General features: G+C 60.5%; 58 protein-coding genes and 2 pseudogenes (2 of these 60 running past the window's edge). 32 read left to right on the top strand and 28 right to left on the bottom strand.

Going from position 1 to position 55364, the window contains the following annotated elements:
* Nucleotides 1-372, top strand: the 3' end of a protein-coding gene (locus tag P0648_RS09220; protein WP_276247568.1) for an ABC transporter permease. It extends 468 nt beyond the left edge of the window; the window shows 372 of its 840 coding nt (coding positions 469-840); its start codon lies off the left edge, out of view; its stop codon occupies nucleotides 370-372.
* 248 nt (nucleotides 373-620) lie between these two features.
* Nucleotides 621-1244 (top strand): NUDIX hydrolase, encoded by a 624-nt coding sequence (locus P0648_RS09215; RefSeq protein WP_277503694.1) that lies wholly within the window; start codon nucleotides 621-623, stop codon nucleotides 1242-1244.
* Nucleotides 1245-1762: 518 nt separating this feature from the next.
* On the opposite strand, the pseudogene P0648_RS09210 reads toward P0648_RS09215, so the two are convergent.
* A pseudogene (locus tag P0648_RS09210) lies at nucleotides 1763-2134 on the bottom strand (transposase); the annotation flags it as partial.
* Nucleotides 2135-2407: 273 nt separating this feature from the next.
* On the opposite strand from P0648_RS09210, the gene P0648_RS09205 reads away from it, so the two are divergent.
* The 4 genes from P0648_RS09205 (at nucleotide 2408) to P0648_RS09190 (ending at nucleotide 4637) form a co-directional block, all read left to right on the top strand.
* Nucleotides 2408-2776, top strand: a complete 369-nt coding sequence (locus P0648_RS09205) for a cupin domain-containing protein (protein WP_277503693.1) — start codon at nucleotides 2408-2410, stop codon at nucleotides 2774-2776.
* A gap of 469 nt (nucleotides 2777-3245) precedes the next feature.
* Nucleotides 3246-3443 carry a hypothetical protein gene (locus tag P0648_RS09200; RefSeq protein WP_276247572.1) on the top strand — a complete coding sequence of 66 codons (198 nt, stop codon included), beginning with the start codon at nucleotides 3246-3248 and terminating at the stop codon, nucleotides 3441-3443.
* 84 nt (nucleotides 3444-3527) lie between these two features.
* The gene (locus P0648_RS09195; RefSeq protein WP_277503692.1) at nucleotides 3528-3842 is read left to right on the top strand and encodes a hypothetical protein; all 315 of its coding nucleotides are present in this window, start codon (nucleotides 3528-3530) and stop codon (nucleotides 3840-3842) included.
* 261 nt (nucleotides 3843-4103) lie between these two features.
* Nucleotides 4104-4637, top strand: a complete 534-nt coding sequence (locus P0648_RS09190) for a ferritin (protein ID WP_277503691.1) — start codon at nucleotides 4104-4106, stop codon at nucleotides 4635-4637.
* A 5-nt stretch (nucleotides 4638-4642) separates the two neighbouring features.
* On the opposite strand, the gene P0648_RS09185 is transcribed toward P0648_RS09190, so the two are convergent.
* Entirely contained in the window at nucleotides 4643-5044 is a 402-nt protein-coding gene (locus tag P0648_RS09185) for a hypothetical protein (protein ID WP_276247576.1), read from the bottom strand.
* Nucleotides 5045-5252: 208 nt separating this feature from the next.
* Here P0648_RS09185 and P0648_RS09180 point away from each other — a divergent pair, with 208 nt between their 5' ends.
* Nucleotides 5253-5600, top strand: a complete 348-nt coding sequence (locus P0648_RS09180) for a nucleotide pyrophosphohydrolase (RefSeq protein WP_277503689.1) — start codon at nucleotides 5253-5255, stop codon at nucleotides 5598-5600.
* A gap of 5 nt (nucleotides 5601-5605) precedes the next feature.
* Nucleotides 5606-7495, top strand: a complete 1890-nt coding sequence (locus P0648_RS09175) for a DNA/RNA helicase domain-containing protein (protein WP_277503687.1) — start codon at nucleotides 5606-5608, stop codon at nucleotides 7493-7495.
* 620 nt (nucleotides 7496-8115) lie between these two features.
* Here the strand turns inward: P0648_RS09175 and P0648_RS09170 are convergent.
* Both P0648_RS09170 and P0648_RS09165 read right to left on the bottom strand, forming a co-directional pair.
* Nucleotides 8116-8436: a HalOD1 output domain-containing protein gene (locus P0648_RS09170; protein ID WP_277503685.1), complete on the bottom strand. Its 321-nt coding sequence runs from the start codon at nucleotides 8434-8436 to the stop codon at nucleotides 8116-8118.
* Between the two features lie 167 nt (nucleotides 8437-8603).
* Nucleotides 8604-9287 carry a helix-turn-helix domain-containing protein gene (locus P0648_RS09165; RefSeq protein WP_277503683.1) on the bottom strand — a complete coding sequence of 228 codons (684 nt, stop codon included), beginning with the start codon at nucleotides 9285-9287 and terminating at the stop codon, nucleotides 8604-8606.
* A 224-nt stretch (nucleotides 9288-9511) separates the two neighbouring features.
* Here P0648_RS09165 and P0648_RS09160 point away from each other — a divergent pair, with 224 nt between their 5' ends.
* Nucleotides 9512-9712, top strand: a complete 201-nt coding sequence (locus P0648_RS09160; protein ID WP_277503680.1) for a hypothetical protein — start codon at nucleotides 9512-9514, stop codon at nucleotides 9710-9712.
* Between the two features lie 466 nt (nucleotides 9713-10178).
* Here P0648_RS09160 and P0648_RS09155 read toward each other — a convergent pair whose 3' ends face one another.
* Nucleotides 10179-11072, bottom strand: a complete 894-nt coding sequence (locus P0648_RS09155) for a hypothetical protein (RefSeq protein ID WP_276274958.1) — start codon at nucleotides 11070-11072, stop codon at nucleotides 10179-10181.
* 259 nt (nucleotides 11073-11331) lie between these two features.
* On the opposite strand from P0648_RS09155, the gene P0648_RS09150 reads away from it, so the two are divergent.
* From P0648_RS09150 to P0648_RS09140, 3 genes and pseudogenes are all read left to right on the top strand, one after another.
* Nucleotides 11332-11886 carry a hypothetical protein gene (locus tag P0648_RS09150; protein ID WP_277503677.1) on the top strand — a complete coding sequence of 185 codons (555 nt, stop codon included), beginning with the start codon at nucleotides 11332-11334 and terminating at the stop codon, nucleotides 11884-11886.
* Nucleotides 11887-12145: 259 nt separating this feature from the next.
* Nucleotides 12146-12406: a hypothetical protein gene (locus P0648_RS09145; RefSeq protein WP_276247581.1), complete on the top strand. Its 261-nt coding sequence runs from the start codon at nucleotides 12146-12148 to the stop codon at nucleotides 12404-12406.
* Between the two features lie 9 nt (nucleotides 12407-12415).
* Nucleotides 12416-12652, top strand: a pseudogene (locus tag P0648_RS09140) (type II toxin-antitoxin system HicA family toxin); the annotation flags it as partial.
* Here P0648_RS09140 and P0648_RS09135 read toward each other — a convergent pair.
* The gene (locus tag P0648_RS09135; protein ID WP_277503674.1) at nucleotides 12649-12786 is read right to left on the bottom strand and encodes a hypothetical protein; all 138 of its coding nucleotides are present in this window, start codon (nucleotides 12784-12786) and stop codon (nucleotides 12649-12651) included. The pseudogene P0648_RS09140 and the gene P0648_RS09135 overlap by 4 nt on opposite strands.
* A 313-nt stretch (nucleotides 12787-13099) precedes the next feature.
* On the opposite strand from P0648_RS09135, the gene P0648_RS09130 reads away from it, so the two are divergent.
* From P0648_RS09130 to P0648_RS09120, 3 genes are all read left to right on the top strand, one after another.
* A complete protein-coding gene (locus tag P0648_RS09130) occupies nucleotides 13100-16669 on the top strand; it encodes a type IV secretory system conjugative DNA transfer family protein (protein WP_277503672.1) in 3570 nt (1189 codons plus the stop codon).
* 325 nt (nucleotides 16670-16994) lie between these two features.
* Nucleotides 16995-18155, top strand: coding sequence for a Fic family protein (locus P0648_RS09125; protein ID WP_277503671.1), 1161 nt, complete (start codon nucleotides 16995-16997; stop codon nucleotides 18153-18155).
* 839 nt (nucleotides 18156-18994) lie between these two features.
* The gene (locus P0648_RS09120) at nucleotides 18995-19921 is read left to right on the top strand and encodes a PLP-dependent cysteine synthase family protein (RefSeq protein WP_277503670.1); all 927 of its coding nucleotides are present in this window, start codon (nucleotides 18995-18997) and stop codon (nucleotides 19919-19921) included.
* Between the two features lie 12 nt (nucleotides 19922-19933).
* On the opposite strand, the gene P0648_RS09115 is transcribed toward P0648_RS09120, so the two are convergent.
* From P0648_RS09115 to P0648_RS09105, 3 genes are all read right to left on the bottom strand, one after another.
* The gene (locus P0648_RS09115; protein WP_277503668.1) at nucleotides 19934-20110 is read right to left on the bottom strand and encodes a peptidoglycan-binding protein; all 177 of its coding nucleotides are present in this window, start codon (nucleotides 20108-20110) and stop codon (nucleotides 19934-19936) included.
* Between the two features lie 66 nt (nucleotides 20111-20176).
* A complete protein-coding gene (locus P0648_RS09110; RefSeq protein ID WP_276247587.1) occupies nucleotides 20177-20578 on the bottom strand; it encodes a DUF5518 domain-containing protein in 402 nt (133 codons plus the stop codon).
* A gap of 31 nt (nucleotides 20579-20609) precedes the next feature.
* Entirely contained in the window at nucleotides 20610-21326 is a 717-nt protein-coding gene (locus tag P0648_RS09105; protein ID WP_277503665.1) for a DUF2270 domain-containing protein, read from the bottom strand.
* A 313-nt stretch (nucleotides 21327-21639) separates the two neighbouring features.
* On the opposite strand from P0648_RS09105, the gene P0648_RS09100 reads away from it, so the two are divergent.
* Nucleotides 21640-22947: a dicarboxylate/amino acid:cation symporter gene (locus P0648_RS09100; protein ID WP_276247589.1), complete on the top strand. Its 1308-nt coding sequence runs from the start codon at nucleotides 21640-21642 to the stop codon at nucleotides 22945-22947.
* 81 nt (nucleotides 22948-23028) lie between these two features.
* Nucleotides 23029-23574 (top strand): DNA starvation/stationary phase protection protein DpsA, encoded by a 546-nt coding sequence (gene dpsA / locus P0648_RS09095; RefSeq protein ID WP_276247590.1) that lies wholly within the window; start codon nucleotides 23029-23031, stop codon nucleotides 23572-23574.
* 14 nt (nucleotides 23575-23588) lie between these two features.
* Here the strand turns inward: dpsA and P0648_RS09090 are convergent, their stop codons facing one another.
* The 7 genes from P0648_RS09090 to P0648_RS09060 all read right to left on the bottom strand — a co-directional run bounded on the left by P0648_RS09090 (nucleotide 23589) and on the right by P0648_RS09060 (nucleotide 31633).
* Complete coding sequence (locus P0648_RS09090) at nucleotides 23589-23885, bottom strand: amphi-Trp domain-containing protein (RefSeq protein WP_277503662.1); 297 nt, start codon at nucleotides 23883-23885, stop codon at nucleotides 23589-23591.
* Nucleotides 23886-23889: 4 nt separating this feature from the next.
* Nucleotides 23890-24051: a hypothetical protein gene (locus P0648_RS09085; protein ID WP_276247592.1), complete on the bottom strand. Its 162-nt coding sequence runs from the start codon at nucleotides 24049-24051 to the stop codon at nucleotides 23890-23892.
* Between the two features lie 145 nt (nucleotides 24052-24196).
* Nucleotides 24197-25306, bottom strand: coding sequence for a winged helix DNA-binding domain-containing protein (locus P0648_RS09080; RefSeq protein ID WP_277503661.1), 1110 nt, complete (start codon nucleotides 25304-25306; stop codon nucleotides 24197-24199).
* A 94-nt stretch (nucleotides 25307-25400) separates the two neighbouring features.
* Entirely contained in the window at nucleotides 25401-26687 is a 1287-nt protein-coding gene (gene gdhB, locus P0648_RS09075; RefSeq protein WP_276247594.1) for a glutamate dehydrogenase GdhB, read from the bottom strand.
* On the bottom strand, nucleotides 26687-26830 hold the full coding sequence (locus P0648_RS09070; RefSeq protein ID WP_276247595.1) for a rubrerythrin-like domain-containing protein: 144 nt from the start codon (nucleotides 26828-26830) through the stop codon (nucleotides 26687-26689). Before P0648_RS09070 ends, gdhB begins: the two co-directional genes overlap by 1 nt.
* Before the next feature lie 99 nt (nucleotides 26831-26929).
* Complete coding sequence (locus P0648_RS09065; protein ID WP_276274964.1) at nucleotides 26930-29797, bottom strand: bacterio-opsin activator domain-containing protein; 2868 nt, start codon at nucleotides 29795-29797, stop codon at nucleotides 26930-26932.
* A 66-nt stretch (nucleotides 29798-29863) separates the two neighbouring features.
* On the bottom strand, nucleotides 29864-31633 hold the full coding sequence (locus tag P0648_RS09060) for an ABC transporter substrate-binding protein (protein ID WP_277503658.1): 1770 nt from the start codon (nucleotides 31631-31633) through the stop codon (nucleotides 29864-29866).
* 158 nt (nucleotides 31634-31791) lie between these two features.
* Here P0648_RS09060 and P0648_RS09055 point away from each other — a divergent pair, with 158 nt between their 5' ends.
* Together P0648_RS09055 and P0648_RS09050 are read left to right on the top strand one after the other, a co-directional pair.
* Nucleotides 31792-32226 (top strand): plastocyanin/azurin family copper-binding protein, encoded by a 435-nt coding sequence (locus P0648_RS09055; RefSeq protein ID WP_277503657.1) that lies wholly within the window; start codon nucleotides 31792-31794, stop codon nucleotides 32224-32226.
* Nucleotides 32227-32291: 65 nt separating this feature from the next.
* On the top strand, nucleotides 32292-32753 hold the full coding sequence (locus P0648_RS09050; protein WP_277503656.1) for a DUF6653 family protein: 462 nt from the start codon (nucleotides 32292-32294) through the stop codon (nucleotides 32751-32753).
* A 4-nt stretch (nucleotides 32754-32757) separates the two neighbouring features.
* On the opposite strand, the gene P0648_RS09045 is transcribed toward P0648_RS09050, so the two are convergent.
* The 5 genes from P0648_RS09045 to P0648_RS09025 all read right to left on the bottom strand — a co-directional run bounded on the left by P0648_RS09045 (nucleotide 32758) and on the right by P0648_RS09025 (nucleotide 36862).
* Entirely contained in the window at nucleotides 32758-34203 is a 1446-nt protein-coding gene (locus P0648_RS09045) for an MATE family efflux transporter (protein WP_277503654.1), read from the bottom strand.
* Nucleotides 34204-34293: 90 nt separating this feature from the next.
* The gene (locus P0648_RS09040; protein ID WP_277503649.1) at nucleotides 34294-34452 is read right to left on the bottom strand and encodes a hypothetical protein; all 159 of its coding nucleotides are present in this window, start codon (nucleotides 34450-34452) and stop codon (nucleotides 34294-34296) included.
* A gap of 46 nt (nucleotides 34453-34498) precedes the next feature.
* Nucleotides 34499-35005 (bottom strand): hypothetical protein, encoded by a 507-nt coding sequence (locus P0648_RS09035; RefSeq protein ID WP_276247602.1) that lies wholly within the window; start codon nucleotides 35003-35005, stop codon nucleotides 34499-34501.
* An 88-nt stretch (nucleotides 35006-35093) separates the two neighbouring features.
* The gene (locus P0648_RS09030; RefSeq protein WP_276247603.1) at nucleotides 35094-35537 is read right to left on the bottom strand and encodes a hypothetical protein; all 444 of its coding nucleotides are present in this window, start codon (nucleotides 35535-35537) and stop codon (nucleotides 35094-35096) included.
* A gap of 80 nt (nucleotides 35538-35617) precedes the next feature.
* Nucleotides 35618-36862 carry a S8 family serine peptidase gene (locus P0648_RS09025; RefSeq protein ID WP_277503646.1) on the bottom strand — a complete coding sequence of 415 codons (1245 nt, stop codon included), beginning with the start codon at nucleotides 36860-36862 and terminating at the stop codon, nucleotides 35618-35620.
* 201 nt (nucleotides 36863-37063) lie between these two features.
* Between P0648_RS09025 and P0648_RS09020 the strand changes: the two genes are divergently transcribed.
* From P0648_RS09020 to P0648_RS09005, 4 genes are all read left to right on the top strand, one after another.
* Nucleotides 37064-37567 (top strand): ferritin-like domain-containing protein, encoded by a 504-nt coding sequence (locus P0648_RS09020; RefSeq protein ID WP_276247605.1) that lies wholly within the window; start codon nucleotides 37064-37066, stop codon nucleotides 37565-37567.
* Between the two features lie 99 nt (nucleotides 37568-37666).
* Nucleotides 37667-38350 (top strand): HAD family hydrolase, encoded by a 684-nt coding sequence (locus tag P0648_RS09015; RefSeq protein ID WP_276274966.1) that lies wholly within the window; start codon nucleotides 37667-37669, stop codon nucleotides 38348-38350.
* 42 nt (nucleotides 38351-38392) lie between these two features.
* Nucleotides 38393-39181, top strand: coding sequence for a phosphotransferase family protein (locus tag P0648_RS09010; protein WP_277503645.1), 789 nt, complete (start codon nucleotides 38393-38395; stop codon nucleotides 39179-39181).
* Between the two features lie 473 nt (nucleotides 39182-39654).
* Nucleotides 39655-40152, top strand: a complete 498-nt coding sequence (locus tag P0648_RS09005; protein WP_277503643.1) for a helix-turn-helix domain-containing protein — start codon at nucleotides 39655-39657, stop codon at nucleotides 40150-40152.
* Between the two features lie 6 nt (nucleotides 40153-40158).
* Here P0648_RS09005 and P0648_RS09000 read toward each other — a convergent pair whose 3' ends face one another.
* Nucleotides 40159-43050, bottom strand: coding sequence for a PAS domain S-box protein (locus P0648_RS09000; RefSeq protein WP_277503641.1), 2892 nt, complete (start codon nucleotides 43048-43050; stop codon nucleotides 40159-40161).
* Between the two features lie 311 nt (nucleotides 43051-43361).
* Between P0648_RS09000 and P0648_RS08995 the strand changes: the two genes are divergently transcribed.
* The 3 genes from P0648_RS08995 to P0648_RS08985 all read left to right on the top strand — a co-directional run bounded on the left by P0648_RS08995 (nucleotide 43362) and on the right by P0648_RS08985 (nucleotide 46086).
* Entirely contained in the window at nucleotides 43362-44336 is a 975-nt protein-coding gene (locus P0648_RS08995) for a metal ABC transporter solute-binding protein, Zn/Mn family (RefSeq protein WP_276247610.1), read from the top strand.
* The gene (locus P0648_RS08990) at nucleotides 44333-45130 is read left to right on the top strand and encodes a metal ABC transporter ATP-binding protein (protein WP_277503639.1); all 798 of its coding nucleotides are present in this window, start codon (nucleotides 44333-44335) and stop codon (nucleotides 45128-45130) included. Before P0648_RS08995 ends, P0648_RS08990 begins: the two co-directional genes overlap by 4 nt.
* A 74-nt stretch (nucleotides 45131-45204) precedes the next feature.
* Entirely contained in the window at nucleotides 45205-46086 is an 882-nt protein-coding gene (locus tag P0648_RS08985) for a metal ABC transporter permease (protein WP_277505870.1), read from the top strand.
* Here the strand turns inward: P0648_RS08985 and nikR are convergent, their stop codons facing one another.
* Complete coding sequence (gene nikR, locus P0648_RS08980) at nucleotides 46087-46515, bottom strand: nickel-responsive transcriptional regulator NikR (protein WP_276247612.1); 429 nt, start codon at nucleotides 46513-46515, stop codon at nucleotides 46087-46089. It lies immediately after the preceding gene.
* Nucleotides 46516-46615: 100 nt separating this feature from the next.
* Between nikR and P0648_RS08975 the strand changes: the two genes are divergently transcribed.
* Nucleotides 46616-46999: a secondary thiamine-phosphate synthase enzyme YjbQ gene (locus tag P0648_RS08975; protein ID WP_276247613.1), complete on the top strand. Its 384-nt coding sequence runs from the start codon at nucleotides 46616-46618 to the stop codon at nucleotides 46997-46999.
* Here the strand turns inward: P0648_RS08975 and P0648_RS08970 are convergent.
* Nucleotides 46996-47988, bottom strand: a complete 993-nt coding sequence (locus P0648_RS08970) for a CapA family protein (RefSeq protein ID WP_276247614.1) — start codon at nucleotides 47986-47988, stop codon at nucleotides 46996-46998. The genes P0648_RS08975 and P0648_RS08970 overlap by 4 nt on opposite strands.
* 201 nt (nucleotides 47989-48189) lie before the next feature.
* Between P0648_RS08970 and P0648_RS08965 the strand changes: the two genes are divergently transcribed.
* The 5 genes from P0648_RS08965 (at nucleotide 48190) to P0648_RS08945 (ending at nucleotide 52706) form a co-directional block, all read left to right on the top strand.
* Nucleotides 48190-48645 carry a YbhB/YbcL family Raf kinase inhibitor-like protein gene (locus tag P0648_RS08965; RefSeq protein WP_369685680.1) on the top strand — a complete coding sequence of 152 codons (456 nt, stop codon included), beginning with the start codon at nucleotides 48190-48192 and terminating at the stop codon, nucleotides 48643-48645.
* A gap of 59 nt (nucleotides 48646-48704) precedes the next feature.
* Complete coding sequence (locus tag P0648_RS08960) at nucleotides 48705-49016, top strand: hypothetical protein (protein WP_277503632.1); 312 nt, start codon at nucleotides 48705-48707, stop codon at nucleotides 49014-49016.
* A 58-nt stretch (nucleotides 49017-49074) separates the two neighbouring features.
* Nucleotides 49075-49566 (top strand): macro domain-containing protein, encoded by a 492-nt coding sequence (locus tag P0648_RS08955; protein ID WP_276247617.1) that lies wholly within the window; start codon nucleotides 49075-49077, stop codon nucleotides 49564-49566.
* 64 nt (nucleotides 49567-49630) lie between these two features.
* A complete protein-coding gene (locus tag P0648_RS08950) occupies nucleotides 49631-50233 on the top strand; it encodes a hypothetical protein (protein ID WP_277503628.1) in 603 nt (200 codons plus the stop codon).
* A gap of 466 nt (nucleotides 50234-50699) precedes the next feature.
* Complete coding sequence (locus tag P0648_RS08945; RefSeq protein ID WP_276274970.1) at nucleotides 50700-52706, top strand: bacterio-opsin activator domain-containing protein; 2007 nt, start codon at nucleotides 50700-50702, stop codon at nucleotides 52704-52706.
* Between the two features lie 382 nt (nucleotides 52707-53088).
* Here P0648_RS08945 and queC read toward each other — a convergent pair whose 3' ends face one another.
* The 4 genes in view from queC to P0648_RS08925 are tightly spaced (at most 1 nt apart) and all read right to left on the bottom strand, a layout consistent with a single transcriptional unit that may run on beyond the window.
* A complete protein-coding gene (gene queC, locus P0648_RS08940; protein ID WP_277503626.1) occupies nucleotides 53089-53793 on the bottom strand; it encodes a 7-cyano-7-deazaguanine synthase QueC in 705 nt (234 codons plus the stop codon).
* Entirely contained in the window at nucleotides 53790-54389 is a 600-nt protein-coding gene (gene folE, locus P0648_RS08935) for a GTP cyclohydrolase I (RefSeq protein ID WP_276247621.1), read from the bottom strand. Before folE ends, queC begins: the two co-directional genes overlap by 4 nt.
* A 1-nt stretch (nucleotide 54390) precedes the next feature.
* The gene (locus P0648_RS08930; RefSeq protein ID WP_276247622.1) at nucleotides 54391-55161 is read right to left on the bottom strand and encodes a 7-carboxy-7-deazaguanine synthase QueE; all 771 of its coding nucleotides are present in this window, start codon (nucleotides 55159-55161) and stop codon (nucleotides 54391-54393) included.
* On the bottom strand, nucleotides 55161-55364 hold the 3' end of the coding sequence (locus tag P0648_RS08925) for a 6-pyruvoyl tetrahydropterin synthase family protein (protein ID WP_276247623.1). It continues 252 nt past the right edge of the window; only the last 204 of its 456 coding nucleotides appear in the window; its start codon lies off the right edge, out of view; the stop codon is at nucleotides 55161-55163. Before P0648_RS08925 ends, P0648_RS08930 begins: the two co-directional genes overlap by 1 nt.

The following is a 55364-nucleotide window of genomic DNA, read 5'->3' as shown; positions in this document are numbered from 1 at the left end:
CGCCCCGAAGCCGGGTTCGCGGGCGTGTTGCTCGCGCTGGCGCTCGTGCTCGTCTTCGCGTTCAGTCTCTCGTGGATCTGGATCGTCGTCGGGTTACTCGTCGACACGCCGGAGTCGGTCATGACGACGAGTTTCCTGTTGCTGTTCCCGATTACGTTCGTGAGCAACATCTTCGTCGACCCCGCGACGATGCCAGCGTGGCTCCAGACCGTGGTCGGCGTGAATCCCGTCACGCACCTCGTCGACGCCGCTCGCGGTCTCATGCACGGGACCGTCGTCTTCGCCGATGTCGCGTGGGTACTCGGCGTCTCTGCCGTCATCGTCGCTGTGTTCGGGCCGCTGGCCCTCCACCTGTACCGCACGGAGCGATGATCGAGAGACCGTCCTGACCGACATTACCTGCAAGACGGTCCGGTTGGTTGGCTGTCGAAACGCAGTCCACTCCGCGATGACGTCGCCAGTGGCAACATTCAATGAAGAAGAATTGGACGAATAAGGGAAAATAGAGAATTTTTGTCATTTCTAGTTCACCTGTAATTGTTTTTGAATTGTGAATTCAAAGTCCATGGAAGAAGGATAGTCACAATGCATTTACTTGGGTGTCACGTTGTGTCAAAGGAATGCGGTTGAGTCTCCCTGAACGCGCACACGAGCTACTCTCGAGTCACGACGTTCCGCTGGAGATCGTGACGCTGAGTGAACCGCATGCCTTCCCGGAGAACGAACTCATCGTGACAGGCATCGCGAAACGCGACGGGGAAACCCTGTTCGTGAAGAACACGAAACCCGACCGAGAATGGGAACTTCCGAGTGGCACTGTCGAAGACGGGGAATCTCTGGAAGAAGCGATGCATCGAGAGTTCCTCGAAGAGACCGGCTGTCCAGTCGAAGAGTCAGAACCGGTAATGGTGTTGGTGTGGGCGTTCCCCGACAGTCTCCTCACGCAAGTCATCTACCACATCACGTGTGGGCCTCAAGAAGGAGAAACCGTGGACGAGATAGCGGAAACCCGCTGGATGGACGAAATTCCTGCCGACGTTTCGTTCGGGTCGATCAGCCGAGAAGCCTTCGAGGACTTGCTGGAGTTAGACAATGAGGATGCACTCTCACGGCTTCGCGACCTGCTAGATGGCCCAATTAAGTCACGGAAATCGTTGGCCGCTGGCGCCGCAACCGGGGGGCTTGCTGTCCTGGCCTTAGCACACCGGTACCTTCCACGGAAAGAATCCCCGACAGAAGAGTAAAATAACGGGGACACTCATCCAGGTACCACGCAGTTCGCATCCGACACCTAGAACAAACAACGATTGCTTGCCACGACACCCTGTGGTTCCGTGCGTGCGGTCTGACAGCAGTCAGGGAGGCAACAGCGGTCGTGCTACATAATGGATACAAGCGGGTCAGGGGCGAGCCAGCACTCTTGACCCAATCGGATCGTTCGAGAATGAGTGTGGATTGACCACTTCGAACACTCCCTGTTTTCAGAGGAACGTATTTCTCGCTGTAGATGAAACACAGTGTATGGTTTCTTATCTGTCACTTGCGGTGGGGATATTTGCGCTGTGGGTTGGCTGGACATTCTATGCAACCCCCCAAACTGCCTTTCGGAGACGCCACTGGCCATTCCATCCAGAAGGCAATGGACTGACTGAAGAAGGTGAGTACTCCTACCGAGTTCTCGGGGTGTTCTTTCTCATCACCGGTGTGGGTCTCGTGCTGTGGGGAGTACTCGTCTGAGTGACCGCACCGCTGGGTTGGGATATTAGGGTTTGCAGTCTACCACTTGTTCGCTCGGTGAGAATCCGCGAGTCAAGTCATGAAGGTAGACTCCGGGCTGTGCCAACCAGCCGGTACTCCTATCCCCACCCACACTGGCCGGAGACTCGGAGTTACGTTGATTGATACTTAGACGGATGTTCTCCGCTCCGTTCACGTCAGCGTTGAACGCTGCATCACACCCTTCACAGACGTACAGGCCACGCTCGACACGCTGGCGGTCGTCCTCTCTACCACAGACGCTACACGTCTTGCTCGTGTCGCGCTCCGACACTTCCACGACTTCGATGCCCTCGACTTTCGCCTTGTAGGTGAGTATCTTCGTGAAGGAGTCGAACGCCCACCCGTGCCGGTCGAGCATCTCATCCACTTGGCTGTGGTTGACGATTTTCGCCCGGTGGATTCGGTGGACTTCCAGCATTCTGAACGCCTGTATAAGCACGTATACTCACGTCTCTTGTAACGATTCGGTCTGGGAACGATGGAATATCCGACCCTGCCATCGACGGTGGATTGTGGAGGAATTGTCGGATTCATCCTGACCCTAAAGGGTCAGGTATTCTCCTTGATTCTGTATAAGTGGTGGCTACTTTTCTCTCTTCAGTCCGTATTATATAAACTGGATTCACCCATGCCTGGCTATGTTACGAACATCGAACGTGAGACACAGAACAACGATGACTTTCGCCATGTCCTGTTCACCGCTGACCACGTCCAATTAGTCCTCATGACCCTCCGTCCGGGTGCGGACATCGGACTCGAAACCCACCCCAACATCGACCAGTTCATCCGCGTTGAGTCAGGGACGGCGACGGCCGTCCTTGACGGCGAGGAGTCGAGGCTCGGTGACGGTGACGTCATTGTAATCCCTGCTGGCACTGAACATAACGTCACGAATACGGCTGATAACGAACCGCTCCGGTTGTACACGTTATACAGTCCACCCGCCCACCCAGACGGTACCGTCCAAGCGACGAAACCACAGGATGAACGGCACTGATACGGCGACTACACACGACCACCCAACGGAGATTTGAGTCGTGTTGTTCGCCGGCCACTCGCGCTTTGCCGAAAAGACTGAAAATTGACACAAAGTTGCTGACTCAGCGCAGTCAGTTAGCCTGATCGAGACGTACTCCATCTCGTTCGCACATCAGAACGCTTTGCATAATACTTTGCATTCTGGGGACGTTTACAGGCACGGGAGGATGTCAGTGGGACTCAGAGACACTATCCTACAATGAATGAACCCTCCGACGCTCGCCGCTCTTCCTCGTCCATTCCGTCGGACTCGAAGGGCGAATCTGCTGGTCACACGAAGGGAACCGAGAGTGTCGCAGCAGACACGACGTACGGGCGTTTCGTTCTCGATTACGATTCAGAACAGCTCTCAGCTCGCGAGGCAGAGCTAGGTCTGTGTTGCAAAATACCGAACTGGGCTATATATTGGTTCGCTCGTATGCAACAGTATGCTCACAGAAGGCGAGGTTCGTGCCCGCACTGCCCTCCACGGTGAGCAGACGGTCTCTGAACTCGCAACAAGTCTTGATCTGAGTCAGCTACAAGCGGTGCTTCTTCAACTGGGATACGATATCGTTCGGGAGCCGGACGAAGCGTACGAAGAACTCGGTGCCCAGCGCATCCGTGAGCGGAGTTCCCGCGAGTGAAACGAGTGGGAGCACGGAAGACGAGCGAAGCGCGTCTTCAGGCGCGAACGCTATCTCGATCCTGAGAATCTCGTAGTCGAGGTCGTGAGTCCAGAAGATATCTTCCTGTTCAAAGCGGTTGCCGGTCGGGTGGACGACATCGAGGATCTGTTCTCGTTGCTGCAGACCGGCCTCGAGTTCGACGTCGCCGAAGCAGAACTCGAGACGCAGGTCGAACTCTTGGGCCAAGAGCTGTTCGTGACGGACGTGAACGAAGCGTTGACCGATCTTACCGACCAACACAACGTGATGACGCCGTTGCACGGCCCCGTAGCGAAGATCACCAGGCGCGTCTACGAGGAACTCGAAGTGCTGTACGCGCTTGACGACCCGAAATCTGGACCTGCACCAGGAACGTGACTGGCCTGCAGCGGACGTCCAGGAGATGGTGCAACGGCTGGAAGCAAAAGACGCCGTCGCGGTAATTGCTGGCCGTGTCAAACGTCGCTCAACGACGATCTGACCACGGAGGGGAGGAAGTGAGGCTGAGAACAGCCAATCAGGTGGACTGCTCTTTCAGTCGGGCCAAACGTGCTGGAACTTCTCCGCCCCGCTAGTTGTGGGGCCTCGGATGCCCTCGGCCAGCAACGATTATTTGTCTGGTTGGTGATTCTGTGAACGATGCTGAAAGAATCACTCGAATCGGCGTTGAACGAGCAGATCAGTGCGGAGCTACGTGCGGAGTATCTCTACCTCTCAATGGCCGCGTATTTCGAGGATGAGGGGCTCCCGGGATTCGCGAGCTGGATGCGCGCCCAGTCCGAGGAAGAGCATGCCCACGCGATGCGCATCTATGACTATGTCCTCGACCGGGATGGACGAGTTCGCCTCGAAGGCATCGACGCCCCGCAATCGTCCTGGGAGAGTCCACAGGCCGCCTTCAAGGCAGCATACGACCACGAAGTGATGGTCACGGGGCTGATCGACGACCTCGTCGCGCTCGCCCGTGAGGAGAACGACAACGCAACCGAGAATATGCTCCAGTGGTTCGTCGCAGAACAGGTCGAAGAAGAGGCGACTGCACAGGCCATTATCGACAAGCTCAGGCACGTCGGCGATGACGGCCCTGGGCTCCTTATGATCGACCAAGAACTCGGTGACCGTGGCGAGGTAACCGGGAGCGAGGAAAACGAAGCGGCGAAGCACCCAGAGTAACAGACTCACCGAACCGATTGAAATCCGATGCGGTAGGCATTTTCACCAGTGGCATTTCGTGTGACGCTGCATGACACCGTCTGCAAGTTGACGCCCTTCAGCGAACAGTCATCTATTCGGGCGATATCCTCGTGCATTTCAGTGACTTCCTCAGGATTGAACACCCACTGGTGAGTTTCCCAGAGTTCTCGGCATTTCTTCCAATGGGTTCGCGCGTTGCGGTTAAAATCAATAGCAACTGAAAGGGTGAGGAATCGTGCTCGTGATACCGGATTTTCGATACCACTGACCGCCTCTTTCTCCGGCATCTCGTTGGTGCTGAAGGGACCAATCTTGGCTTCGTAATTTGAAATCAGATTTTCAACCAAGGAGACCACGTAATCCGGATTTGTTGAAGGCGAGTCCATGTTTACTTCATCACACAGGATTTGTAATGAATTATACCGCTCATCCAGTGTTCCCCTCAACCATGCGTACAAGTGCTACGGTCTGAGTGAAACGAGAAGTCCCTAAGCGGGATTGTGGCATCTGGTGTGGCTGAATATATCTTGGTTGGGAACTAGACGTGACCCTAAACTTCCGTACTTCTTTGTGTGTGTCGGGTAACATTATCCCATGCGGCTTGATGAGTTGAATGCGGATGTGCGAGAGTTCTGCGAACGTCGAGATTGGGGGCAGTATCATACACCAAAAGACCTTGCGATCGGTTTGACAACGGAATCAAGCGAGCTGTTGGAACTATTCCGATTCCAAGATACTGATGACCAATCAGACCTCCTCGGTGACGCCGAATCCCGCGAGGACATCGAGGATGAACTGGCCGACATTCTGTTCTTTTTGCTTCGATTTGCAGACCTCTATGACATCTCCCTCGAAGCAGCCCTAGAACGAAAACTCGAGAAGAACAGCGACCGGTATCCAGCGAAGGAATATAAGGGAAGCAACCGAAAGGCGGACAATTAGCCAGGATGCTCGTCTACGAAAACACCAAGTCCGGCTTCTTGGAAGATAGCCTGACAGATCAGTTGGTCCCGGAGATCAAGCGCGGCTATGAATCGAAGGGGCTTGGAATGGGGAGTGAGAGTGAGGTCCGGTCCTGGGAGAACTCCTTTCAGTACATGCACAAGGTGTTGAGTGGGAGTTCGCTGCCCGACGACGCAGGCGTCGCAATCGAGTTCAAGATTCCGCTGACATCTCGGCGAATCGATTTTCTGATCTCCGGGTACGATGCAGCCGAGAATGCGAACGTGGCGATCGTCGAGTTAAAGCAGTGGGATGGACCCAGCACAGAGGCCGTTGAGGACAAGGACGGAATCGTCAGGACATTGCTCGGGGGTGGTATTCGGGAAACGACGCACCCAAGCTACCAGGCGTCGTCGTATGCACAACTCCTGAAAGACTTCAACACACGCATTCAGGACAAGCCGATTCACCTCTATCCTGCAGCCTATCTTCACAATTTCGAACCAGCCCATCGAGAAACGCTAGAGCGCGACGTCTATCGACGGTATACTGATGAAGCTCCACTGTTTGTTCGCGGCGATGCAAAGAAACTGCGGTCGTTCTTAGAGTCACAAATCGAAGTTGGAGACAACCTGGAGACGCTCTACGAATTGAACGATGGGAAGCTCCGCCCAGCAAAGTCGCTGCAGGATTCGCTCCTGGCGATGCTTGAAGACCGCGACGAGTTCACCCTGATCGACTCACAGAAAGTCGTCTTCGAGAAGGCCGTCGAGTTAGCCAAACGCTCCGCTCGTGACGGGCAAAAACGCGTGTTAATCGTCGATGGCGGACCTGGAACGGGCAAGACAGTCGTCGCGATCAACATTCTGTCCGAATTGATTCAACAGGACCTGGTCGCCCAGTACGTGTCGAAGAACCGTGCGCCCAGGGAGGTATACAAGCAGAAGCTACGAGGCGACAAGCTGGTCAAGGAGATCGACCATCTGTTCACGGGCGCGGGAAGTTTCGTGGAGACGGCGTCGAACGCACTTCCCGCCCTGATCGCTGACGAGGCCCATCGATTGAACGCTGAATCGACGTTCTTTGGCCGCGGGGAGAATCAAATCATGGAGATCATCAACGCCGCGAAGTTCAGCGTGTTCTTCATCGACGAAAGTCAACGCATTCATATCGATGATATCGGCTCGAAGGACGAGATTCGAAGGCATGCCCGTGACCTGGGTGCCGAGATTGAGGAGGTCGAGTTGGACTCACAGTTCCGGTGCAACGGCTCGGAAGGCTACATTGCGTGGCTCAATGATGTCCTGGAGATCAGGGCCACGGCGAACGCAGACGGGTTCGATCTCGACTACGACTTACAGGTGTTCGATACGCCGCAGGCGCTTCACGAGGCCATCGCACGCAAAAACGAGCACACCCGATTATCGCGAGTCGTCGCTGGGTATTGCTGGGAGTGGGACAAGGAGGGCCGGTCTGACCCCGACGCCTACGATATCAAGATTGGCGAGTACGAACGAAGCTGGAATCTCGATACGAGTGAACCATGGGCCATTGCAGAAGGCTCAATCGACGAGGTCGGGTGTATCCACACCTGCCAGGGCCTCGAATTCGATTACGTCGGCGTAATCATCGGAGCGGATTTGAAGTATCGTGAAGGTGAAATCGTCGTCGATCACGAAGCCCGCGCGAACACAGACCGGTCACTCTTCGGTATCAAGAAGATGTTTCGTGAGGAGCCGGAGAAGGCGGCAGCAAGAGCCGAAGAACTGATCAAGAATACGTATCGAACGCTGATGAGTCGTGGAATGAAGGGCTGTTACATCTATTGCTGCGACGAACAGCTGCAGGAGTACCTCAAAACCCGTTTGGCGACTGGCAGTGCGGAACCGCGATAATGCAACAGTAGAGTCGGTCGATGGCGTCGTCACGGGAGGCAGCGGGAAATGAGTGATAGTGGTCGCGAGCGTTGTGTGGGGTTTTCGTGTCGGTCCCATCGACATTCGATTCGCTCACCTGGCCACTGCTCGACGTAGTGGATGAAGAAGTCGCCGCTCAGCTCACGTTCGATATCGACGTAGACGTGTGAAATATCGTCACGATAGACGCTGTGACTCTGCTGAAACCCTCATAACCTGACAGATGTCGCGTGCTGAATAGAGAGGGTGTATGCAGCAGGAGGTTACCAACAGACCAGAAAGATGACGGAGGCCTCTTCCGCGTAAACCAATAGAACGGCCGTGCTGAATTCCGGCCGGGTGGTGAGTACGTACCGACGAAGAACGGAGTTGGTAGAGCGAGTCCTAGAGTTTGTTGACGGTATAACACCGGTTGAGGCCACGATCCTGGAACTGGGTACCTTTAGCCGATGAAACACTCGCGTTTACCATTGATGGCGTGAATCGGGGGGATGAGGAGGCGCTCTCGGCGGAGGGGGAAGACAGTGACACCAACCGAGATTCATTTCGCAGTGGCTGACGATTAGCTGAATGCAGCAAGTGTGGCATCGCCTGTTTTCTCAGTCCTCGCTACCGTTTGCACGGAACGTCATTGTCCCATCGCTCTGGATGTGAACGCGGTGCCCGGCATAGGGGAAGCTGATTTGCGTCTCGCCATTCTGCACCGAGCAGTTCTTTCTTGACATCAGCGTGTCGAGCGCATCCGGGTCGATCGAGTGCGCGAGCACCTCCAGCTCGCGGGGGTCGGCGTCATTGATGGTCGCAATCGCTGCTATCAGTTGCTCACTCGCTGAGTCCTTCTCAGGATCAAAAGTGGCTATTAAGGGTATGCTGGCGCGAGTCTCGTTCGTTTGGTCAGTATTCGTGTTGTCGTCGTTCATAGGCTGCTCCCGGGTGTTGGCCTGTAGTGCCCTGGTCCTGCGTCATCCTAATTAACGCCATAAGGGGGCATCCTCTTTTTGCATGGTCTATAATGCTAGAACCAGACAGCGTGTTCCTGATTTTCACTCTCCTGGTTCATCCGGGTTCGTAGCGAGACGACGACCGCTCATTCCACGAGTTCGAACTCCTCCCCTTCATCCTCAGCCAAGGCGATCAGGGTGTTCTCGACGAGCTTCTCGATGGCGCGACGTAATCGCTCGGTGACAGCCTGATCGGAGATATCCAGCGCGTCTGCGAGGTCCTGGGTGGACATCTGTCGCGGGATCGAATAATACCCCCCCCCCCGGACGGCTCTCACGAGCGTCTCCCGCTGTGCGTCCGTCAGTCCGTACCACATGCCAGTTCCCGGTTTCAAGGGGTTGTACACGCGTCCCACTTCGAGCGGGATGTGGGCGTTCAAGCAGTACTCCTTGAACGCACTGAGCGCGTCGTGAGTGGGAAAGCGGAGTTCGAACTCCCAGGTATCTGTTGTCCCCGTCGCGCTCAACAGTTGGCCCCCGCTATCGAGGACGCCCTGGAAGAAGATGTCGCGGCCGACGTTCCAGTCCAGGGAATACAACGTCTCGTTGTCGTGGCGACTGACTTCCGTGATTGTTTCGACAGACGGGTGCTTGCGCACCGTCTCCTCGAAGGAGTCGCGCGCTTGTTCGCTCACCGTGAAGAACGGCACCGCTTTTTCGCCGAGGGGGACCAGGTTTTCGAGTTGAATAGTGGTCCCAGATCCGAGTTCGAGAATACGCCCTAGCTCGAAGGAACTGGAGGGGATCCGGAGATGGGCGATGATAGACATTGCTCTTAATCGTGGGTAGGAACGGAAGCTAGAAAAATAGGCGGCATGGTGTACCAGCCCCTGTTGGGGGGCATGGTGTACCATGCAGAACGGTAGGTCTTTGAGGCTAGCGAGATTAGTTGGAAATGGACCGAACGACCTTCGCGGAAACTGACCTCGTGGGACACGAATGAATCACGAGCTACGCAATATCTTCGGGTCGAGGTTAGACGGCCCCATCATTCATGACACGAGATCAACTCGCTGACGTTTCCATCACCAATTCCGACGAGTTCGAGGCCGTCCTCGCGGAAGCGATCGAGCGTGCAGTCTTGGCCGGCGTGGATGTCCGTGGCGCGTGGGAGTTTCAGACGCGCGGCTCAACCCACGACTGGGAAGTAGAAATTATCGAGTTGGCGAAGGATTCCGACAACGTGGGGGAGTAACGCTTCAACGCCGAGGCGGGACTGCCGGATTCTAGCGCGGCGGGTGCTGACTCCATTCTCTGTAGTCAGCAGCGCGGTGGATTCTTGTCCGTATCCCGAATTGATGGCGAACCAGTGGTGACCACGCGGGTGTAGTACTCATCCGAATCATCGCGACGCGCTGTGCAAGATACGCGCCCTGAGTTCAGCACGTCTACAGAGACCTCTCCAGGCACTGTCAGTAGCGGCGTACACCACACAGAGGGTGTGTCAACCGGCTGATTATGACCACAGTGGCTACAATATATTTATACGTCACAGAACCATTCGTTCACCTAAGCACCATGGACTTCAAGAAGACCGTTCGAAACCTCGAACGTCGGTACAACTTTGAGAACGGAGAGTACTGCCGAGCGGTTGGTCGGTCGAACGCTCACCTCCAGGACTGACTCGTCGTCCATTTTCAGCTTCAACACCACGTCAAGAGCTACGGTTCGTGTCCGGCAAGTAACGACGCAAAGTCTGCCTGAGAGAGTCCAACCCGCTCGCTCAATTCAGGAACGCCCGCTCGCTCAGCGATTTCCTCGGCAAATAGAACACAGAGTTGTTCGTGCTTTCGGGCGTAGTGGGTCCACGCGTCTCGATAGTGCATGCCGAGGTCCCATTCACCCAACGCGATCTCGATACCGCCTTTCCGGATTACAGTTTCAACACCGTACTCACTGAGCTTCTGGAACCGAACGTTGTTCCGTCGGACTGTCAGAATCCGCTTCGACTGTGTGATGTACGGATCGACCCACGCTCGCCACTCGTTGTCAGCAGTGTGGAGTCGAAGTCCGTTGTACTCGACTTCACGGCCGAACGTGCAGAAGTCGAGATAAATCTGGAGCATCGAGATGCTGGACCGATGGTTTGCGTTCGGAAGGACATGTCTCAGGATGAGGTTCGACATCAGTTCCCCGGCCACGTTGGTTGCTGTCCCGTTCCAGTTCACTTCATCGATCGCTTCCGGGACACGACTGAGTTCCAACTCTTTGTAGATCTCTAGTCCATCACCGGTTTCTTCGGCTTCCTCACGGACGCCTTCCCATGCCTCGAATAGACCGATTGCAATCGGACGCTCCCGATCTGGATGCATATCGTCCAATGCAGCAACAATCTCGGTCTCGCTGGTTTCGAGGTCGTCAGCTGTCCCAGACTCGCCAGTCTGCGTGTACAGACAGTAGATTTCGGCCTCTCCAATCAGATACCCGAGTGCCTTCACCGTCCCTGAGTCGTATCCACCGTATCGCTCAGCGAACTGTGTCGCATCGTCGTCAACGTACTCTAACGAGTATCGTTTATCAAGCGGATAGTGATAGTGGACAACTCGGTGCTCCATACTAGAGAGCCTCAACCGAGTGGGAAAATGGTTCCGTCGTGGGTTTTCCAACCGAAACTGAGCGCTCAAATCAGCGAGCTTACAGAGACCTCACCGAATGCTGTCAGAAGTGGTGTGCAACACTCAGAGGGTGAGTTCAGCACCGATTGCCGGTTGGTTTCACGTTATCAGGGCTGATTCAGCCGGTGAGTTGTGTAGCGTATCGAATGTTCATTTTCCGCGCTGGAATGTTTATTCTGCTCCTGAAACAACAGACTGTATGACTGATCACGATGAGTTGGCACGGAAATTCAACAATGCAAGTAATCTCGACCAAGCAGCGACGCATTTCGCACTCGCTGCATTCGAGTTGATGGTCACGAAGAAGTTTGAAGACACGAAGACGTTGTCACTCGGCGCAGCAGAACTCTTGCGAGCGATAAGCTGTGATGTGAGAGTGAACAATACCGGTCGGGCAACCCACCTGTTTGACTTTGCGAAGGTACTCTGCGAGCGGGTGCGGGCAGACACTGACGACGAGATACTAGAGGGGCTATCGTACGAATGGGTCGGCGACGGCTATCTCATGCTGGGTGACCAGCGTGCGATTGAGTGTTACGAGGTGGCTGCCGAAAAACTCGCTGACGTGCCTCCCGGTCACGGATGGGGAGGTGAGGAGGAATTTGATTATGCGCTGTGGGCGTTTCAAGATTACATCGAGGCACGGGGCTACGAGCTGACCAAAGACCCGTATGAGAAAGAGCCTTCCATTGATTTCCAAAATCGGATTAAAGAAAAGATGGCAATCACAGACATGTTACTGAACGTACGCTAATCAGACAACCGTACATCGGTCAACGGCAACTCTGCATCGAACGTTCCAATCGACTCATTGGTAGCCACTGTCCCGTGACCGACTCGCGCTGTGAGTTCAACACGGTCGTAGAAACCTCACCAGCCCCTGTCAGAAGAGGCGTGCAAGACTTAGAGGGTGGGTTTAGCATTATTTCTCCGATTGGTTGTGTCGCCCGGTCATAGTACAATGCAAGCCGTCCGAACGCTTATCTGTAGACGTCGACTCAATTCTAGTAGAGATGGCCAGCACGACTCGTGACAACCGTAACGGTGGCGTTGAGTTCATTCGCGAGGATGATGGTCGAGTCACCGCGAAGGACATCGAGACGGGTGTGGCTTCCTTCGGCGACGATCGTGCGGAAGCTTTGCGGATGCTTGCTGACGCACTCGATGCGTACCATGGAAAGGGCGAGCCCGTAGACGAGAGCGAACTGGCCGAAGAACTTGGTCTCGATGAGAACGAAGCTGGAAGCGAAGGCCGTCCGCCGTGGGACGAGTAGCGTGGGCCGACGACGTTCACAGGTCGAGAAGTTGCGAAGGTGCTGATGAAATTCGATTACGAGCCGACGTCACGGACTGGGAGTCACCTCACACTAGAGTACGTCAATCCAGACACTGGCGAGGTCCGACGGCCAACTGTTCCACTCCATGGAGAGATTCCTCGTGGAACACTTGGAAGTATCGCAGAGCAATGTGGTGCAGAGGATTTCCACTCATTTTGTGAGTGGATCGACGACCACTGTTAGATGTCGTCTGAATCGGATGAATGACCAGCGTGAGCGGGCACTCGGCGCGATTGTTCGACTGCCGAGTGTTTGTCCGTCGGTTCAGCGGCGAGAAGTGATTCCAACTCCTTGCAGAACTCACCGAGGAGGGCCATCAGTACGTCCTTGTCGGTGGGTATGCGGTGAGACTACACAGACCACAGGGTGGGAGGACGGGGCCGGGCGCTCGCGCCTGCCTGGTCGCCTCAGCGACCCCTATCGGCCGTGCCGATATGTCGCCTGAGCGACCGCGAGCGGCCGGGGGCGCTCGAAGCGTGCTCAGTATCTGCCTCCACACTCACGAAATCTCGACGACCAGGGAGAAACACACGACACCCAGAACCCCTTACCGCACAATCATGTCGCTTGCTATCACTATCCGAGCTATTATAGCACAAGCCATCCCCAGGAAGAATACTCCAGATTTCGATGCCCGCCGCCGACGCTTCCACCGACGACCGGTCGATCGCTCCTGAAACCACCTACATTCGCATTCGCCCGACGGACGATTCGCTGCACCCGAAAACCGTCACGACCCATCTCAGGCGACTCCACGGGCTTGGCCCGGACCCGAACACGAGCCTCGTCTCACGACTCACCAGACGAACGCCCGAGCCACCGACCATCGAATTCCGGCTCGTCGCCGATGGCACCGAGGACACGACCATCGACTACTACGTCGGTGTGACCGACCCAAAGGTGACGGATGCACTCGAACGCATTCTCAGAGGATTATTCCCGAATTCGTACGAACTCACGCGCGTCGATTGTGTGGACCCACTCACTGACGCCGAGGCCCACCCACTCGCCGCCGTCGAATTCTGCGGCCAGCCAGAGCGCCTGAACGACTGGCAGACCCAACTCACCCCGTTCGAGGACTTCCAGCACGAAAGCCACTCCCGCCTGCCGCTCGGAGCCCTCGTCGAGACGATGGCTGCGAGTGCCGTCCCACTCGTCTACCAGACGCTCCTTCGGCCGAAGCCAGATTGGTCACGCAGAGCAGAAGAGCGCAGCGCCTACATCGAGGGCGGCCTGGACACGTACGGTGGGCAACTCTTGAACGCCATCTGGGGGCCACCGCCGAAAGACGAACTCACGATCACCGCCAGTGACCAAGCCCGCATCCAGGAACTCGCAGAAAAAGATGGACGTCGCTCGTTCGAGGTGAACGCCCGCGTTGTCGCCATTAGCACGGACAACCCGGATACCCCAGACGCACCTATCCGAGAACTCGCCACCGCGTTTGGCGACGTGAGCCACACCTGCTACGAGGTTACGAGCGTAGTCCACACCGACGGCGACGCCACGCGCGTGTACGAAGACATCCAGACACAGCGATTCTACCCGGCCGATTACGGCCGCCTGAGGAACAAGATTCCGTGGACGACGAACACGAGCAGGGCCATCGTCGCAGACGCCCGCGAGGCGTCTAACTTCTGCGTACTCTCTGGAGATTCGCTCACGGGTGCGGGCAAACGTGCCGTTGCGCCGACGCCAGGCGAGCGAACCGCCCTGCCACGTCCACCCGCAGACCAGTTGCGGGCGTACACAGACGGTCTCCTGTTCGGCCACCCGCTCACGCAGGATGGGGCGACGATAGACCAGGGCCTCTCACTGCCGCCTGCCCTCCAACCGTTGCACGTCGCCTGGTTCGGGAAGACGGGCTCCGGGAAATCGACGGCGCTCGTGAACGCCATCCTCGAAAATCAGGAAGCGACCGAGGGGGTGAATATCCTCATCGACCCGAAGGGCGACGGCATGGGCGAAGACTACTGTCGCGCCCACTTCGCCCGCTACGGCAATCTCGACAACGTGGTGTACTTCGACTGTGCGGAGGTCCTCCCCGCGTTCTCGTTTTTCGATATTCGCGACGAGTTGGAAGTTGGCGTCGCCCGAACGACCGCAGTGGAGGATACCGTCGACCACTACATCGAGATTCTCACCCAAATCATGGGCAAGCGGCGCTTCGAACAGGCCGTTCGCTCACCAGACATCATCCGCTATCTCGTGAAGGCGCTGTTCGACCCCGTCAATGGAGACGACGCCTTCTCGCATCGAGACCTCCACGACGCCGCCCGACGGATGCACGAACGACAGACGGCACCCGCCGTTTCTGATGACGAACTCGAACGCATGCTCGGTGGCGTAGTCGCAAATCGCGCTCGCTCGTTCGACGAGATCATGCAGGGTGTGGCCAATCGCATGGAGAAGATTCCCCTCGATAAGCGCCTGGCACGCATCTTCAATCACGTCGCCGACGGGGACGAAGCGAGCGATACGCCGCATTTCGACCTCGCAGACTGGCTCGACGAGGATGCGGTGATTATCTTCGATACCGGCGGCCTGCGGAGTGAAGCCCAGCGCGTGTTGACGCTCGTGATTCTCTCGAATCTGTGGACGGCACTCCGGAGACGCACCCAGCAGAGCGACGAGGAGGACCACCCGCTCGTGAACCTGTATATCGAGGAGGCTGCGTCTGTCGCGGTGACGGACCTGCTTACGGAGTTCCTCGCAAAATCCCGGAGTTTCGGGTGTTCGGTCACGCTCGCGATGCAGTTCCCCGGCCAACTTAGAGAGGCCAGCGAGCGGGCGTACAACGAGGTGTTGAACAACGTTTCTACCTTTGTGACGGGCAACGTGCCCGTCGACCGCAGGTTGGCCACGCGGCTGGCTACCGACGAGATGGATACAACGGAAGTCGGGAATCGACTTCGAGCACTTCGTCGCGGCCAGTGGTTCGTGAAACTCCCTGCCGCGTTCGATACCGACGAACCGCGCCCGTTCCTCGTGCGGTCGGCACCGCTTCCGCCGGGTGACCCAGAGGGCCCACAGCCACTGACGGCGAAAGATGCGACACGATTTGCAGACCAGTTCGAGGAGACCCTCGACCGCACCTATTTCGAAGCCGGCTTGACGCTCTATCAGCCGAGCCTGGCAGACGATTTCGAGGAGGACACGCCCTCGGTGGTCCGGGTGGATACCGCACTCGCCCACACGAAACGCATGCCCGAGACGGTGGAGTACGACGCGGAGATTCACGCCCTGCGGTGTGTGAGTTGTGACAACCGCTACGACCGGTCGCTCGACGGCATGCAGCGTGCGATTGCGTGTTGTTCCTCGCTCGACACGGTCGACCGCCACGACATCCCCGTCTGTTCGGTCGGGCTCAAACTCACCGACGACGAGCGCGAAGCCTCCGAGTGGACCGACCGACAACTCCTGTTCTTACAGGTCGTGTACAACGCCCAGCAATTGCGCTACGACCCACTCGAGTACGACCTCAGATACGACTCGATGCTCCGCCTGCAGGAGTACACCGGCATCGACAGCGACGCAGTCCAGGAACTGGTCGAAGGCGAACTGCTTCGCCACGACACCGACCACCCCCACCGCCTGTTCACGGTGACATCTGCCGGCCGAAAGGCAATCGGTGAGAGTTACCGGGAGGGCGTCGATTACGGCCACGGGAAAGGCGACTTAGCGGAGTCGAGTCAGCACATCTTCGGCGTCGAAGTCCTCCGCCAGTATCTGGAGTCCGCGTATGTCGAGAATCCGGAATCTGCAGTCGTCGACGTCGTGCCCTATTACGAGATTCGCGAAGGCAGCGTTTCTGCCGCCGAGTTCATGGGCAGTTCCGTGAGTGCTCCCACCGAGGAGTTCCAACTGCATCGCCTCGACTGCGTTGGCCTCGACGCGAACGAGAACGTCGTCGTGACGGGTGAAGTCGAGCGTATCAACAACGACTATCGACGCGCTATCCCAGAAGATTACGACAAGATGGCCGCCTGTGAGCCAGACGAGGCGATCTGGGTGGTGATGACCCAATCAGCTGGGCACAAAGTATTGGGGGTGTTGAACGACCCACCAGAGGGAACGCCACGCGTCGAGAAGACCTACGCGAAGACCACGCCACCACAGCATTTCAATATCGATTCGCCCGGACTGACGGCGGTGTATCCAGCACCGTGGTTGCGTGACCGCATGCAGGAAGACGCGTAAGCGTGCTCGGCTCACGGTTGGTGAACTAGCCGTGTCTAGGTAGTTGTGATTCCGGTAGCAGTCGACGCTGGATTGTGATTCGTGGGCAGATTCGCCAAGACCGTCTTCGGACTGCTGGGCCCGGCATCCGTGGCTTGATGGTTCATTTCTGACGAGGCGCTCCGGCGAAGGATAGTCGTCTGACCGTTATCTACTGGTGGTGTCGAGCGCGATTTGGATAGTGAAAGTATGAATTGGCTATCTTAGAGTGCTCTAACAGCGATTTTGGATAGTAATATTGGTTATTCGTTATCTATAAGCCGCTCCGAACGTGTGTTGGATACCAATGAGGCCTGAAGACTTTGTTGACGACGCTCCGGGAGAGGTTGAGATGGTCGACGGTATCTGCACGTTCAGCCCAGACCCGCTCCCACCAGACCTCGACGCCACACACGACCTAGTCAGCGACAACGGGGAGGCAATGTATGCCGTGGGTCAACTCTCAGACCTGGATACGTGGTTGGATTCGCCGGAGGTCATCCTCAGTCCCCTCATCCACCGTGAGGCCGTCGATTCCTCGAACATCGAGACGACGACCCGACTCACGCTCTCGGACATCTATCGACGCGAAGCCGGTGAAGAGCCCGGACGAACCGCGACCGAGCGAGCCGACATCACGGAAGCACAGAACTACGTCGAAGCAATCACCACCGGCATTCAGGCGCTCAGAGAGGGCGCCGAGTTAGACCGGGACTTACTGTGTCGCCTCCACGAAATATTGCTGCAGGGTGCACGTGGCGAGCAAAAGAACCCCGGAGAATTTCGCGAAGACCTCGTGGGAATCGACAAGCCGGGAACGCCACTCAGTGAGGCACGATTCGTTCCGGCTCCCCCAGCGAGTATCCCCTATGCACTTCGGAGCCTGCTCCAGTACATCCGCACAGGCCCACGGTACGCTCCACTGGTTGACCTGGCGCTAATCCACTACCAATTCGAGACAATCCATCCGTTTCAGGACGGCAATGGGAGACTCGGTCGCCTCCTCGTGATGCTCGCCCTCTACAAGTGGGAGCTGTTACCCGGTCCGTATCTATATCCGTCGTCGTATTTCAACGCGAACCGTGATACCTATCTCGACAGACTGCTGGCCGTAAGTCGTGACGGGGCGTGGATAGAATGGGTGTCGTTTTTCGTTCAGGCAATCGCCGAACAGGGTCGTGAGGGATATACTGTCGCCCGAGAACTGCTCGCGTTGCGCGATCGCTATCGAGCCCAGTATCAGGGCCAGGGTGCCGTGATTCGCGAACTCATCGATTTCGTCATCGAACACCCGTATCTCACCGAGCCACAAGCAGTTGACGCGCTCGGGCGATCTCAACCTGCCGTGAATCAGGCGATTCGGCGCGTATGGGATGATGGGGTCCTGCGTGAGACGACCGGCCAGCAACGCAACCGACGGTATGAAGCGCCCACGATTCTCAAAATCGTCGAACCGTACAATCCGTAACTCGCGAGACAGTGGGGTCGTTCGTTGACACACCGTTCGTTGTGATGGTGATTGCCTGTTCATACTCGGAATCGTGGTTTCCACGCGCCTGAACGGGCATCTAGGCAATTCTAGGGGGCTGATTTATCTTTCCTAGTCGGGGTCTGAGTCCGGAAGAGAGCGAAACAGCACACAAAAAACGAGCACGAGGTCGATTCGAGCGCGAGAGAGCACAGGCCAAAATGGTCGTAAATGGGAGAACGATACGAAACCCGGATGCGTGAGGTGATTATATTCCGATTTCTCTGAGCGCGACGCACCAAAAGCAACATCCCAAAACCACAAGAGGGAATCCGATTATGAAGCGCAGAGAGACGGATTTGGAGGCATTCGCGAACGCCCGCAATTCCCCCTATCTAGCGAATTCAAACCCCACAAGCGCTCAAACCCCGAAATCATCCCCGCGAAAATCCCACACTAGTCTGGAACTCAATACCTCACAACAATCCTCTTCCGGGATTTCCAACCGGTTAGGATTCGGAATTGGGTGGTTCAGATTCCTCATAATCTGCTAACATGGGCTCTCCGCCCGTTATTCCGACAATGAGCGGTCAACTCCTGCATCAATCACGGATGGAATTTCTCTATAACAGACTGACAACGCCACTTCGAGAAGCATTTCAACCATCGATTAGACCTTGAACGGTAATGAAATCGCAAGACTAGAACCGATTATGAAAATCGAGGGTGGTGATTGATTCTTTGAATATAGGGTCCAGGGATGACGTTGAACCGTTCAGGCTTCTCTACATCATTAGCCCTGCGCCACTCTTTTTCAAACGCCACATCGAGTAGCTAGCATGCACGCCCACTCTGTCATCGAAGCCGTTGGAAACACGCCGCTCATCGAACTTCCCGGCATCCGTCCCGAAGGTGGCGCACGCATCTTCGTAAAGTGGGAGGGCGGGAATCCGACGGGGAGCATGAAGGACCGATTCGCCCTCTCGATGATTCGGGGAGCGCGCCGCGACGGCTTGCTCGACCCCGGTCAGCGCGTCGTCGAGTACACCGGCGGCTCTACCGGCTCTAGTCTCGCGTTCGTCTGTGCGGTGATGGACCATCCGACGACGATGGTGACCGCAGATTGCTTCGCCCAGGAGAAGATTCGGACGATGCGAGCGTTCGGCGCGGAGGTCATCGTCCACGAAACACCTGACGGGAGTGTGTACCCGGGTATCATCGACGACATGATGGCGTACGTCGAGGAGGTGAAAGCCGAGACTGAGGCGTATCACACCCATCAGTTCGAGAACCCGTACCTGCTCGACGGCTACACCAAGATGGGCGAAGAGATTCTCGACGACTGCCCCGACGTGACCGACTTCGTGATGTCCTACGGGACCGGTGGCTGTCTGACCGGAAACGCGGAGGTGCTCAAGCCGGCAGGTGCGCGAATCACAGCCGTCGAACCCGCCGAGTCCCCGCTTCTGAGCGAAGGTCGTTCCGGGAACCACCACATCGAGGGCATCGCCGTGGGCGTGAACCCGCCCATCTTCGAGCGGGAACCGTACGACGACGTTCGCGCGCCGTCCGAATCGACGGCCAGAGAGATGATTCAGCGAGTCGCCAAAACGGACGGACTGTTCGGCGGATTATCGACGGGATTGAACTTGGCCGCGGCGGTGGAAATCGCGAACGAGCGCGATCCAGACGACGCCGTCGTCACCGTCGCCTGTGATACCGGACTGAAGTACCTGCAGGGTGACCTCTTCGCCAAAAAACAGTGAGTCGGGTGGGCTTCAGAGTGCCATCAGCGCTTGCCACGTGTCGTGGCCGATAACGCCGTCGACGCGGATGCCGGCGTTCGATTGGAAGTCTTCGACCGCACCCTTCGTCTCGGGGCCGTAGTAGCCGTCGACGGCGATGGAGTAGCCTTGACCGTATTTCAGGTGGTGCTGTACGCCGTAGGTCGCCAAGAAGGGGTCGTTGTTGGAGTCCCAGACGGTGGCAAACAGCTTGACCCACGTGTCGGGCCGACTCGGCTACGTAGCGGTCCGAGACTCGGAGAAGTAGACGCCGATATAGCCACCGAGTGCACCAAGACCGACGGTGTAAAGACCGACGAGTAACAGCAGGACGAACCCCATGATGCCGAACCCGACGAGCGGGCCAACGATGCTGTTCCCCTGGGTGACGACAACCGGCGTCAGGAACGTGACCAGGAACATCACGACTGCGACGACCGGGATAGCTGCGAAGAGTCCCGCGAGTGCGCCGACCTTCACGCCGTCATGCTTGTGGAGATAGCCAGCTGCTGCACCACCCAAAACGGGCGAGAGTGGGATGAACGAAAGGACGAACATCAACACCGCACCGATGAGCGCGTGGAGAAGGATGCCGTCGCGTTGCTGTGATGAGGACTGTACCACTGTTGTTTCTACCATACGATAATATACGTCTGCTGAGGAGATACACCTATCTCCGCCGGTTCGTTCGGTCTCGTCGGAGTGCTTCCGTCCGCATCTCGTCGTGCGTGTGCCACGTCCGCGGGCGAATCGCGATGAAGATGAGGCCGAGGAAGAACAGGCCGACGAACATGGACACCATCGTGCCGGGAAGTTGGCCGATGGCGGCGCTTTCGGGCCACGGCTGGTCGCCGAACACGACGACGCGGGCAGTCCACGCGCCGAGGATGACGCCGAACAGCGGCAGGTACACACGCCGGAGGCGGTGAGCGAGCGCCTCCTCCATGGTGATTTTGAGTGTCGGCGTTCGGTAGTCTTGGCTCAGGTTCTGTCGCCAGTTGGGATTCACGGGGTCGGTCGTCGGGTCGAGTCCCGGGGCGAAGACGTTTCGTTGGAGACAGCGAACCCGGGAGCGCCAGATGTCGTAGCCGCGATAGCGTCTGGCCTCGATGGTGAGGAAGATACTGAGCGCCGCGATACCAGCGAGAATCACGTAGTGGGGGTTCTCCTGGCTCGAAAACGACCACGTTAACACGGCGGCCATGACGATGACCGACCAGTTGGTCGTGCGGTCTAAGCGCTCGCGCCAGAGTTTCATCCGGTGGACTTCGCCACGGTAGAGATGTGCGAGTGCGGAACTCGGCCCCATCTGCTCGTCCAGGAGTCCCTTCCCGATATCAGTAAACAGGGTGTCTTCCGACTCCGTCTGCGGCGATTCGTCCGCCATGGTTGTTCATAGATTAGGCAATACTGTGGATATCTCTTTCGGATATGGACCGGTTTCGTGGACACCGTGAGAGTGTATTACGCGCACAAATGCGACAGCTTTGCCGGTATCTGAGTGCCAACGTCCAGTGGCCGGGTGACCGCCGAAAACAAAGATGACGCGTTTCGAGCGGAGAGCCACCAGTTTCCGCACGTGTGGGCCGAGAAATTTGGCAGTTCAGTCGAATCGGTCGCGAGGGAGGCGTCGTAGGTACCTGCAGCGGACGCAGGATGCGTGAGTATTACCCGGATAGACGAGGTAACACGGGCAACTCATGGCTACCCCCTTCCGCTCGCTGTGGCATCGCTATCGAACCGTCCCGCTCATCTATCGCATCTTCGCGGCGTTCCTGCTTGGGTCGCTCGCCGGGCTTGTCTTCGGCGAGGAGATGGCCGTCGTCCGTCCGCTTGGCGACCTGTTCATCCGGCTACTCAACATGCTGGTGCTCCCCATCATCGTGTTCACCCTGCTGACCGGGATTCGCCAGCTTTCGCCCGCTCGCCTCGGCAAACTCGGCGGCGCGACGGTGTTCCTCTACGCGGTGACGACGACCATCGCGGGCATTATCGGCCTCGCCGTGGCGAACCTGCTCCAGCCGGGACTCGGCGCAGACCTCGCGGCCGGGCAGGCACCCGAATCCCAGTCGCCACCCGCGCTCATGGACGTCATCCTCAACATCGTTCCGGCGAACCCGGTCGCGGCCATGGCGGAGGGCAACCTGCTCGCGACGGTGTTCGTCGTCATCGTCTTCGGAACGGCGCTCACCTTCGTCCGCGCCCAGCAAGATGACCTCGCAGAGAAGGTAGATTCGGTGTTCGAGGCGTTCGAAGTCGCGACCGAAGCGATGTTCGTCGTGGTTCGCGGCGTGCTCGAATACGGCGTCATCGGCGTGTTCGCGCTGATGGCCGCCGGCATCGGGGCCGAAGGAATCGGTGTGTTCTCGGACCTCGGAATGCTCGTCGTCGCCGTCGCCATCGCGGTGGCAATCCACATCGTCTTTACCTATCTCGTCGTGCTGATGGGGCTGGTCGCCCGCGTCTCGCCGCTCTCGTTCCTCAGCGGTGCGAAAGACGCCATGCTGACGGCGTTCGCCACCCGGTCGTCGAGCGGGACGCTCCCCATCACGATGTCGAACGCAGAGGAGAACCTCAAAATCGAGGAGTCAGTCTACTCGTTCGCGCTCCCTGTCGGCGCGACGGCCAACATGGACGGGGCGGCCATCCGACAGGCGATTACCGTCATGTTCGTCGCCAACGTCGCCGGCCAGCCACTCGCCTTCGGCGAGCAGGCGATGGTGCTGCTCGTCGCCGTCCTCATCAGCATCGGGACAGCGGGCGTGCCGGGCGCGGGCATCATCATGCTCACGGTCATCCTGAGCCAGGTCGGCCTCCCGCTCGAACTCGTCGGCCTCGTCGCGGGCGTCGACCCGATTCTTGGGCGCATCGCGACGATGAACAACGTCACTGGCGACCTCGCCGTCTCCACCGTCGTCGCGAAGTGGAACGACGCCATCGACTTCGACAGCGGCGTCTGGAGTCGGGCGTCTGCGGCATCCGGGCAGTTCGTGCCTGGCGGCGACTGACGGGCCTGCTTCGCTCGTTCCGAAAGGTATGGTAGGCTATCACATATTTTTTTGAGTCATCAAGTTGAATCCATACCTGCGATGAGTACCCAGAAAGTCACCCGCAAACAGGCCGGAACGGTCGGTGAGAACCCGGTCCGCCTGGATACGGACAAAGCAGAACAGATCGTCGACGCGCTCAACACTGACCTCGCCGACGCGTACGTGCTGTACCACCAGTTGCACAAGCACCACTGGAACGTCGAAGGCGCAGAACACCTGCCGATTCACCGGTTCTTGCAGGAAGCCTACGAGGCGGTCGAAATGGCCGCAGACGAACTCGCAGAGCGACTCCAGGCCATTGGCGGGGTTCCCCACGCGAGCATGAAGGCCCTCTCGGAGGCGGCCACTGTCGAACCCGAAGACGAGGACGTTTACGACATTCGCACGTCGCTTACCCACGACCTCGAGATGTACGGCGACATTATCGAGAGCTACCGCGAACACATCGAATTATCGGAGGGACTCGGCGACTACGCGACGGGCCAGATTCTGCGCGGGCACATCGTCGAACTCGAAGAACACGCCCACGTCATCGACCACTACCTCGAAGACGACACGCTCGTCCTCGAATCGGCGACGAAATAAAAATACGCAGCTGCTTATTCGACGCTCGGGGCGGACTCGTCGGTGCGCCCCGGAATTTCCAGTTCAATTTCGAGTTCGGGGCCGTCCATCCCGTCGAAATCGATTTCTAGTTCGATTGGCTCACCGAAGGCAAAGGGGAGTTCCCACTCGTCGGTCGAAATCGTGAGTTCGTCGCCGTCGCGCAACTGCTCGCCGAGTTTGATGAGGAATTCACCCACCTCGCTCGCGTCGAGGCGGAAAGTGTGTTCGAAATTGCGGCCAGCACGAATCGTGGTGCGTTCGCTGTCGGGTGTAGGTTCGTCGTTTGCCATGGGGTTACTCCAGTACCGGTACCGTCACGTCGCTCGAAATCCACCCGTCCGTGTTGCCCGACTCGAGGAAGACATTTCGCCCGGGACAGGTCTCACAGACGACGATATCGGGAGCTCGCTCGACGGTAGAGGGGTGTTCGACGCGCAGTTCGGGGCTCACAGCCATCAGCGAGGTTTAGGCAGACCTAAAATAAAAAGGGAGCGGTTCGTCTCGGCACGCTCACGGAGGGCGAGGATCTTTTGAGATTGCCCGTGAGAAGGTGAGAGTCACGCTGAGTCGAACGCATTTGGCCTTCGTCAGGAGTTTGCACTCAGCCGTCAATTTGATACGCGAGCGACGTGTCGAGGAACCGTTCGAGGTCGGTGACTTCGCCTCGCAGACGTCGTTCCTCGGGAGTCGAAAGCGCAGAAAAGGGCGAAACCTCGACTGTTGGCTGCACCCGAGACCGGTCGAGTTTCCACGTCGCGATGGCCCGACCGTCGGAAATCACGGTCGGTCGAATGAGACCACCGCCCGGCCAGATGTGGTGTTCGTCCTCGGCGCTGACAGCGTGTGCGCGGTTTTCATAGCCGAGCAGGTAGGTGTCGTAGGCCGGAAGCAGGCGGAGCGTGGGTTCAGCTTCGGGCAGCGATTCGGAAGCTACGTCACCGAGTATCGACAGTTCTCGTCCATCGACGTCGACTGCTGTCGTCTCCGTCTCGATTGCCTCCCAGCCCTGTCGCACGTCGGCCATCGGCAGTCCGGACCACGCAGCAAAGTCGGCGAGGGTTGCGGGTTGGTACGCCGCGAGATATCGCTGGGCCAGCATCGCCAGACAGGTCGTCCGGTCAGGCGGGGATTCGAGCGGGACCCACTCGTCGAGTAAGTGGTACGCCTCCTGGCCCGCCTCCGGAGCGACTTTACAGAGGACACCGGAGAGCACGGCGCGGCGAAGTAAGTGAAACGTCGCCTGCCCCTTCGGGTCGAATTCGAATCCCGCTCGCTGGAGCGTCTCCGTGAGTTCGAGACGGGTGAGTGGGCCGCGAGCGACGAGCGCATCTCGCAGCACGCCTGTCGCGGATTCTGCATCCGCATCGACGAATCCGAGGTCGGCCAGTCGCGTCCGTCCGCGAGCGACGAAGACCGGGCCGAAAACCGCGAGTAACCACGGCACATCCTCGGTGGCGACCAGGTGGAGTGTCCCACGCATACACCACGTTCGGACGAGCGTGCGGTCGTCGAACAGCGCGTGCTGGATGTCGACAGCGGTCACGTCCTGCGTCCGAACCCGAACGCCGAGGGCAGCGGCGGCGGCGTCCTGTGCCTGCAACCCGCAGACGGTGGCGACGGCATCGGTTGCGTCAGTCAGGACGGGAGCTGAGAGGCGCTGGGCACGAAGTCGAAGGCGCCTGCAATCGGTAGTAGCGAGGGTGGCGGTCATGGAAATCGAAGCGGATAGCGCCCTAGACGCCAGAGTGGAGGGTAAGCACTTCGCCGGAGTTACTGACGGAGTTAGCAGAAGGGCAGGCGGGGACTTAGGGCCAGAGGCCGCGCGAGGCGTGCGATTCCGCGATGCGAGAGAGCGCGACGATGTAGGCGGCATCGCGCCAGGTCACACCGCGGGCATCGACTTCCGAACGGACGTCGGCCCACGCCGTCTGCATCTCCGATTCGAGTTCTTCGTTCACCTGTTCGAGCGACCAGGCACGGCGATTGATGTCCTGGAGCCACTCGAAGTAGGAGACGGTGACGCCGCCTGCGTTCGCGAGGATGTCGGGAATCACGGGAATCTCGCGTTCGTCGAGAATCGCGTCGCCGCCAGAGGTCGTCGGGCCGTTTGCACCCTCGACGACGATGTCGGCCCGAATGGCGTCGGCGTTCTCCTCGGTGATGACGTTGCCAACGGCGGCCGGGATGAGCACGTCCACGTCGAGTTCGAGCAGGTCCTCGTTCGAGAGCACGTCGGCCGCGTCTCGCGTGACGGCTTCCGGCTCCTCGTCGTGGGAGGGGATTTCAGCGACAGCGAGGCCGTCGGGGTCGTAGATTGCGCCGTTTACGTCGCTCACCGCGACCACGTTCGCACCCCACGAGTCGAGGAGGCGCGCCGCGTTCGCGCCAACAGACCCGAAGCCCTGAATCGCGACGGTCGTATCGTGGAGCGGGCGGTCGTAGTAGTCGCACGCGAGGCGCGTGATGATGGCGACGGAGCGACCGGGAGCCTCCTCACGGCCGTACGAGCCACCGACGATTGGAGGTTTTCCGGTGACGACGCCCGGCGTCGTCTCGCCGACTTGCATGGAGTAGGCGTCCATGATCCACGCCATCGTCTCGGCGTCGGTTCCCATGTCCGGGGCAGGGATGTCACGATTGGGGCCAATCGCATTCCGCATCTCCTGGGTGAACCGCCGGGTCAGGCGCTCTCGTTCGGCGGCGCTCAGGTCCTTCGGATTGACCACGATGCCGCCTTTCGCGCCACCGAATGGGATATCCATGACGGCACACTTCCAGGTCATCCACATCGACAGGCCGACACACTCGTCGCGGGTGACGCTCGGGTGGTACCGAAGGCCGCCCTTGTACGGCCCTCTGACGCTGTCGTGTTGGGCTCTGTAGCCCGTGAACACCTCGACGGTTCCGTCGTCTCGCTTTATCGGGACGGTGACCTCGTGGATTTTTGCGGGGTACTTCAGTCGCTCGACGATGTTCTCGTCGATGTCGAGCAGGCTCGCCGCGCGGGCGAGTTGTCGGCGGGCGGTCTGGAGGGCCGATTCGAACTCGGCCGGTTCACCCTCGGCCTGCGCTGTGGCTGTGTGCGTCGCCATCACTCGAGTGGGGTGTTTCGGCTGCGCATCTCGTTGCCGCAGTCAGAACACGGACCGGGATTCGATTCTGCACGCTCGATGGTCCCACACGCGAAGCACTCGTAGGCGGATTTCTCCGACGGGTCGTAGGTAATATCTCTCATTCGGCGAGCGAACCTACGGAGCGCGCAAAAATGACCGAAGTAGTTGAATAGAGAACCGTGTCGAATCGGAAAGGTTTGTTATTGAACCACCGTACTCGCTCAGGTCGATGGCGCGGTGGGCACGCCAATGTCCTCGAACAGTGTCGTGAAGAGTTTCCGCTGGACGACGCGGGCGTGCTTGTAGAACGCGGGCGGGGAGATGCCGAGCGTTGCTGCAATCTCCTCGCCAGTCCGCTCGCGCGGCGATTCGAAGAATCCGCTGTAGTAGGCCGTCTGTATCACTTCGAGTTGCCGGTCGGTGAGTTGGCCGAGGAACTTCGCGTATAGGTTCTGGGTGTCCTCTCGGGCGACGGTCTTCTTCGAGCGCAACTCGATAGTCGCGAACGAGTCGGCGACGAGGCTCGTGATGTGTCGAACGTCCACGCTGTCGGGAACGTCGATGACCACGTTGGCCGCTTCCGGACTGCTCGACGCGCTCCGGAGCACCGCCCCGTGGTCGGCCAGTTCGAGCGCGAGAAACGGCTGTGAGAGGCGCAGGCGAAGGACACCCTCCGACCCGCTCGCGCTGATTCGCTGGACGTCATCGATAGCGACCAGTCGGTTTGCCGCCGCCTCAACCGCCTCCACGTCGGCCCCCTCGACCGTGACAAACACGTAGGCTCCCGCGTCCGTCTGCTGGACGCCGCCCTGGAACGTAATCGTACAGCCCACGTCCCGCGCCAGCCGCGAGAGCACGAACGAGGGGTCGGCCACATCGAATTCGAGGCGTGTGACCGACGTGGTGAGCAGGGCGTTCTTTCGCTCGATGGCACTCGTCGCGGAGGCGATGGTCTCGCCGAGTTCCGCGAGCACGGCCTGTGACGTTTCGTCGAAGGCGTTCTGCGAGGTGGCGTAGACGGTGAGGACGCCGTAGGTGAACTCGTCGTACGCGAGTGGGACGCTAATCACAGAGAGGTACTCCCGGGAGAGCGCCTCCTTTCGCCAGGGTTCGGCTCTGAGCCTGTCGGCGACGTTTCTGACCATCGTGACCTCCCGCGTGGCGGCGGTTCTGCCGGCCGGTTCAACGGACGCGTCCGTGACCGAGAACGGCACGCTGTCGAGGTAACCCTGCTCTGCACCCGCCCAGGCCCGCGGTTCGAGGGTGTCGGTAATCGAATCGGCGACCCCAATCCAGGCGAACGAGAAGCGGTCGGCGGCGGTGAGCAGGTCGCACACTGCGTGGTCGATTTCTGCGCGCGTCTCAGCCTGTACGAGCGCCTGGTCGATTTCGCGGATGATTTCGTTGATGCGGTTGAGTGCGGTGAGTTGGCTGTTCCGTCGCTGGAGTTCGCGGTCCTGTTCGCGCAACCGACTCTCGCGGGAAACTCGGTCGAGGGCGGCTTCGGCCGTGGCGGCGAGCAGGTCTGCGAGTTCTCGCGTCACGGCATCGAACCGGCCGACAGTGGGCGACCCACAGAAGAACACGCCGTGGTCGCCAAGCGGAATGTAGGCTGCGCTGCGAAGTTCGGTGGCCGGATTTTCGAGCGCGTCGGCGTCGTGAACGTCGTCGAAAAACAGGGACTCGGCTTCGAGGAAGCTGTAACTCACCAGGCCAGACCCGTCCGCGCCGACGCTCGTGAGTGTGCCGTGGAGTCGTTCGAGCGAGTCTGCGAAGGCGATTGGCGTGAGTTCGGTTTCGACTGCGTCGAACAGGTAGACGGCGCTCGCGTCCATGTCGAGAACGCCCGCCGTGTCCTCAACGACGTGGTGGGCGATTTCGTGGTGCGTTTCGGCGTACAGGAAGTCACGCGCCAGTTCCTGCAAGGTCGCGAGCGCCTCCTCTCGCTGTTTTCGCTTCGTGATGTCGCGACAACTGTAGAGAATCGTCCCGTCCTGAATCGACACCTCGCGGACGTTGACCAACAGCGTGTGTTCCCGGCCACGCTTGTCGGAGGCTGTGCACTCGATGTTCTTCAACACGCCCTCTGCCGCGAGTTCCTCGCGGTCGAACAGGTCCGCGCCGAGCAAGTCGTCGATGGTTCCCAACTCGCGAATCTCGTCGTCCGTGTAGCCGAAGATGAAATGGACGTTCGGACAGACGTAGGTGTACTCACCGTTCTCGTCGGTCATGAGGACGGTGTCGGTCATGTTGTTGAGCGTGACGCGGTGGAGTTCCTCGGAGCGACGCAAGTCGCGTTCGAGGCCGACGCGCTCACTGATATCGACACCCTCGACCACGATGGAAGCCAGGTCGCCCCGCGCGGAGAACACCGGTCGCGCCGAGAGGTCCACGACCGACTCGTCGGTGGCGGTGGTGCGCGTAATCACAGCGTTCGAGAAGGTTCCCTCGCGCGCCGTTTCGACGATTTGCTCGACGTCCGCCCGCGTCGTGGCATCGTCTGCCCACCACGCGAGCGACCAGAACGGCTGGCCGACCAGTTCGGAGACCGGTTGGTCGGTCGTAGCACGGGCGGTTTCGTTCGCCCGGACGACCGCTCCCTCCGTATCGAGCACCCAGGTTGCCGTCCGGTCGTCGTGGAAAATCGCGTCGAACTGTCGCGCCCGGTCGCGCTGGGTCACGGTTCGGCGTGCCTCACGGATGCGCCCTTCGATGCGCGCCACGAGGTCGTCGAAGCGTTCGGAAACGTCGCCGTCGAGCGGGACGTACTCCGTGACGCCGGCCGCAATCGCCTCGCTCGCGAGCGACTCTGAGCCGTCTGCGGTACAGAGAAACACGGGGAGTGTCGCGGTGCGCTCGCGAATTTCGCGGAGGAGGGCCAACCCAGACTCGGCTTCGAGGGCGTGTTCACAGAGGAGACAATCGACCGTGCTGTCTTCGAGAGCGTCGAGGGCACCCGTCGCGTCGGGAACGTTCGAAACTGTGGCGTCGCTGTGGCGCTCCAGCCACGAGGCGAAACTGGACACCCACTCGATTTCACCGACGAGCAAGAGGTGCGGAGAACGGAGCCGATTAGGGGAAGCCGCCATGACGCGGTGATTGCGCGCCCGGATGGAAGAACGTACCGCCCCCTCGGCTGGTTCGAAGCGCGCCCGTCAGGTGTCGCGTGGCCCAATCGTCACGTCGTTGTAGGTGTGTTTCGAGAAGCCCGCAGCCCCCGTCTTCGGGAGCGAGAGCCAGGGATAGTAAAAGCCCTCGCCGAGTGGCTGGTACTTCGGCAGCACCGTGACGTCCTCCCAGTTCGCCTCTTCCATTTGCCGGTAGGCGGCCGCGCGAATCTCCTGGTCCTCCGCGGACCGTGTCGAGTGTTCGGTAATCTGCTCCCACGCCTCGCTCGCCTGTGCTGCGGCCTCTGTCCCGCCCCAGTTCGTGAACACCGGGTTGTCGGTGCCGGGGACGAGGATGCTGAGGAAACTCTCTGCGGCCGGATAGTCCATCGCCCACGCCCACGAGAACATCTCGAGCGTTCCGTTCTGCCCGCGCGAGTACATCGTCCCGAACTCCGCCTGTTCGATGTCGATGTTGACGTGGACGCTTTTCAGTTGATTCTGGAGAATTTGTGCGCTCTGTCTCCAGGTGCTGTTCTGGTAGACGGTGAACGTGACGTCGGCGGGGTTCGACTCGCTGTACCCGGCGGCTTCCATCACCTCGCGGGCAGCTTCGAGGTCAGAAGTGTCGAGGCCGTAGGGATACGCCGAGTCGGCGTGTTCGGTGCGGGCCTCACGGTCATCGAAAAGCAACGGCGGCGGCGTGACGTGTGCGGAGAGTGCACCGCGACCCTTGTGGACCTGTTCGAGGTGCGCTTGCTGGTTCATCGCGTAAGCGACGGCTTGCCTGACCGGTTTTGCGACCGATTGCGTGTTGAACCCGATGAAGTACATCCACAGCAGCGGCACGCCGAGGTAGTTCGCGGTGATACCGTTTTCGGGCAGGGGACCGTAGGTCCCGACCAGCCGACCCTGTTCGTCTACGTGGTCTACGTCGAGCAACGACCGGTCGAATCGGGCGTCGGGCACCCAGAAGGCGTCCGCGTCGAGGCCCATCGCGTAGTCGTAGGCCGTATCCGACTCGATGACCGCCCAGTCGATGCCCGCGATGTTCGGACCATCGCCGTGGTAGTCCTCACGAGCGCGAACTCGATAGTGGTCGCCCTGTGACCACGATTCGAGGGTGAACGGTCCGGTTCCGTACGACGACTGCGTGGCGAACGTCTCGTATTCGACAGACCCCTCGTATCCCTCAATGTCGCCGACGAGTCCTTCGGGAACGACGGCGAAGGCGGGGTGGGCGAGCAGTTCGAGGCCGTTGTGGGTCGCCTGCTGAAGTTCGATTGCGACGGTCGAATCGTCCACCGCGGTCACGCCGAGACTTCCAGGCACGTACTCGTCCCCTTCCATCTCGTGGACGACGCCGAGCATCGAGAGGAGGTAGCTTCGCCAACTCGAATTCGTGGACTGGGCAACGCGCTCGAACGAGTAGGCGACGTCGGCGGCAGTGAGTCCGTCGCCGGTCGAAAACTCGACAGTCGGGTCGAGCGAGAACGTGTAGGTCAGTCCGTCGTCGGAGACGGACACATCGTCTGCGAGCAGCAGTTCGGGGTCCGGGTTGCCCTTCGGGAAGTGAAGGAGCCCCTCGTAGATCTGGGTGAGCACCTTCACTGAGTTTTCGTCTGCGGCTTTCGCCGGGTCGAGCGTACGAATGGGGCCGCCGATGAGGGCGAGCGTTCGCGACCGAGAACCCGGGTCCGTCGTCGTCGCTGCCGTGGTGTCACCGGTGGGTTGTGACTGACACCCGGCGAGCGCGCTAGTGGCGACGAGACCGCCCGAGAGTCGGAGAAGGTGGCGTCTAGAGAATCCGTCGGTCATACCGTGCCCTCCCGACGGACGGGACGTGCGTGCATACGTGTGGGTCGAAGGAATGGAGATATATAAAATTCGGAGGCACGCCATTCGTGTCAGTAATTCGTCAGGTCTGTGGTGTGCGGCCCCAGCCATTATTGTTCATCGATGAGCAGGACTGAATAATGGTGCAAACCACGACGCGGAGACGACTGCTTCAGTCGAGTGGCCTCCTGTTCGTCGCGGCTACGGCGGGGTGTACCGGCGGGGGTTCCGACGACGGTGGGGGTGACGGGGCACCGGCAGCTTCGTTCACGTTGGGCGGGGAGACGAGTGGCTGGCAGGGTCAGTCGCCCGACGAGATAGCAGAAACGACGAACCCGACGCTCCAACTCACCGCCGGCGAGACGTACGAGCTCACCTGGGAGAACCTCGATGGGATGGAACACGAACTCATCATCGAGGACGGAAATGGAAGCGAGCTAGAGGCGACCGAATCGAATGACGAGAAAGGCGCGACCGAATCGATAACCTTCGAAGCGACGAGTGAGATGGCGTCGTACTACTGTGAGTACCATCCCGAGCAGATGCGAGGAAGCGTCGAAGTCAGCGAGGAGTAGCGTTACGCCGGTGTGGGGAGTGAAGTTCCAGAAGAGTTAGCATCTGTCATGCCGAAGCCGTCGCTATGAGTACGTCATCGAGCGAATCGACCGTCCTCCCCGAGTGGGTCTGGCGGCGTCATGCGAACCCGTGGAGTGGCTGGAGCCGGGCGGCCACGACGCCCGTGCTGGTGTACGCGCTCTATCACCGCAAGTGGCGACTGGTCGCGACCGCGCTCGTCTGGCTGGTCGTCAATCCCGCAGCGTTTCCCGTGCCCGAAACGACCGACGCGTGGATGACCCGCGGAGTGCTGGCAGAGCGCGAGTGGCTCCGCGACAGTAACGGAACCGTCGGCCTGTCGTGGCCGAACCTCCTCAACCTCCTCAATGCTCCCGTGACGGCTTACGTCGGGTGGGCCACGCTCAAGCGCAGGCCTGTCCACGCAGTCGTCGCGACGGCGCTACTCATGGCGCTCAAGTTGCTGTGGATTCGTGAGATTATCGGACTGACGGGCGTCGAACCCGGTGAGAAATTCCCCGAGGAGTGAGCGGTCAGTCGTCCATCGGAGCCGCATCGGGGCGATAGGAGCGACTAATCTCCTTCCACTTGCCGGTCGTAAACCGGTAGTAGGTGATGAACGCGGGCACGAGCGTCTCGCCGAAGAAGGCGAGGTAGATTCCCCAGATGCCGAGTGCCGTCGTCGCACCGAGGTACATGAACGGGATGGCGACGCCGAACATCCCGATGACGAAGGCGTAGAACGGCCAGCGCGTGTCGCCCGTCGAGTCAAGCGCCCCCGAGACGGTGCTCGTGACCCCCTGGAAGATCACCGCGACGGCGGAGACGTAGACCATATCGACGGCGACCGGAATCGTCGGATCGCCCGAACTGCCGACGAACAGTTCGACGATGGGCCGGGCGAAGGTGACGACGACGACTGCGGCGACGACGTAGGTCGCCACCGAGAACCGGACGATTTCCCGCCCGTAGGACTCTGCGTTCTGTTCGTTGTTCTTGCCGAGTTCCTGGCCCACGAGGCTGCTCGCGGCGAGACCGAATCCCCAGCCGGGAGTGTTGATGAGCCCCCAGATACGCCGGGCGATGATGTACGCGGCGGCGACCGGTGGGCCGAACATACCGACGATTGCGAGTGCGGGGAACCGGGCGACGGTCCAGACGGAATTACGCCCCACGACGGGCGTCCCGATGGTCGCGACGTCGCGCATCGTTTCGCGGTCGAGAAACCGACCCGTCGGCGAGACGGTGACCGGGAGCGCGCCGACACCGGGCAGCGACCCCCGCGAGAGGCCGACGACGAACGCGGCCGTCACGATGACGTTCGAGACGACGGTCCCGATGGCCGCGCCGACGACCCCCATCCCGAGGCCGAAGATGAGCACCGCGTTGATGACGATGTTCAACACCGCGCCGGTCGCGCGGAGGACCATCGGCGTCCAGGCGTCGTCCGCGCCGATGAGCGCGCGACTCCCGATGAGGTTGAGCGCGCCGAAGGGGACGCCGAAGGCGACGATTCTGAGGTAATCAGCACCGTAGGCAACCACCTGCGCGTCCGAGGAGAGCAGTGAGATGAGTTCGACCGGGAACAGAAAGTAGAGGGCCGCGACAGGAATCGTCACGATGACGACGAGTGCGGCGCTGGCGCGGATGGCCTGTCCGAGCTGGTCGAAGCGTTCTGCGCCGAACCGCTGGGAGACGAGGGCGATGGTCCCCGCGGCGAGGCCGCCACCGATGCTGAACACCATCCCCCAGAAGGGACCGGCGAAACCGACGCCCGTGATGGCAGTCGACCCGAGCGCGACGCCGACCATCGCCACGTCCGCTGCGTTCTTCGACATCCGCGCGAGGCCGGTGACGATGCGGGGCCACGCGAGGTCCGCGGTGTGGCGCGCTCGCTCCTCGGCGATGAGGCCGAATCGGGAGAGCAGAAGGCCGATGCTGAGGAGGAGGGCGCTCAGCGGGTTCGGGAGACGGGGCACTTGGCTACGCTTCGACGTCGAGGCCAAAAGCCGTTCGTTTGCCGGAGAGGATATCTGCTATTTCGCGGGGTTTGGTAGCCCGAGCCGTGCTTATCGCTCGTCGCCGGACTCGCGATTACGGTTGGTCTCGTGACCGAGTTTTTCGAGGACGGACTGCATCATCGAGCGCACCTTGTTCGAACCGTTCGGCAGGCTCGAACCCTCCCCGTCACTCTCGCTCACCGCGTCGTCAGCTGTGTCGCGGGCCATGTGCTCGGTCGAAGGTCGTCGTTGGTCTGTCATAATTGTAGGGGCCTCACAGGAGCGCCACCCCGAGACTCACGCCGGTCACCACGACGCCGAGGATGAACGCGTTCTGGGCGTAGGCGAACAGCGTCGAGAGGTTGTCGAGTTCCACCTCGTTCCACCGCACCCACGCCTTGTAATCTCCGAGGAGGCGTTCGAGCCATTGACGCTCGCCGAGTTCACGCTCGGTGAGCGAGTTCGCGTGTCGGGCCGCCACTCCGGCTCGCATGTCCGGGTACTGCTGGACGCTCACCCCGAGGACGAACGAGACGAGGAGTAAGCCGGTCCCAAGGACGATGCCCGCGTTGAGTGGGAACTGCTGGGGGAAGATGCCAACGCCGGAGGCGATGACCCCCATGATGACGAGGACGAACCGCGAGAGTTTGGCCGAGGTCTGTTCTACGTCTTCGGCCTGCGAGAGTTGGTCGTTCACCACGCGCCGGAACTCCTCGCGCTCGACGCGAAGGCTCTCGACGTAGCCGTCACCTGTCTGGGACGTGGTGACGCTGGTGCTCACGGTGAGCCTCCCGAGCGCGAGGCGTGGGCCATTGTATGGGATAAGTCAGTGAACTAACGTAATAATTTCGGGAATCGAGAGTATGGGATTAATCGACGCGCATCCGTTCGCGAATCTGCCCGTTACAATCTCCAGAGTACATGAGAGATACTCGATTCGTAGATTCAGCGATGATACTCACGAAGGTGCAATCAGACGGTGCGACTGCAGAAACGTCCATCACTTCCGGTTGCGCGCTCCCATCGAGGTAGGCTTTTATCAGAAATTCCCCTGGCTCTTTCGGCAGGTCGTCAGTGAAGTCAACAGCGGGAGCGACGTTGTTTCGCATCTTCTCGAATTCGTGGACTTCGTCGTAGGCCACTTCGCCGTTGAATTCGACGACAACTCTGATGGTATGGCCGCGCTCTGAATCACGATTTCCGACAGCGGCTTCGCCGATTCGGACTTGGTTGGCTGGGAAATACTGGGTGCAGCCGGCGAGACCTGCGCTTCCGAATGCTACGCCCAATTGGAGGATTTTTCTTCGGTTCATCGTCGTCGCCGTGGGGCTTCTGTAGAAAAGTCAGCCAAACAATATATAGATGGTCGCAAAAAGGTACGGATCGATTGTGCCTACTCGTCAGCGGAGTCCGCGGGTGAGAAGTGCAGAATCGTCTCCGAGGCTGTCTCGCTCAATCGTGTGACGTCGTAGTCACCGGGTGCGACCCAATCAGCACCCAGCGTTATCTCGGTTCCCTCCGACGATTGTTCGACCGTCGCTTCGGTGGTGGGCCATTTGCCGTCGCCGTCACCGTCCTTGGGTGGCTTCTTTCCGACCGTTGCCCCGTAATCGACCAATCCAGCCCCGTCTTTCGGCTGGTCTTTGATGTCGCGGGCGTGTTCCTCGAACACCTGCATAATCTGTTTGGGCTTTACTTTCGGGTTCTTGGTGCGGTACTTCGCGACCATCCCGGCGACTTCCGGAGAGGAAAACGACGTGCCGGAGGCCTTCACCCATGGCCCCGAGAGTTGCTCGCCCATCGTCGTTCCCTTCGCCTGCGCGAGGCGGTTGTCCTTGCCGATGGCGGTCACGTCCGGGTTGTCGAGTTCGGGGTTGTACGAGGAGAACTCGGCCATCTTGCCCGCCACGGTGCAGGCCCCGACGCTAAAGGCGCGTTCTGCGGTTGCGGGACTCCCGCTCTTGCCGCCGGAGTTCCCAGCGGCGACGACGTCGCGGACGCCCTTCTCGACAAGTTTGTTGTGGACGCGGTCGATCTGCTCGGAGGGCTGGCTCGCGCCCCACGACATGTTCACCACGTCGTACTCGTCGGTGTGGTTGTGCAGCCACTCGTAGGCGCGCATGATGACGTTCGTCTTGGTCTTGCCCTGGTCGCCGAAGATTCGCAGGGAGATGAGTTCCGATTCGGGTGCGAGGCGGGTAATCTGGCCGAGGACGGCGGTTCCGTGACCCACTTCGTCGCCCTTGCCGCTGCCGGTCACGTCTACCTGTTTAATCGAGTCGTCGCTGAACACCGGGTGGCTCGGGTCGACGCCCGAGTCCATCGCGACGACGGTCTGCCCCTTGCCCGACGCGCTGTCGGTGGGGACGTTGTGGAGTTTGCGCACGTCTTCGATGGTGGCTGTCTCCTGTTTCGCTTCGCTCGTGGCTTCCGGTGCGGTGGGAATGCCGATGTCGAGGTTCTCCTCGACGCTCTTGATGCGCTCGTCCCACGTCTTTATGCTCGCGTGGGAGTCGTCGGTCCGGACGTAGGCCGCCGCGCCCACGTCGTCGCCGAAGTTGTAGGTTTCGAGGACGGTGCAACTGCAATCGTACAGGAATTCCGGGCGTCCTGTGGTAAATAGCATCAGGTCTGTCATGGCGGGGAGTGCGCGGACGTCAGGGCAGGCGACGACACCGTGAACGGTTGCCGTGCCTGACAGTCACGTACGAGTAAATTTCACGCTACCCTGTGGTAAAACATGCGGCCAGTGCAACGGGGCAGGCGGGGCTGCGAGGGACGTTGCAGATGCAGGCAGCGCGCCTAACATCCTTCCCACCTATTTTTGAACTGCACGACAATGACTGTAACAAACCTGCGTGACTTCTTCGTACACAACGTAGAGGACATCTACTACGCCGAAAAGCAACTTCTCGACGCGCTCCAGCAGTTCGAAGACCAGACCGAAGACGAGGACATCGCCCAGGAGTTCAGCGACCACCGCGAGGAGACCGAGGAGCACATCGAGCGCCTCGAGAAGGTGTTCGAGAAACTCGACAAAGAGCCAGAAAAAGAGGAGTGTGAGGCCATCGAAGGCCTGCTCGAAGAGCACAAGGGCTTCGCGGACAAGGACCCCGACCAGCGGCTCCTCGACCTGCACAACCTCGTCGCCGCACAGAAAGTCGAGCACTACGAGATTGCCTCCTACGGCAACCTCGCGCTGCTCGCAGACCGACTCGACATGGACGAGGCAGGCGACCTCCTCCACAAGAACCTCGAAGACGAAGAGGAGGCCCTCGACACCCTCTCGTCGTTCGTCGACGACTACGACTACGAAGAAATCGTCGAGGCGTCCGCCGACTAGACGCATACGGGCAGGTCCGGTCTCCAGGTCAGTGACGGCGTGACGACCCTGCATCCGAATCGCCGTCTCGCTTTTCTCGCTGCCGTTCCTACAGCACGCGTGAGTGCAATCGCCGCGACGCTGTTCGACTTAGACGGAACGCTGTGTCAGAGCGATCAGGACGCAATGACCCTCTATCGCGGGTCGTTCGACGTTGCGGGCATCGACCCCTTCGGCGAGCCGGGTGACCTCTGGCGGGCGCTCGACGGCCCACCCGACCCTGGCGACGAACTCGGCTATCTGACCGCCGGGTTCAGCGCGGTGGCCGCCCAGTACGGCCGGTTGGAAGCGGACGCCAGCGCGCTCGCTCGTGGCTTCATCGAAACGCTCGATCTGACGGCCGTCTCGTTCCATCCTGGAGCAGAGGAAGCCCTGGAATTGGCGGGCGACCACGGTCTCGTCGGGCTGGTGACCAACGGCCCTGCCCGACGACAGGCGGTGAAAGTAGACGCCCTCGGCATCGCGAATGCGTTCGACGTTATCATCTACGCGGGCGACTTGCCGCGACGAAAACCCCACGCGGACCCGTTCGACCGGGCGCTCGCGGCGCTCGGCGTCGACCCGGACCGCGTCCTTCACGTCGGTGACTCACTTGAATACGACGTCGCCGGTGCGCAGGCCGCCGGCCTGCTTGCAGCGTGGTATCCCCACAAATCGAACCCGGACCCGCGGGAGTACACACCCGATTTCATCCTCACCCACCTCTCCGAACTCGAAGTTGTCCTCACGGCCCCGGCTGACTAGTGAGGAACTGGGCCTTTATCCCGCGCCATCGAACCTTCGGTGATGGCCTCGGTCCGTGAAATCGTCGCCCGCGAGTTTCCCGAGCGTGCCGTGGCGACGGTCGCTCCCTCAGCACGCGGCAACCGCAAGCGAACCACCTTCGTCACCTTCGAAGATGGGGGCGGGGTCGTCGTCCAACAAGCCGCAAATCGAGCGGCGCTCCGAACGGAGGCGCAACTCGCGAGTAGACTACAGGCAGAGACCGTCCTGCCGATTCCAGCCGTCCTCGCAGACGGAATCCGCGAAGCAGACGCCTACGTCGTGGTCGAACGCGCCCCGGGCGAGGACCTGCACGAACGGTTCGCGAGCCTCGACACCACGCACCAGCAATCCCTCGCTTCGACCTTCGGGCGCTACCTCGCGACCCTCCACGAACTGACCGCTTTCGACGCCTTTGGTCAGGTGACGTGGACGGACGGACGTTTCGTCGCTCGCGGGACGGTCGACTGGCGCGCGTGGTTCGACGACTACCTGCACGCGGGTCTCGACGCGCTCACTGCCGATTTCGACGACGTTCGAGCGGAGGTGCGTAAGTTCGCGACGACGGCGACGCTCTCCGAGCACTCCGAATCGCGACTCTACCCGTGGGACGTTCGCCCGGGGAATGCGCTGGTTGCTGACGGAATACTCACCGCAATTCTCGATTGGGGCGACCCGCTCGCCGCCGACCCGGGCGTGGCCGTCGCGAAGGCAGAACATCTCGACTGCGACTGGTACGTCGCGGATGGGAGCCACCTTCGTGAGGCATTTCGGTCGGGTTACGAGCGGGTGCGAGCGTACCCAACGGTATGACCTGTCTACCGGGTTGCCGCCGTCGTTCACTCGGCGGTGGACTCGAACGGCATCGTCACGAGACCCGGCTTCCCGGAACGGACGGGGGGCGCGGCGGTGGCGTTCCACCGCGAGCGATTACGCGCCGCGATGGCGAACTGACCCGTCTGTACCTGTGGCCCCCTCCAGAACGGGACCCCTCTGGGAGGGGATCGCGATTGAGGAGGGAGTGGGCGTGAGTGTGTGGGATGGGTGTCTCCAGACCGTCCGCCAAGATACATTGGAGAGACAATACTTCCCCCGACCACAGCGAGCGACAGCTAGACCACCGACGGTTGCGTCCGAGAAACGTCAGACAACTACTGCCAATGTCTATCAATTTTGATGATAAATCACCAGACGTCGTCCGGGTGGTTCGTGATACCATCCATCCGCCCCCCAATTGTTTAGGGACAGCGAGTATCCCTCTGGTGACTGTATGACCACGAGTTGAGATGGTGACGAAGGACCAGCCCCAACGTTCGCTGTTGCAGGCGATACTATATCGCCTCAGTGGCATGTTCGGGGTTGAATTAGATGACGAAGCAGGAGGCAACGCGACGGGTGAATCTGCGTCAGTGCGGGGGCAAACCGGATCTGAGACGGTTGCGACGAACGATTTCGTCGAATATACCTATGAGCACTCGAAGGCGGATTTCGTCGTCGAGACGGGCTTGACGCCAGAAGAACTGGTGTTGGAACTCGTCGAAGAAAACGACGGACGAATGCCCCAAAAGGAGGTGGTCTCGCTCGTTGGCTGGTCGGATGCGACAGTGAGCAGACTTCTGCAGGACATGGAGAAGTCGAAACTGCTCAATCGATTCAGACTGGGACGCGAGAAGATTATCTGCAAACCTGAGCTCTCGCCAGGTGGGTTCGACAGCCGACTCAAAAGCGAGACGCCACAGGGTCCACCGAGAGTCCAAGAGGACGCGAAGGTAGAATCCGACTGAACGCAGTCAGTCCGCCGTTGGACTCCCTTCGAACAGCGCTGCCAGTAGCTTTCGCTGGGCGCGACGCAGGTGTTCGTGGAACGTTGCTGGCGACACGTCGAGCGACTCGGCCACGTCCGTCCCCGCGCTTTCTCGCGGCCAGTCGAAGAAACCGGCGTAGTACGCGGACTTGAGCGCCGTTCGCTGGCGGTCTGTAAGCTGTCCGATGAGACTTTCTGCAAGCTCTTCTGGCATGGCGACTTGCCGATTGACCGTGTTTCGCGAGGCGAGGTCGATGTCCGGGTAGTGCTCGCGGACGGCGTCGCTCACCTGCCGTACGTCGACGGTCTCGGGGAGTTCGGCCTCGATTTCGACTCGTCCCGGCGTGAACGTGACTGTGTGCAGTCGCCCGCCGTAGGTTGCGAGAATCGACCCGGCGGTCGGTTCTTCGATGAGAATTTCGAGTCGCGTCACCGTTTCGGAGGTGGTAATCGTCCGAACCTCACGCACGCTCGGGTCGTCGGCGATTGCCGCTTCGTAGGCCGCAGCGTTCATTTTACGGACGGTATGGTACTGCAACACCGTCCCGTTGTTGAGCGGAACGGCCCGGTCGATGGTCACCTCACCGAGGTCGTCGCCAAGTGCGGCGAGCGTCTCGGGGAGCGTGCCAGACCGGAAGGTGACTTCAGTGATGCGGTCTGCCATCAGTGCCGCCTTTCGCTCCATCGCGTTTATCGCGTGGCCGATGACGTCGCCGACCTGCGAGAGAATCTTGCGTTCGTTCTCGCCGAAGGCGTCGGGCCGGGCCGAGTGGAGCGTCAAGACGCCGTACTGGAGGTTCTGATAACCGATAGGAATCGCCGCCACAGAGTGATAGCCCCGCTCGCGAGCGTCGTCGTGCCAGTGTTCGTAGGCCTCGTCTTCGAGGATGTTCCGGCTGAACACGGCAGTTCGCTCCTGGAGGGCCCGACCGGTCGGGCCGAAATCCGTGGCTTGCGCTGTTGGGTCGCCCGACCACTCCTCCAGGTAGCCAGAGACGCCGGCTTCCGCGATTGGTTCGAGCGTCGAGTCGTCTGACTCCGTGGCCAGCCACGCGAACTCGTAGGAATCTGCGGCGGCGAACCGCTCACAGACGAGGCGTTCTACGTCCTCTCGTGCGGTGGATTCGACGATGGCGTGAGTGATTTCCCGGACCACTTCGTTCAGTTCGTTCAGCGTCTCGACCTGCCGCTCCCAGGCCTTTCGCTCCGTGATGTCCCGGACGACGCCCGCGCGACCGTCAACTTCGTCGGAGTAGGGGTACGGCCCGAGGCGCGCCTCTGCGGGAATCGAGGTGCCGTCCTTTTTCGTCAGATCGAACTTGAGCGTCGCCATCTCTCGATAGCCGCTGCGTATCTCGGAGGTGAGTTCGTTCGCCTGCTGGCGAACCGTTTCGTTGTGGGCGAGATTGGCGTGATTGCCGAGCAGTTCTTCGCGGTCGTACCCGGTCATCTCACAGAGCGCATCGTTCACCATCACGAAGTTCTCGTTCGGGTCGAGGGCGTACACGCCGTCCCAGATGGTTTCGACGATGGTTTCGTAGCGCTCTAACTCGCGCTCGCGTTCCGTCCGCGAGATTGCCGCGGCGAGAATGTTCGCCACGTTGCGGACGAAAGAGACGTCCTGTTCGGTGAACTCTCTCGCGGTCTTCGTGTGAGCGCCGAAGACGCCCCACGGGTCGTCTGGTGGGCCGATGATAACGCTGATGCCGCTCACGACGTCGTGGTCTACGAGGAGATCTGGCCCGCTAAAACGCGTCTCTGCGTCGAGGTTGGTGACGACGACTGGTTCCGCCGAGAGCAACGTATAGCCGGCCTGTGAGGTCTCCTCGGTTCCGACGGTGGCGGTCCCGACGAGGCCGTCCTGCCAGCCGACACCGGCCCTGAGACGGAGGTGTGACTGCGTTTCGTCGAGGTCGAGTACTTTTGTCAATTCGATGTTAAGCGTCGATGCGACGAGGTTTGTGGCCGTCTCGAACAACCCGTCTAAGTCGCGGTCGGTGAGCGCCTGCTGACCGAAGTCTGCGAGTGCCCGCTGTTGGCGTACCTGCCGTTCGAGGCTGTCGACGCGTTCGGTACGACTTTCGAGATTTCTGACGACGCCAACCGTTCCTTTGAATGAACCGTCGTCGCTGGGGAGGAGCGCAAAGCGAGTCTCTGCCGCGACCTCCTCGCCGTCTGCCCGCTCGAGCGTGATGTCGACTGCGCCACCCTCGCGCTCCCCGTCACGCATCGCTGCGCGCAGTCGATGACTCTGTTTGATGACCTCGTCGTCGACGACGGTCGAAACGTGCTCGCCGATGAGCTCCTCACGGTCGTAGCCCACCATCGAAGCGTACCCGGCGTTGACCATCTCGAACTCGTCGTCTTCGTTGGTGATGTACACGCCATCGTGGATGGTCTCGACGATGGTCTTGTAGCGTTCCAGGTCCGCTGTCGGCTGTTGGGAATCCGGGTCCGGTTCTGGAGGTTCGTCTTCGGGCGTCGGTTTGACGACCACGAGTATCGTCCCCGATGCCGCGTCGTCTCCAAGTCGCTGTAACCAGAGGTCGCAGTGGACAGGGTGCCCATCGGCCTGCAATATCGTGGTGGACAGGCGCGCCGGGTCTGCGTCGCTCCGGTCCAGTTGGCCCCGGACGCTGTCTATCACCGCCGTTTCGGTTGGGAGGAATGAAGTGAACAGTCGGCCGTGAAGGTGGTCTGCTGGCTGGCCGACCAACTCACAGAACCGGTCGTTTGTGGCAACGATGGTTCCGGAGTCATCAAGTTTGATGGTGCCAACATCTGTCGCCTCGACAACTGCGCTGAAGGCGCGTCCCGCCTCTTTGGAGTTGTCGGTCAACGGGGATGTGGGAGGCTCCCCGCCGGAAGCACGGGTCATCTCATCGCCGCCTTACGAGGCGTCCCAAATAAGTCCAATGGCTGAAATCAAACATATCAATCACATTATATTATCGATAATTGTCCAGAAAATAGGGCGATTTTCAAAATATTCAAACTAAAAAACCAATATTTCTTTCCCAAATTGTTGGATGTGCATCGGAATCTGTTTGCGACCTGTGGGCAAAATATGTCATGTCCTACCACGAATGTGACGTCCCGACAGCCCCCGAATTCCAAACGACGTTTCTAGTACCTGTAGCGGGTGAAATAACACAATTTATTAACTCTGGGGCCTGTTCTAATAACAGAATGCAACGATTTTCACGGCGTGCGCTCCTCCAGTGTGGAGGGGGTGCGCTCGCAGTATCGCTCGCAGGCTGCCTCGGCGATTCCTCTGGTGAGGCGGGACAATCGACGGCGACGGCGTCGTTTTTCGTGCTCTCGGATTTCGCCGAGCAGATCGTCGGTGACGGGCTTACTATCGAAAATCTGGTTCCCGTCGGCCAGCACGGCCACGGCTGGGAACCCGGGCCAAACGTTCAGCGGTCGGTCCTTCAGTCACTCGCCTTCCTCTACGTGGGCCACGGATTCCAGCCGTGGGCCGACAACATCGTGTCGAACCTCGCCGCGGACGCCCCCGAAGTCGTCGTCGTCGAAGCATGGGAGGACATAGACCTGCTTGCTGCAACCGGTCACGACCAGGGGGAAGAAGACGGAGGTCACAAAGAAGACGAAGACCACGACGAGACCGGTGTCGATCCCCACTTCTGGCTCAACCCCCAGCGTGCCGCCCAGGCAGTCGAGACCATCGCCGCCGGCCTCGGTGCCGCGGATGCAGACCGCGCCCAGCAGTATCGCGACGGAGCGGCAGCCTACACGGAGGTACTCTCCGACCTCGACACCGAGTTCGAAAATGCACTCTCCACGCGCACGCGAGAGGCGGTACTGGTCGCCGGTCACGACGCCTTCCAGTACCTCGCCACTCGATACGGCTTCGAGGTGCACGCCCTCTCGTCGCTCTCGCCGGACGACGAGCCGACGCCACAGGACGTGCGACACGCCCAGGAAATCATCGAAGAACACGACATCGAGTACGTCCTCGCGCCGGTGTTCGAATCTGACCGCGCGGCGCGACAACTCGTCGAAGAGACGGACGCCACTGGCCTCCTTCCCATCACGTCGATTCCCTCGATTTCCGAGGAGTGGCGCGATAAGGGATGGAGCTACGAAGACATCATGCGCGAGGTCAATCTCGCGTCGCTCACGGAGGCGCTCGGAGCGTGACGGCAGTCATCGACGTCGACCACGTCACCTTCGGCTACGGTCCCACCCCGGTCGTCGAAGACGTGTCGCTCACCGTCGAAGAAGGCGAGTTCCTCGGCCTCGTCGGACCAAACGGATCGGGAAAGAGTACGCTCTTGCAGCTCATGCTCGGGTTGCTCGAACCCGACGAGGGGCGTGTCGCGCTGTTTGGCGAACCGGCGAGCGAGTTCAGCCACGGCGAACGACTCGGATACGTCCCCCAGCAGGTAACCAACTCGACGGTCGGGATGCCCGTCACCGTCCACGAAGTAGTGACGATGGGGCGCTATCCGCGGGTCCGATTCGGCCGACTGTCCAGCGAAGACCGCGACATTGTCGCCGACGCCATGGAGACAGTGGGCATCACGCACCTCGCCAAACGGCGCATCGCCAACCTCTCCGGGGGCCAGCGCCAGCGGGTGTTCATCGCCCGAGCGCTCGCGGCTGAGGCGGACCTGCTCGCGCTCGACGAACCGGCCGTTGGCGTCGATGCCGAGTCTCGCGAACGGTTCTACGACTTGCTCAACCAGCTCAACGGCGAGGGGATGACCATCATCCTCATCGAACACGACATCGGCGTCGTCACCGAACACGCGACGAAGATTGCCTGTATCAATCGTCGCCTGTTCTTCCACGGTGCGTCTGCCGGATTCACTGAAAGCGACGCGCTCGCCGAAGCCTACGGCGCGAACCAGCGCGTGTTGCACCACGACCACGAACACTCTCACGTCCACGAGCACGCCCACGGCCACGATTCGGACGGTGACCGGCCGTGAGCGTCCGGCCGCTGGTCGTCCTCGCCCTCGTGACCGAGTGGTTGAACGCACTCCTCGACGGCGTCGGTGCCGGGATGTGCGCGCTGACCGCCCCGTTCGGCATCGAAATGCTGTGTTTTCCCTTCATGCAGCGGGCATTCGTCGCAGGCGTCGCAATCGGCGTCGTCGGTCCGCTCATCGGGTCGTTCCTCGTCCACCGACAGCTGTCACTCATCGGCGAAACGCTCGCGCACACCGCCTTCTCGGGCGTGGCTATCGGCCTGTTTCTGAGTTCCACGTTCGCGTTTGTCGTCTCGCCGTACCTCACCGCGCTCGTCGTCGCCGTCGTCGCTGCGCTCCTCATCCAGGCTATTTCCGAGTACACCGACGCCTACGGCGACGTGTCGATGGCCATCGTCCTCGCCGGCGGATTCGCCCTCGGGACGGTCATCATCAGCGCGTCGGGCGGCATCGCCGTCTCCGTAAACCAGTACCTGTTCGGTAGTCTCTCGACGATTACCCGCGAAAACACCGGGATACTCGTCCTGCTCAGCCTGTTCGTCACGAGCGTCGTCGCGCTCATCTACCGCCAACTCCTGTTCATCACCTTCGACGAGACGGCCGCGCGGGTGGCGAGTCTGAACGTCGAGGGCTACAATCGCCTCCTCGTCGTGCTCACCGCGCTGGTCGTCGTCGCGGCGATGCAACTCATGGGCGTCATCCTCGTCGCGGCCCTGCTCGTCGTGCCGGTGGCGGCGGCCGCACAGGTTGCGGGAAGTTTCAAACGCTCGCTCTGGTACTCGATTGCCTTCGCAGAACTCTCGGTCGTCGTCGGCCTCACCATCTCGTACGCTTACGGTCTCGCGACGGGTGGAACCATCGTACTCGTCGCAATCGCTGTCTACGCGGGTGCGGTGGTCGTTGGAAAAGTTCGTACCAGAACAGTGGTAGCCGAGCGAACGGTAGATGCGGAGTGACTATTCGACGCTCGCGAACGTCCCGAACTCATCTACGGGAATGACCGAGTAATCGACGGTCAGAATGTCCTTCGTGGCGCGGATCTTCCCGACGAACGTGGAGATGTTTTCGAGCGACCCTTCGAGGATGAACAGTTCCATGCAGTAGTGGTCGCCGACGTGGCTGTGGAAGTTAGAAGCGACGAGGTCTTCGTGTTCGTGGCGCAGGTGCATCATCTTCTCTTCGACGCTCGTCGTCTGGAACTTGAACAGGACGGTGACGACGCCCATTAGGTCGCGGTCCTCGAGGCGTTTGTCCTCGAACTCGCCGAGGAGGTTGCGACTCGCTTCGCGAATCACCTCACTGCGACCCGTGTAGCCGTGTTCGGAAGAGAAGGCGTCGATTCGTTCGAGCAGTTCGTCTGGCATGGAGACGCTGACGACGGTCATGTATTAACTCAGGGGCACTTCGATATTAAAGATTGAGTAACGACCCGGGGTGTCCGTCACCGAGACACACCTTTTCACGCCCACGTCTCGACTAGGAACCATGGCACTCTCGGTCAGCACGAACGAGCGCGTGGAGCTGGTGGATATCTCAGACCGCGTCGCCGGTGAACTTCCGTCCGACGCGACTGGTATCTGTACGGTTTTCTGCACCCACACGTCGGCGGGCCTCCTGATACAGGAGAACGAATCGCGGCTGAAACGCGACTTGCTCGGGCTGTTAGAACGCGTGGTTCCGGAAGCCGGCGGGTACGAACACGACGAGATAGACGACAACGCAGACGCCCACCTCCGCGCCACGCTGCTCGACAGTAGCCTCTCGATTCCCGTCAAGAATGGCGCGCTCCAGCTGGGGACGTGGCAGACGATTTTTCTCGTGGAATGTGACGGGCCTCGCACGCGCAACATTATTGTTACTGTCACTTAGAGCGCGAGGACGAGGTCTTCACCGTCGCGCTCAAACTCGGTGTCGAACGGGGCAGAGCGGTCCCGCATGGTCTCACGGCACCATGTGGCGGCCTCCGGGCGCGCGATGTGGACCGAAAAGTCGTAGATTTCGGTAGGGCTGCAGCGCAGTTGTGAGAGCCCCTCCGGGGTGAGCGTCACCTCGAAGATGAACCCGTGGTCGTTGTGGAGGTGAGAGTCAACCGCGTAGTCGTCCACGAAGTCGCCCGTGTCGTACAGAATGAGCCCGTCCTCGTACACCTCGACGCCGTGAAAGAGGTGTGCGGAATGCCCATAAACGATGTCCACGCCCTCGTCGACGAGCCAGTGGGCGAAGGCGACGAAGTGGTCAGGCGGACTCGTCGTCATGTTCGGCCCCCAGTGGAGGGCGGCGACGAGCAACTGTGGATTCCACTGGCGGGCGCGAGCGAGAACGTCACGAACCCTGATTCGCGTCGGGCCGTGGCGAGGATCTACCTCGATGAGGGCCGTCCCGTACTTGTCGTGGTCTGCGGCGTACTCCGGCGTGTTGTCGGTGAACGACACCATCGCCACGCGAACCCCGTTCAGCGCGAACACGGCGGGGTCGAGCGCGGTATCGAGGTTCCGGCCCGCACCAGCGTGGGCGATTCGCGCCGCGTCGAGGTGGTCTAGCGTGTCGCCGAGGGCGGTCGGGCCGAAGTCCATGACGTGGTTATTTGCGAGACTCACCGCAGACACTCCGGCCGCGGTGAGCGCGGGAATCGCCCACATCGGGTCCGCCCGGAAGTGAAACGGTCGGTAGGTTTTCGTCCAGGGCATTCCGTTCGTCGAGAGACAACACTCCAGATTACAGACGAGGCCGTCAAGGTCCGTGAGGCGGGAACGGCAGTCTCCCCAGACCGTCTCCGGGGGGAGCCAGCGCTGGCGCTCGTCTACGAGTCGCCCGAGCATCACGTCACCTAAAAGCCCCAGCCGACGAGTCGGTGCCATTCACAGAGATACGACGGCGAGCGAGAAAACGTCATCACACCCATACAGGTTTTCTCCGGGCGAAGCGAAAGTTCATTGAGGCGATTTACCGTGGAAGTAGCCTGGACTCGCCGGTCGTACCTCGCAGTGTCACTGGTAACACTGTCTGGTATCACTGGCTGTGCGCAGGTGAGCGACCCGGCGCCGGGTGGGGACGAGACGATGGCAGACTTGCAACTCAGGAGTGAGGCGTTCGACGACGGCGCACTGATTCCGCGAACATACGGCTACAAAAACGAGAACGTGAATCCACCACTCTCGATTTCGGGGGTTCCGGCGGACGCACAGTCACTCGCGCTGGTGATGGACGACCCCGACGCGGTAAAACCCGCGGGCAAGGTGTGGGACCACTGGGTCGTGTGGAACGTCGACCCGGAGACGACCGAGATTCCCGAGAACTGGGACCAGATGGAGGCGACGGTGGGGACGAACGGTTTCGGCGAGTTGGGCTACGGCGGGCCGAGTCCACCCGACGCAGAACACACCTACCGGTTCTTCGTCTACGCCCTCGACACGACGCTCGACCTCGATGCGGGCGCGACGAAGGCCGACCTGCAGGCGGCGATGGAGGGCCACGTTCTCGCAGAGGTACTGCTCACGGGAACCTACGCACCCTGAGTGCCGGTAGTCGGTCGTGAGGAGGGGAACTGATTACGCCTGAGTGATTACGTCTCGCCATGTACCTCTCCCGTCCCGTCCGCGCCATCATCGACGACCCCCACCGCGGCGAGACCGTCACGCTCATCCTCCGCTTGCCGGATGGGTGGACCGACGCCGACATAGACCGTGTCACGACGGCTGTCGAAACCGCCGGTTGCGACGTGGTAAAACGACTCTCGACCGGGGGCCTCAAAGTCGCCGCCGACCACGAGGACGTGGCCGCGATTACCGCCATCGACGGACTCGACGCCGTGGAGACCGACGACACCCTGCGCATGGCACTCGACGGCGCGGGCGAGGACGTGGAGTACCCCAGCGAGACGCGCTGACCGAGGGGCGAATCCGGGGCGTACACAGTTTTAGGGCGGTGGCGACCAATCTGCCGCCATGGAGTTCAGCGTCGTACAGGGCGACATCGCCGCACAGACCGCAGATTGTCTCGTGAACGCCGCGAACACCGGCTTGCGAATGGGGTCGGGCGTCGCAGGGGCGCTCAAGGCGAAAGGCGGAGACGCACTCGACGAGGCCGCCGTCTCGAAAGGCCCAATCGACCTCGGCGACGTGGCGGTCACCGACGGCTACGGCCTCGACGCAGACTACGTGGTTCACGCCGCCGCGATGCCACCGGGCGGGCAGTCCTCGGCCCGGAGCATTCGGCTCGCGACCCGACGAACCCTGGAAGTGGCCGACGCCCTCGGTTGTGCGTCGCTGGTCCTCCCGGCGATTGGCTGTGGCATCGCCGGATTCGACTTCCGCGAGGGGGTGGAGATTATCTGTGAGGAACTGGCCGTATTTAGGCCCCGTTCGCTTGCTGACGTGCGTCTCATCGCCTACAGCGACGAGGAGGTCGAGACGATGCGAGCGGTCGCCGAGAAATGAACGTAAACGTTCACGGATTGCAGAACGACTCGATTTTTTACCAGTTCGGACCGAACAGCCATCTATGCCCGAGGAATCCCTGCTCTCGAACACCGGCGTGACGTTCACGGAGGACGACCCGGCTGCCGAGGCTACCATCTCGCCGCAGGTGGCCGCGTTGCTCGTCCCCAATCAGGACCGGGCGGACGCCATCGGCGCGGATCTCCTGCGGATGGCTGACGACCGTTTCAAAATCGTGTTCGGCCCCGCACTCGACGGGTTGCGAGCGGCCGCCTGCGAACTCCCCGAGGGACCGGCCGTCTACGTCGTCGGCGTCGAACTCGACATGCGCAAGGTCGGAACTGAGACGAACCTCCACGAGGACGCTCCCGGAATCATTCACAATGCGCGCTTGCTGTTCGCCTACGTCCCGAATGAGGCGGGGACGGGCGCGACGTTCGCCCACCTGACCGAGGATTTAGACGGCGTGGACGACCTCCTGCTCGCCCTCGGCGACAGCGAACGCATCTCGGGCGCTGAGACGACGCTCGAAGCGTTCCGGCGTGAACTCGCAGGCCAGCAAGCCCGCCACATCAGCTTGCTGGCGGAAGATCCGGAGGCGGCGAAGGCGCAGTTCCAGTCTGTGTTCGCCGCTCCGCTGTACGCCTTCGAACAACGCAATTCGTGACCGCTCATTGCTCGGTAAGAATAGTTACCTAGACACACATACTGCCGAAATATTATTTACATATCACTTATGTTTCTGGCGTTGCTACGGACTAGCAGATGGAACACACCGTGGGAAAGGTGGGGTTGTTCGTACTGACTGCTGCGATGGCACTGGCGATGGCAATCGCGCTGAGCCTGCTGTACGTGAGCCTCACGCCCTGAGTCGAAGAACCGAGCGACGGGGTGCGTGTAAGCCCCGAGTAACGATTCGGAAAGACGGGCGTACAACCTGGCAGGTGGCAGATAACTATCGTGGCTTTTTGCGACTGTCCGGTATGAACCACATCTTAGAAGACGTCGGCATCATCCTCCTCGTGTTGTTCGTCGTCATCGGCTACTGGCTCTTCCTGGCGATGGCCTACCAGCAGTTCGTCTGACCCCGACGGTGGCACACCTATTTGCACGACGGCAACGTAGTGTGGACCATGGGTACTCAGGATAGTCCACAGATAGACGTGCTCTACGTCGGGCACGGAGATTCTGCGGACACGGTCACGGCGGCGTTCGGCCGGGCAGGCGTGAACGCGACCGTCGTGTCCAGCGTAGCAGACGTTGCGTCGGCACTTTCCCCCGAAATCGACTGTGTCGTGACGGAGGCGACGTTCGACGCAGGCGACGCAAAATCGGTCGTCCAGACGGTAAACGAATTCGACCTGGACCTCCCGCTCATCGTCTACTCTCACGGCGCGAGCGAGGCGCTGGCGAGCAAAGTCACCGCACTCGGAATCACCTTCTACCGACTCGTCGCGGAGACCGACGCAGACGAGTTGACCGCAGACGTGTTGGCCGCGGTGCGGGCCCACCGGTCGCGGCTCGAAACACCGGTTGACGAACTCAGGCTGAAACAGCGGGCGATGAACGAAGCACCCGTGGGTATCGCCATCTCAGATGCGACACAGCCTGACAACCCGCTCACCTACGTGAACGACTCGTTCGTGGAGATGACGGGCTACACCGAGACGGAAATTATTGGCCGAAACTGCCGATTCTTACAGGGCGAGGACTCGGACCCCGCCGCGGTCACCGCCATGCGCCAGGCAATCGCCGCGGAAGAGGAGGTCGCCGTCGTGGTGAAAAATTACCGAAAGGACGGCGAGATGTTCTGGAATCGCGTGAACATCGCGCCGATTCGCGACGCAGACGGTGAGGTTCGTCACTTCGTGGGCTTCCAGAACGACGTGACCGCCCGCAAGGAGGCGGAACTCGCACTGGCCGAAGAACGCGAGCAATTGGCCTACCTGCTCGACCGGATTCAGGGGCTCATCCAGGACGTGACCCAGACGCTCGTCCGGTCGGTGAATAGAGAGGAGATAGAGGAGACGGTGTGCACGCAGTTGGCAAACGCAGACCCCTACGTCTACGCGTGGGTCGGCGAGGTGGACGTGGCCGCGAACGAAGTCGTCCCGACGCAGTGGTCCGGCGAGGCGCTCGTCTCGGTGGGCGACATCGGCGTGAGCCTCTCGGACCCCGATTCGGCGAACAATCCCGTCGCCCGGGCGGTGAAGACCGGAACCATGCAGACAGCGCGTGTCGGTGTTCGCGGCTTCGGGCGGGGCTACCCGAAGCGCGTCGTCGAGGTCGCGGCCGTCCCACTCGTGTACGAAGACGTGACCTACGGCGTGCTCACGGTGTGTGCCGACCGCGAAGACGTGTTCAACAGCCGCGAGCGCGTCATCCTCGAATCGGTGGGACGCGCCGTCGCGAGCGGCATCAACTCGCTCGAGAGCAAGAAGATAATCACCGCAGACAACATCGTCGAAGTCGAACTGGAGTTCGAATCGACCGCGCTGTTCTTCGTCGATATCGCCTCGAAGACCGGTGCCGAACTCGAATTCAAACAGGCGATGTACCAACCGGACGATTCGCTGGTACTGTTTTTCACTGCGACAGGAGCAGACCCGGAGGTGGTCGAGGCGGCCGCACGCGAATGTGGCGAGATCGCGAACGTACAACTGGTCGCGACGGGCGACGACGAGAGCCTCTTCGAACTCACGCTCGCGAGAGAGTCTATCGTGACCGACCTCGCGAACTACGGCGCGAAGACGCAGGCAATCACCGCACACGACCGGGTCGGGCGCATGAAAATCGAGCTCCCTCAGGAGGCGAACGTCCGCCAGCTCGTCGAACTCGTGAAAAAGGAGTATCCCGGTACCGAACTCGTAAGCTACCGCGAACACGACCGGCGACCGACGACGAAACAGGAGTTCGTCATGGCGCTGCGAGAACGACTTACCGAACGCCAGCTTTCGACGCTCCAGCGTGCGTACGTCGCCGGCTTCTTCGACTGGCCACGGCCCGTGAATGGCGACGACCTGGCGGCGACGATGGGCGTCTCACGTTCGACGTTCCACGAACACCTGCGCGCCGCGGAACGGAAACTCTGTGCGGAGTTGTTCGAGCGGCCAGCGGAACCCCCACTAGTGAGGGAATGAGAATTAGTCACTAACTGGCGTCCATTTATGTAGGTGCGAGGCACGAAGCGATTCGATGCAATCACCTCACTAAAACAATGCCAACCTGCACGAACTGCAACGCACACGTCTCGAAACGATTCGCCCAGGTATTCTCGGACGCACAGGGTCGGATACTCGCCTGTCCGGAGTGCTCCGCGAATGCTGGAATCGCAGAGGCTGCACGGATTCGTGGTCAACAGGTCTGAGTGCCTTGGACCACCCTTCGACGCGCACCGAAGACGAGTAGTCAATGCCCCCCAGAAAGGGTTCTCACTCGTCGCCTGTCAGACAGTCCAACCCGGGCAGTATGTCACCACCAATCAGCAAGTCACACGGAATCCCAGACCCACCCATCCGTGTACTATGCTTTTGACGAGTCGCGATACGACGGCCGCTTCGCGTAGTCGATGGGGTCTGTGACGCCGATGTCTTCGAACGCTCTGAGCCGGATGGCACAGGCATCACACACGCCGCACGCGGGCGCTTCCTCGGAGTAACAACTCCACGTGTGCTCGAACGGCACGTCGAGGGAGACGCCGTGAGCGGCGATTTCCGTCTTCGACCAGTCGACGAACGGCGCTTCCAATGAAATTTCCGTCTCCGGTTTCGTCCCCAGGTCGGCCACGGCCTGAAATGCCTCGAAAAACTCGGGGCGACAGTCCGGATAGCCGGAGTAGTCCTCGCTGTGTGCGCCGATGAACACGGCGTCACACTCTTTTGCCTCTGCGTAGGAGACGGCCATCGCGAGCAAGTTCGCGTTTCGAAACGGAACGTAGGTGTCCGGAATCTCCTCGCTGTCTAAGTCAGCGGCGGCCACGTCGATGCTGTCGTCGGTGAGCGCGGACGCCCCAATCTGGGCGAGATGGCTGGTTTCGATGTGCAGGAAGTCGTTCGCCTCGAAATCCTCGGCGAGCTGTCGAGCGCACTCGTACTCCTTGCCTTCGGTGCGCTGGCCGTAGGAGGTGTGCAGAAAGTAGAGGTCGTAGCCGCGGTCGCTCGCCTCGGCGGCGGCGGTGGCGCTGTCCATCCCACCAGAGACGAGGACGACCGCTCGTTCGTCGCTCATCGCTCCGCCTCCGCACGGTCTGTGGCGCTCCTGAACTGCGTGCGCTCTTCTGCGGTCGGTTCACCGACGGTGACGGTCGTTCGCGTTTCCGTCTCGGTTTCGACGCCGCGCATCGCCTCGCACATGTGGGTCGCAGCAATCTCGACCATCACGGCCTCAGCGTCAAGTTCGTCTGCGAGTCCTTCGGCGATTTCCCGGGTCAGTCGCTCTTGCATGGAGAGTTTACGAGACTGCCAGCGGACGTAGCGCGTGAGTTTCGAGAGCCCCACCACCTCGTCACCCGGACGGTAAGCGACGTGCGCGATACCGTAGAAGGGCAGCAAGTGGTGTTCGCACATGCTGTAGACCGGGATGCTCGTCTTGATGACGAGCCCCGAGCCTTCGGCGGGGAAGGTTCGCATGGTAGGTTTCTCCGTCTCACGAAAGCCCTCTGTCAACGTGCGAAATGCGTCTGGGACGCGCCGTTCCCACGTCTCGACGAGGCCATCGCGGTCGGGGTCCGTGCCGACGGCTTCCAGCAGCATTCGAACCGCCCGTTTTGCCTTCTCGTGGTCGTACGTCGATTCGTCGTCGTGAATGAGGGTAGCGTCAGTCATTTCAGGTGCCGGGAGCGTCGTTCCAGAGGTCGACGTGGAGTCGGGGGGTGTAGCGAAAACCGTACTCCATCGCCAGGTCAGCCGTTCGTATGCGCGTCTCGTCTAAAGCCTCACGGGTTTGCCCTTCTGGCATGAGCAACACGTCGTGGTCGTGGAGGGGCGTCGCGGCCTTCGCCCGGATACGCGAGACGATGTCCGCCACCTCGGGCATGTCGTCGGGGCCGGTGACGACGAACTTGAGTTGCGTATCGTAGGCATCGACGAACTGCGCGAGGACGTCGACGTCGATGCGAGCACGTTCGTGTCGCGCTTCCCATTCGCCCTGACCCTTCGGGTCGCGTTCGGGCGTTGGGGTGCTGGATGCGAGTTTGGGGCTCACGCTCGCGAGGTCGATAGGGGCGTCACGGAAGATGGTTCCGTTGGTTTCGACGGTGGTGTGATAGCTTGCATCTGCAAGTCGTTCGAGCAGTGCCACCGAATCGTCGTGGATGAGCGGTTCACCACCCGTGAGCACGACGTGTTCGGCTTGCTCGTACTCGGCGACGGCCGCCACGATGTCGTCTACGGTCATCCACGCGTGTTTCGGTTCCCACGAAGTGTGATACGAGTCGCAGAACCAGCATCGCAGGTTACAGCCGCTCGTGCGAACGAACACGGACGGGACGCCAGCGAGGACACCCTCGCCCTGCAGCGAGTAGAACAGTTCGTTGATGGGCAGAGCCTCCCTGTCTGCCGGTCGCTCACTCACTGTTCCTTCGGCGTTGACCGGCATTAGCAGGTCACGCCACAGAGTTCGCTCGTTTCGCGAACCATCACCGAGACGGCTTCGACGTTATCGGGGAGTTCGGCGAGCAACCGCTGTTCTAAGATGATGCCCATGACTTCGGCAGTCGGCGGGTGTTCGAGGACGACGAGCGCGTCGCCGTCACCGGCGGCCTCGAACGCCTCGATAAGCGGGTCGCCCTCCTGGAGCAG

This window comes from Haladaptatus sp. DYSN1, from assembly GCF_029489995.1.
In the GTDB taxonomy this organism is placed as follows: Archaea; Halobacteriota; Halobacteria; order Halobacteriales; family Halococcaceae; genus QDMS2.
This window is presented reverse-complemented; position numbering and strand designations above follow the sequence as displayed.

Excerpts from the sequence above, each read along its gene's own strand:
- P0648_RS09215 (WP_277503694.1), top strand. The coding sequence starts at position 621 with ATGCGGTTGAGTCTCCCTGAACGCGCACACGAGCTACTCTCGAGTCAC.
- P0648_RS09205 (WP_277503693.1), top strand. The coding sequence starts at position 2,408 with ATGCCTGGCTATGTTACGAACATCGAACGTGAGACACAGAACAACGAT.
- P0648_RS09200 (WP_276247572.1), top strand. The coding sequence starts at position 3,246 with ATGCTCACAGAAGGCGAGGTTCGTGCCCGCACTGCCCTCCACGGTGAG.
- P0648_RS09190 (WP_277503691.1), top strand. The coding sequence starts at position 4,104 with ATGCTGAAAGAATCACTCGAATCGGCGTTGAACGAGCAGATCAGTGCG.
- P0648_RS09185 (WP_276247576.1), bottom strand. The coding sequence starts at position 5,044 with ATGGACTCGCCTTCAACAAATCCGGATTACGTGGTCTCCTTGGTTGAA.
- P0648_RS09180 (WP_277503689.1), top strand. The coding sequence starts at position 5,253 with ATGCGGCTTGATGAGTTGAATGCGGATGTGCGAGAGTTCTGCGAACGT.
- P0648_RS09175 (WP_277503687.1), top strand. The coding sequence starts at position 5,606 with ATGCTCGTCTACGAAAACACCAAGTCCGGCTTCTTGGAAGATAGCCTG.
- P0648_RS09170 (WP_277503685.1), bottom strand. The coding sequence starts at position 8,436 with ATGAACGACGACAACACGAATACTGACCAAACGAACGAGACTCGCGCC.
- P0648_RS09165 (WP_277503683.1), bottom strand. The coding sequence starts at position 9,287 with ATGTCTATCATCGCCCATCTCCGGATCCCCTCCAGTTCCTTCGAGCTA.
- P0648_RS09160 (WP_277503680.1), top strand. The coding sequence starts at position 9,512 with ATGACACGAGATCAACTCGCTGACGTTTCCATCACCAATTCCGACGAG.
- P0648_RS09155 (WP_276274958.1), bottom strand. The coding sequence starts at position 11,072 with ATGGAGCACCGAGTTGTCCACTATCACTATCCGCTTGATAAACGATAC.
- P0648_RS09150 (WP_277503677.1), top strand. The coding sequence starts at position 11,332 with ATGACTGATCACGATGAGTTGGCACGGAAATTCAACAATGCAAGTAAT.
- P0648_RS09145 (WP_276247581.1), top strand. The coding sequence starts at position 12,146 with ATGGCCAGCACGACTCGTGACAACCGTAACGGTGGCGTTGAGTTCATT.
- P0648_RS09135 (WP_277503674.1), bottom strand. The coding sequence starts at position 12,786 with ATGGCCCTCCTCGGTGAGTTCTGCAAGGAGTTGGAATCACTTCTCGCC.
- P0648_RS09130 (WP_277503672.1), top strand. The coding sequence starts at position 13,100 with ATGCCCGCCGCCGACGCTTCCACCGACGACCGGTCGATCGCTCCTGAA.
- P0648_RS09125 (WP_277503671.1), top strand. The coding sequence starts at position 16,995 with ATGAGGCCTGAAGACTTTGTTGACGACGCTCCGGGAGAGGTTGAGATG.
- P0648_RS09120 (WP_277503670.1), top strand. The coding sequence starts at position 18,995 with ATGCACGCCCACTCTGTCATCGAAGCCGTTGGAAACACGCCGCTCATC.
- P0648_RS09110 (WP_276247587.1), bottom strand. The coding sequence starts at position 20,578 with ATGGTAGAAACAACAGTGGTACAGTCCTCATCACAGCAACGCGACGGC.
- P0648_RS09105 (WP_277503665.1), bottom strand. The coding sequence starts at position 21,326 with ATGGCGGACGAATCGCCGCAGACGGAGTCGGAAGACACCCTGTTTACT.
- P0648_RS09100 (WP_276247589.1), top strand. The coding sequence starts at position 21,640 with ATGGCTACCCCCTTCCGCTCGCTGTGGCATCGCTATCGAACCGTCCCG.
- dpsA (WP_276247590.1), top strand. The coding sequence starts at position 23,029 with ATGAGTACCCAGAAAGTCACCCGCAAACAGGCCGGAACGGTCGGTGAG.
- P0648_RS09090 (WP_277503662.1), bottom strand. The coding sequence starts at position 23,885 with ATGGCAAACGACGAACCTACACCCGACAGCGAACGCACCACGATTCGT.
- P0648_RS09085 (WP_276247592.1), bottom strand. The coding sequence starts at position 24,051 with ATGGCTGTGAGCCCCGAACTGCGCGTCGAACACCCCTCTACCGTCGAG.
- P0648_RS09080 (WP_277503661.1), bottom strand. The coding sequence starts at position 25,306 with ATGACCGCCACCCTCGCTACTACCGATTGCAGGCGCCTTCGACTTCGT.
- gdhB (WP_276247594.1), bottom strand. The coding sequence starts at position 26,687 with ATGGCGACGCACACAGCCACAGCGCAGGCCGAGGGTGAACCGGCCGAG.
- P0648_RS09070 (WP_276247595.1), bottom strand. The coding sequence starts at position 26,830 with ATGAGAGATATTACCTACGACCCGTCGGAGAAATCCGCCTACGAGTGC.
- P0648_RS09065 (WP_276274964.1), bottom strand. The coding sequence starts at position 29,797 with ATGGCGGCTTCCCCTAATCGGCTCCGTTCTCCGCACCTCTTGCTCGTC.
- P0648_RS09060 (WP_277503658.1), bottom strand. The coding sequence starts at position 31,633 with ATGACCGACGGATTCTCTAGACGCCACCTTCTCCGACTCTCGGGCGGT.
- P0648_RS09055 (WP_277503657.1), top strand. The coding sequence starts at position 31,792 with ATGGTGCAAACCACGACGCGGAGACGACTGCTTCAGTCGAGTGGCCTC.
- P0648_RS09050 (WP_277503656.1), top strand. The coding sequence starts at position 32,292 with ATGAGTACGTCATCGAGCGAATCGACCGTCCTCCCCGAGTGGGTCTGG.
- P0648_RS09040 (WP_277503649.1), bottom strand. The coding sequence starts at position 34,452 with ATGGCCCGCGACACAGCTGACGACGCGGTGAGCGAGAGTGACGGGGAG.
- P0648_RS09030 (WP_276247603.1), bottom strand. The coding sequence starts at position 35,537 with ATGAACCGAAGAAAAATCCTCCAATTGGGCGTAGCATTCGGAAGCGCA.
- P0648_RS09025 (WP_277503646.1), bottom strand. The coding sequence starts at position 36,862 with ATGACAGACCTGATGCTATTTACCACAGGACGCCCGGAATTCCTGTAC.
- P0648_RS09020 (WP_276247605.1), top strand. The coding sequence starts at position 37,064 with ATGACTGTAACAAACCTGCGTGACTTCTTCGTACACAACGTAGAGGAC.
- P0648_RS09010 (WP_277503645.1), top strand. The coding sequence starts at position 38,393 with ATGGCCTCGGTCCGTGAAATCGTCGCCCGCGAGTTTCCCGAGCGTGCC.
- P0648_RS09005 (WP_277503643.1), top strand. The coding sequence starts at position 39,655 with ATGGTGACGAAGGACCAGCCCCAACGTTCGCTGTTGCAGGCGATACTA.
- P0648_RS09000 (WP_277503641.1), bottom strand. The coding sequence starts at position 43,050 with ATGACCCGTGCTTCCGGCGGGGAGCCTCCCACATCCCCGTTGACCGAC.
- P0648_RS08995 (WP_276247610.1), top strand. The coding sequence starts at position 43,362 with ATGCAACGATTTTCACGGCGTGCGCTCCTCCAGTGTGGAGGGGGTGCG.
- P0648_RS08985 (WP_277505870.1), top strand. The coding sequence starts at position 45,205 with ATGTGCGCGCTGACCGCCCCGTTCGGCATCGAAATGCTGTGTTTTCCC.
- nikR (WP_276247612.1), bottom strand. The coding sequence starts at position 46,515 with ATGACCGTCGTCAGCGTCTCCATGCCAGACGAACTGCTCGAACGAATC.
- P0648_RS08975 (WP_276247613.1), top strand. The coding sequence starts at position 46,616 with ATGGCACTCTCGGTCAGCACGAACGAGCGCGTGGAGCTGGTGGATATC.
- P0648_RS08970 (WP_276247614.1), bottom strand. The coding sequence starts at position 47,988 with ATGGCACCGACTCGTCGGCTGGGGCTTTTAGGTGACGTGATGCTCGGG.
- P0648_RS08965 (WP_369685680.1), top strand. The coding sequence starts at position 48,190 with ATGGCAGACTTGCAACTCAGGAGTGAGGCGTTCGACGACGGCGCACTG.
- P0648_RS08960 (WP_277503632.1), top strand. The coding sequence starts at position 48,705 with ATGTACCTCTCCCGTCCCGTCCGCGCCATCATCGACGACCCCCACCGC.
- P0648_RS08955 (WP_276247617.1), top strand. The coding sequence starts at position 49,075 with ATGGAGTTCAGCGTCGTACAGGGCGACATCGCCGCACAGACCGCAGAT.
- P0648_RS08950 (WP_277503628.1), top strand. The coding sequence starts at position 49,631 with ATGCCCGAGGAATCCCTGCTCTCGAACACCGGCGTGACGTTCACGGAG.
- P0648_RS08945 (WP_276274970.1), top strand. The coding sequence starts at position 50,700 with ATGGGTACTCAGGATAGTCCACAGATAGACGTGCTCTACGTCGGGCAC.
- queC (WP_277503626.1), bottom strand. The coding sequence starts at position 53,793 with ATGAGCGACGAACGAGCGGTCGTCCTCGTCTCTGGTGGGATGGACAGC.
- folE (WP_276247621.1), bottom strand. The coding sequence starts at position 54,389 with ATGACTGACGCTACCCTCATTCACGACGACGAATCGACGTACGACCAC.
- P0648_RS08930 (WP_276247622.1), bottom strand. The coding sequence starts at position 55,161 with ATGCCGGTCAACGCCGAAGGAACAGTGAGTGAGCGACCGGCAGACAGG.